Here is a 57,671-nt window from a genome sequence, read left to right as displayed (position 1 = left end):
GCGGCCGGCATAGGCATTGCGGCGCAGCAGGTAGTCGAGGGCGTCGGCGCCGTCGCGCAAAACGATGACCTCATTGGCCAACTGGCTGCGTTCCAGGGCCAGGAGGGTAAGCTCCAGGTCCCTGGGGTTGTCTTCGACCAGCAGGATAGGTTTGAGCATGATCTTTCGGGTGCCTCAGGTGTTCTCTGGATGACGGGGTAGGGTGAAATGGAAACTGGCGCCTTGGTCGACCTGGCCTTCGGCCCACACCCGGCCGTCGTGGCGCTCGATGATCCGGCGCACGCTGGCCAGGCCGATCCCGGTGCCCTCGAAGTCTTCCATGCGGTGCAGACGCTGGAACACGCCAAACAGCTTGTTGGCGTAGGCCATGTCGAAACCGACACCATTATCGCGAATATAGACCTCGGTTTCATCGGCGTGTTGCCGCGCGCCGATCTCGATGCGCGCCGGCTCACGGCCACGGGTGTATTTGATGGCGTTGGCCACCAGGTTGTGCAGCGCCAGGTTGATGAAGGCCGGGTCGGCGATCACCTTGGGCAGCGGCGCGACCTCCCAGACGATCTCGCGGCCCTCATAGTCCGGTGCCAGCTCCTGGCGGATGGCCTCGACCAGGGCATTGAGGTCGACATCCGACAGGCGCAGCGCCGAACGGCCCATCTGCGAGAAGTTGAGCAGGTTTTCCACCAGGCTACCGGCGAACTGCGCGGCTTCGGAGATGTGCGTGAGGAAGCGCCGGCCCCGTTCGCTCAGGCCTTGGCCTTCGATTTCACCGAGCAGTTCGGTGTAGCCGGCGATATGCCGCAACGGCGCGCGCAGGTCGTGGGACACGCTGTAGGAAAACGCTTCGAGCTCCTTGTTCGAGCGGCGCAGTTCGTTGGCCAGTTGCGCCAGCTCTTCGGCCTTGCGCAGTACGATACCGAGCACGGCAGTGCGTAGCTCCACCACACCCTCGAGGGTTAGCGGATCCCAGGGTTCGCAGTAGCCGCTGAGCTGTTCCTGCCAATGCTCGAAGCTGTGCCGCGGGTTGAGCGCGCCCTGCGGGCTGAGCTGCTTTTCGGGGCGGCCGGCCCAGTTGACCGTGCGCACCTGCTCGGGGCGGAACCACAGCAGGTAGTGGGAATGGATCTGCGAAATGGCCACCGCCAGCACGCCACCGGCATGCTCGGCCAGTTCCGGCAACTCGTCGATGTCCCGGCACACATTGTCGCTATGGAACACCGTTTCGCCATCGCGCTGGCCCAGCCAGTGCACCAGGGCGTTTACCTGGGCTTCAGGGGGCGTCTGGCCGAACAGGTCACAACGCTCGGCGGAAATCACCGCCGCGCCGCTGGCCCCGGCGAACGCCAACAGTACCTCGGGCAACGCCCGCAGGCCGTCGCTGACGCTGTCATGGTCAGCCATGGAGGAGATCATCCGCACGATGTGCTGGCGCAGGTCGAGCAGTTTTCGCGTATTGGCATGGGACTCGCGCGACTCGATCTGCAACGACAACACGCTGGCCAGCAGCTCGCAGGCGGTGCGGGTGCGCAGGTCGACCGGGCGGGGCTGTTGGTGGTGGCACGAGACCAGCCCCCACAGCTGGCCATCGACCACGATCGACAGTGACATCGAGGCCAGGGTGCCCATGTTGCGCATGTACTGCAGGTGCACCGGCGAAACACTGCGCAATGCGGCGAACGTCATGTCCAGCGGCTTGCCGGTGCGCGGGTTGGCGGCCGGTACCAGCGGTGAGGGCTGGTAGTCGGCATCCTCGATCACGCGGATGCGGTTTACCCGGTACAGCTCGCGGGCCTGGCGGGGGATGTCGGACGCAGGGAAGCACAGGCCGAGATACTGTGGGTAGCCGTCGTCAGCCACTTCGGCCAGCACCTCGCCGTTGCCTTCGGCATCGAAGCGGTAGGCTTTGACCCGGCCAAAGCCGGTGATGCGCTTGATCTGCAGGACGGTCTGCTGCAGCAGCTCTTGTAGGTTGCTCGCGTTGTTCAGGCTGCTGACGAAGCCGCGCACCAGCGGGTAGTAGTCACCCTGGTCGTTGATGCCAGCGGCCTGGCGCAAGGGTTCGAACTCGGCGATCAGCACCTGGTCATGGCGGTGGGCGAGCAGGCGCAGCTTGCCGGTATCGAGCGCGCCATGGCGCAGGCCTACATCGCCGATGTGGAACGGGAACACATCGTCGTTGGGCAGGCGCTCAAGGTGGGTACGCAGGTCGAAATTCTCGCTGACCACGTCGGCGAAGGCACAACCCACCAGCGCCTGGGCGGGCACGCCCAGCCAGCGCTCGACATTTTCGCTGGCCTGGAGGATGCGCATGTCCTGGTCGTCGAGCACCAGCATGAAACCGTGGGGCTGGATGCTGCCGGGTACCTGGATCGGTTCCTGGGCACAGCGTTCCACGGCTTCGGCGAGTGCGATGTCTGCGGTCGTCAATGAATACGCTCCTGTCATGTTCGTCCATGCATGGCGCGCATGCGTGTGATGCCGACCGGTTGGTCGCTGTGCACCGTACCAGAATGCGCACGGCTTTGCCGGCCTATGGCCATTGGAGGCATTGAACGTGCGTGGGTTCGGTGTGCTTGAGAAAAATCTTGAGGGTTGTTGCTTCAGCCCGTTAAGCCTTTGTTATTACTCCCAAAGAATGGCGCCTGGCGAGCACGCCTGCGCCCCCGGCTGCTACGCTCAAAATCAGAACACATGTAACAAGGAACGTGAAGTGACGGAACGCTTTCTGGCCGGGCTGTTGGGCCTGTGGTTGAGCGGCAGTTTGTTGAGCAGCAGTGCCGTAGCGGCGGACTTCCTCGTCGAGGTGCGGGTCCAGGTGCAGCGGGGCTGCATGCTGATCAATCAGCAGCGCGATGCGGGCGCACAGGCCCTGGGTCGTATCGACCTGGGCGCTGCCGCACGTCTGGATGGCCCTGGCGCCCCGCTGAGTGGCGTGCTGCTGAACCAGCGCCCGCCACGGCTGGAATGCAACCCCGACACGCACTACCAGGTGCGCGTTGATGGCGGCCAGCACGGCGGCGCCGGTGAGCTGCGCTTTCTGGCCAGTGAAGACACCCAGGCCCGGCCCATTCCTTACCGCCTGTACCGCGACGCCGCCTGGCGCGAGCCGGTGGCCGTGGGCGAACCGCACGCCGCACGCGTGCCCGACAGCGGCACGGTCGAACTCCCGCTCTACGCCCGCATCGACAAGCTGGCCTGGGTACCGCGTGCGGGCCAGTACGCCGACCTGCTCAAAGTCACGGTCACCTGGTAGCGAGGCCACCATGCACAAGGACGTCACGCCATGAACCGCACTTCGATCCTGCTGCTCAGCCTTGGCCCTCTGCTGTTGCCTGCTGGCACCGCCCATGGCACCACGACCGGCTTCATCCAGGCGCGCCTGGTAATCAGCGCTGCCTGCCAGATCAGCAGCGGCGACCAGCCGCCCGCGACCCTCGGTAACCCCGGGTTGATGGACTTTGGCGAGCGCGGCCCGAACTGGGACCAGCCGCTGCGCAGCCGAGTGGACGAAGCGGGCGGCGAGGGCAGTTTGCAGATCAGCTGCACGCCACAGGTCAGGGCCTTCAACGTGCGCATCAATGGCGGCCTCAATGGCAACGACGGTGTGCGCAGGCTGAGCAACGGCCGCGAACTGATCCCTTACCAACTGGCGGTCGACCCGGGCGGCAACAGCCGTTACGGCATCGGCCAGGCCCGCGCCTTCACCATCAGCAGTACCGAGCAAGTCCCGATTCCGATTTACGGCGTGGTGGTGGCGCAGCCGCGCGCACTGCCGGCCGGGCTGTACCGCGACACCCTGAGAGTGACCCTGGACTGGTAAACAACGCAAGGAGACTCCGATGCGAACGAACCTCACCCACTGCATCCTCGCTGGCCTTGGCCTGGCGTTGGCATCCCACGCCCAGGCCGCCACGGTGACCGGGACCATCAGCTCGACCCTGACGCTGATATCGGCCTGCCAGGTCAATGGCACCACAGGTACCTCGGGGCTGAACTTCGGTACCCTCAGTTTCGGCACCCAGGAGGCGCTGTTCACCACGGCCAACGGCCAGGTGCTGGGCGGTGGCGGCGGCGCCATGAGCATCCTCTGCTCGGCCGGCACGGTGCCAGCGATCCGCGTGCGCGCGGGCGCCCATGATGGCGCATCGAGCGGTGGCACCCGGGCGCTGGCCGACGGCGCCGGCAACTTCGTACCGTACGACTTCTATACCGACACCGGGCGTACCCAACTGCTGGCCATCGACGGCACCATCACCCTGCCGACCAGCACCGGCGTGGCCCAGACCGTCAACCTCTACGGCCAGGCACGCGGCAAGGCCGGCCTGCCGGCCGGGGTCTACACCGACACGGTGGCTGTCGAGCTGTCGTTCTGAGCCGCGGCCATGCGCCGTTGGCTTGGCGGCTGTGTCACGGGGGTTGGGCTGTTGCTGGCAACGCCAGGGAACGCCGCGACCAGCAGCACGTTCCAGGTTTCGGCGACGATCACCGCAGGTTGCTTGGTGGTGGGCGGTGTCACCAGCTATGGCGTGCTCAATTACGGCACGCAATCGGCGCTGTCGACCGGCATTCTCAGTACCTCGTTGGGGGGTACCACCGTGACCTTCCAATGCACGCCGGGGGTCAGCCTGAGCATGAGCCTGGACGGCGGGCAGAACGCCGCCAGCGGCACGCGCTACCTCAAACGCAGCGGCGGCACCCAGGTGCTGGCCTATCAGCTTTATCAGGATGCGGGCTACAGCCAGAGCCTGGGCATCGGCCAGAGCGCGGTGGTGAGCTACAGCGACCCAACCGCGATCAAGCTGCCCGTCTATGGGCGTACCCAACTGACCGGGACGCTTCCCGCAGGCACCTATACCGATGTAGTGCAAGTGACGGTGACCTGGTGAGACAACCGGGCCCCAGACATTAGACCAAGGAGAGCGGCATGCGGGCAGGCGCGAAGTGGGCGCAGGGTTTGATCGGGTTATTGCTGCTGGCGAGCTTGCCAGCGGGGGCGGCGACTTCAGTGCTTATCTGGCCGATCGATCCGGTACTGGAAGCGGACCAGAAGGCCGGTGCGCTGTGGCTGGAAAACCGCGGCACGGCCCCGGCCAGCCTGCAGGTGCGGGTGTTCGCCTGGCGCCAGGGTAATTATGAAGAACAATTCCAGGCGCAGCGCGAGATCATCGGCAGCCCGCCGGTGGCCACCATCGCCCCGGGGCAGAAGCAATTGATCCGCCTGACCCGCACCGGCAGCTCGCCGGCCGGCCAGGAGCAAGCCTACCGCATCATCATCGACGAAATCCCTTCGCCACTGCCAACGGACAACGCCAACCAGGGCGCCACGGCGGCGATTCGCCTGCAGATGCGTTATTCGGTGCCGCTGTTCGTCTACGGCGAAGGCCTGTGGGGCAAGCCGGACCCGGAAGGCAAACGCAGCGCCAGTGGCGTCGGCAAGCCGCAGTTGAGCTGGCGGCCGGTGACGGTGCAGGGCAAACCCTATGTCGAATTGCGCAACACCGGCCCGGTGCACGCGCGCCTCACGGACGTGGTGGTGCAGCAGGGTAGCCAGGCCAAACCCTTGGCCGAAGGCCTGCTCGGCTATGTGCTGCCCGGCGCCAGCATGCGCTGGCCAGCGCCGGTGGTACCCAACAGCAGTGGCGTACTGAAAGGGAGGGTGAACGGCCAGGAGGCTGCCGAAGCGATCCGCCAGGGGCAATGAGCCCGAAACTGATTGATGTTCTGGGGCCAGGGAGGACCCGGCAATGGTCGGAATCCGTGTGTGAAATGGCTGTCGCGGGCAACGCGCCGCTGGTACCTGGGGTTGGCCGTATTGGGCCCCAGCCTGGCTGTGGCCGACGACCTGCCGCCGCCGCCCACCGAAGCCGCCGCCACCGCCGATGCGACGCTGTACCTCGACCTGTTGGTGAACCAGGTGCCCAGGGCTGAACTGGTGCCCGTCCAGCAACGGGCTGGCCGGCTGTTCCTCGACAGTGAAGTGCTGCGTGCGGCCGGCATCGCGCTGCCGGGTGCGCCGGAAGGTGAAGTGGCGCTGGACGGCGTGGCGGGCCTGCACACCGACTACGATAGCCAGAACCAGCGGCTGCTGCTGCAAGTACCGCCCGCGTGGCTGCCGGACCAGCAGGTAGGCGACCGCAACCTGTACCCGGCCAGCGATGCGCGCAGCAGTTTCGGCGCGCTGTTCAACTATGACCTGTACCTGAACGACACCGACGACGGCGGCACCTACCTGGCCGCCTGGAACGAGCTGCGCCTGTTCGACAGCTGGGGTACCTTCGCCACCACCGGCCAGTGGCGCCAGTCGTTCAACGGCGCGGTAACCGACGACAGCCGCCAGGGCTTCCTGCGTTATGACACCACCTGGCGCTTCACCGACGAGCAGCGCTTGCTGACCTACGAGGCCGGCGACTTCGTTACCGGTGCCTTGCCCTGGACCAGCTCGGTGCGTGTCGGCGGCCTGCAGCTGTCGCGGGATTTTGCCGCGCGCCCGGACCTGGTCACCTATCCCTTGCCGGCGTTCGCTGGCGAGGCGGCCGTGCCCACCTCGCTGGACCTGTTCATCAACGGCTACAAGTCCAGCACCACCGAGTTGCAACCTGGGCCTTACACGCTGACCAACGTGCCGTTCATCAACGGTGCGGGCGAGGCGGTGGTGGTGACCACCGACGCCCTGGGTCGGCAGGTGTCCACCACGTTGCCGTTCTATGTCACCAGCAGCCTGCTGCAAAAAGGTCTTTCTGACTTCACGGTGGCTGCCGGCAGCCTGCGCCGCGACTATGCCGTGCGCGATTTCAGCTACGGCCCCGGCGTGGCTTCGGCCAGCCTGCGCCATGGCGTCAGTGACTTCTTCACCCTGGAAAGCCACGTCGAAACCGCCGAGTCGCTGGTTCTCGGCGGCCTGGGCGGCAACATGCGTCTGGGCAATTTCGGTGTGCTCAACGCGGCCTTGGCGCAGAGCCAGTTCGACGGTGAAAAAGGCCATCAGGTCGCCCTCGGCTACCAGTACAACAGCCAGCGTATGGGCTTCAGTTACCAGCGCCTGCAACGCCATGGCGATTATGCCGACCTGAGCCGGGTAGACAGCCCCGACATGCAACTGAGCCAGCGCAGCGAGCAGGTCACCCTGAGCCTCAACCTTGACCGCTTCGGCAGCCTGGGTGCGGGTTACTTCGATGTACGGGCCGGTGACGGCACGCGCACACGGCTGATCAACCTGAGCTGGAGCAAGCCGCTGTGGGGCAACAGCAGCCTCTACCTGTCGGCCAACCGTGAGGTCGGCGACAGCCAGTGGGCGGTGCAGGCGCAATGGGTGATCCCCATCGACTTCAGCGGCACCCTGGCCCTGAGCATGGAGCGCAGCAAGGAAGGCGAAGACCTGCAGCGGGTCAACTACAGCCGTGCAGTGCCGGTGGGCGGCGGCGTGGGTTACAACCTGGGCTATGCCACCGGTGGCGACCGCGACGCCTACCGCCAGGCCGATGTCACCTGGCGCCTGCAGTCGGTACAGCTGCAGGCTGGCGTCTACGGCAACAGCGGCGAGATGACCCGCTGGGCCGACGCCAGCGGCTCGCTGGTGTGGATGGATGCCGGGGTGTTCGCCGCCAACCGCATCGATGATGCCTTCGTGGTGGTCAGCACCAATGGTTACGCCGATGTGCCGGTGCGCTACGAGAACCAGGAGATCGGCCGCACCGACAAAGGCGGCCATTTGCTGGTGCCGTACAGCAGTGGCTACTACCGCGGCAAATACGAAATCGACCCCATGGACCTGCCGCCCGACGTGCTCGCGCCCAATGTGGAGCAGCGGGTTGCGGTGCGCCGTGGCAGCGGCTACTTGCTGGAATTCCCACTCAAGCGTGTGCTGGCCGCGAGCCTCGAACTGGTGGACGGCAACCAGCAGCCGCTCAAGCTGGGCAGCACGGTCATCCACCAGCAAAGCGGGAGCCAGGCGGTGGTGGGCTGGGATGGGTTGGTGTACCTGGAGAACCTGTCGCCGCACAACCGCCTGCAGGTGCAGCTGGAAGGAGGAGGGCAGTGCCAGGTCGAATTCGATTTGCCGCAGGTGGAGGGCTCGATCCCCTTGATCGGCCCGCTGGTGTGCCGATGAACAGGGCGCGATGTCGCCTGTTGCTGGCCACGCTGCTGCTGCCGGCAAGCTCGGCCTGGGCATTGTGCTCGTCGCCGGCGACCGCGCCTGCAGCGTTCGGCACCGTCAACTCGACGCTGGTGCGCAACGCCGTGCAAAATGCCTCGACGACCAATGCCGGGCTGCAATGCACGGGCTCGCTGTTGTCACTGCTGGTAAACAGCGATCACTTCTACCTCACCATTACGTCTGCGGGAACCGGGCTGCGGGGGCCGACCGGGGATGTCATCCCGTATACGATCTACGCCAATAACACCACTAGCTACCCCATCGCCCGTGGCACGCAGTTCGACTTCGCCCGCAACGGTCTGATCGACGCGTTGGGGCTGCTCAATGGCAACTCGCCCAAAACCGTGCCGCTGTATCTGAAGACGGTGGTTGGCGCCAATGTCGCGGCGGGTGTGTACACCGAGACGCTGAACCTCGCCTGGGTGTGGGATTACTGTTCGGGCATCGGCCTGGGCAATATCTGCCTGGGGCGTGACAGAGGCTCAGGAAACCAGACCCTCACGGTGACCCTGACCGTCAGCAACGATTGCCAGATCACCACGCCCAACATCAACTTTGGCAGTGCCCCGGTGGTGGCGGGCTTTGGTACGGTGAGCCAGGGTATCAGCTTGTCGTGCACCAAGGGCAGCAGCTATACGGTGGGGCTGGATGACGGCCAGAATGCGGCTGGCGGGCGCCGGCGGATGAAATCTGCGGCCAACAACTACCTGGCTTATGACATCTTCAAGAGCGCAGGTGCCGTGCGCTGGGGTTCGCTGACGAGTGCGAGAAGGTCGAGCAGTGATGCCGATGTGAACCCAGGCGTGGGCACCGGGACCGGCAGCCAGGTATTCAACTACAACGCCAAGGTCTATACCGACCAGGCCACACCGCCGGCCACGACTTACACCGACAACGTGATTCTCGATGTGCAGTTTTGACTGTGTGCGCCTGGGCCGGCCCTTCGCGGGCAAGCCCCCTCCTACAGCCAGCACGGCGGTGAACCTGTAGGAGCGGGCTTGCCCGCGAGAGGCAGGAACTGTCAGCGCAGATCGTCAACCATCTTCAGCAAGGTTTCCAGCACCGCCCCCGCCAACGCCTTCGACCGCTCACCCGACCAGCCGGTCGCCGGGTTGGGCGCATCATCGTGGTCCTTGAACGGCATTTCCAGGGTCAGCGACAAGCAGTCATACGCCATCCCCACCGCATTGCACGCCAGCGTGGTGTTGGCCTGCCCCGGCTCATCACGTGTGTAGCCATACTTCGTCTGGAAGTCCGGCGTAACGCTGCACAACGTACTGCGGAACTGCTCCTCCAGCTTGGCCAGCCGCGGCGTATAGCCAGGGTTGCCTTCGCAGGCCGCCGTGAACACATGCGGGATTTCCTCATCCCCATGCACGTCGATAAACGCGTCCACCCCATATTGCTTCATCTGCGCCTGGGCAAAGAACACCTCAGGGCTCAGCTCGACACTGGCATCCTGCCAGGCTCGGTTGAGGTCCTTGCCCTTGAAGTTGGTGCGCAGGTGGCCAAGGAATGCGCCATCGGGGTTCATGTTGGGGATCAGGTACAAGTCGGCTTTGGCCAGCAGTTGCTTGACGACGTCATCGTTCGCTTGCAGCCGATCGATCACACCCTCCATGAACCACTCGGCCATATGCTCGCCCGGGTGCTGCTGGGCAATCAGCCACAGCTTGCGCTTGCCCGCGCCACCGTTGCCGGCGCGCAGCAGGGGGATGTCGCGGCCTTGCACGCTGCGGCCATGGGCCAACAGCTCTACCCCTTCGATTTGCTGGGCACGTTCGATCAACTGGTTGTGGCGCGCGCGTGGGTAGGGCTCGAAGTAGGCGAACCAGATCTGCTCCTGCTCGGCCTTCACTTCAAAGGCCAGTGCCTTGCCGTCGAACTGGCTGGGCACGCGGAACCAGGTGTGCTGGTCGTAGGAGGCCACGGCGTTATAGCCGGCCCAAGCGTTCTTGTAGGAGGACTCGCTGGCGTTGTCCAGGCTGAAGCGATGAACCTGACCGGGGGTGAGGCCGCTGACCTTGAAGTGGAACCACTGGAAGTGGCCGCTGTGAGTGTCCGGGCGGATGGCCAGGTGGACCTGCGCCGGGTTGCTGGCATCCAGTACCTGGATGTTGCCGGAATCAAAAGCGCAGTCGATCTGCAGGGGGGACAGCGTCACGGTCATTGGCGAGGCTCCTTGGGCTTTGTTGTGGGGGTACTGTACACCCCTTGATGGCCTGGAAGAACGTTCTTGTGCGGGGGCTTGCTCTTTGGTTGCGTGGTAAGGCCTCGCAAGTTGAGCGCAACTATATTATGTGGGAAGAATCGTTAAATGTAATAGTTGTTAAGAGAATTCCTACGCGTAGCTTTGACTTTTCCTTCGATAGTTCTGCTTGTGTCTCTTGTCAAATAATCTACGATGAGGTCGCAAAAGTACGGATCATTTCAAGGGTTGGGATGAAAAAAATAATAATTGTATCTCGTAAGCTAGAAGGTACAACGCGGCTGGAATGCTGCTGTGGCTAAGCCTTGTGACTCGTTCGGGCATAATCTTGTCGTGTTGCTTATGATGATCAGTTTGCTCGGGGTCTTTCCTTTAGATGTCATCCTGCCTTCCTTTCCTGACCTTGCAGCAAGTTTTGATGTCAGCCTCAAGACCATCGCTTTCTCGGTCAGTATCTTTGCTATAGGCGTAGCCATCTCGCAGGCAATCATTGGTCCGCTGTCGGATGTGGTCGGTAGGAAGCCATTGTTGATTGGAGGGCTTGCGGTTTCGGTAATAGGCTCGCTCGGTTGCCTGTTTTCCAAGGGTTACGAAGGCTTCATGATTTTTCGTCTGATCCAAGCCGTTGGGTGCGGCAGCTTCGTCTTGAGTCAGGTATTGGTGCAAGATGGTTACCCTGAAAAGCAGCAACATGTATTACGTATTGTAAAGCTTACGCTGAGTGGCTTGCTTATTTCGTTATCACCCTTGGTGGGGGCTGTGTTGCAGCACTATCTAGGGTGGGAGGGAAGCTTTCACATCTTCAGTATCTTGGCGGTGGTTGTACTTCTCTGTCCCTTTTAGTGCTACCTGACAAGCCCGTGCAGCCCGTGCGGGGTGGCATGCTGGTTAATCTCGAGAAGCTGTTGGCTGATCGAGGGCGTCGGTATTCACGGCGAGCAGCTTGGCTGGGGTGTGGCTGTTGTATTTTTTGAAGAGCAACGAGCGATCAGGGGGAGGCGCTTAGATGCCTGTCTTGCCTTTTGCGGTGATGCGCAAATCGAGCGCCGCCCGCGCGGCGCATCGCGGCTAAAGCCGCTCCTACATTTGTTGCAACGTGCCATGGCCTGATAGGCCATAGTTGTCAGCCTTGTGAGCATGACGCGATGTTTCGGCTGGCGCGGCCGGCGCTGTCTTCAACCATGCGCCAAGGCGAAAAACCATGGCCTGACTGGCATGGCCATGTTGCAACAAATGTGTAGGAGCGGCTTTAGCCGCGATGCGCCGCGCGGGCGGCGCTCGATCTAATAGACCCTGAGGACCTTGCGGCAGGCCTACGCCCAATAACCCATCAGCAACAGCGCAGCAACACCCAACCCAACCGCAATCGAGCACCCACCCAGCGAAAGCGCCGCGCGCCCTTGGCGGTACCAGCCATCCTGGCCCAGCTCGCGTGCCGGTGCCAGCAGGCTGCGCCAGCGCAGCTCGGTGTCATGGAAGGCTTGCAGGTGGGCCGGGTCGGCATCGAGCCAGCGGCGGAAATCGATGCGCTCACAGGCGGTTGCGTCGGGGCTTTGCAGCCGCACATACCACTGGCCAGCAATACTGGCCAAGGGATCGCCAGCGGGGCTTGCCGTTTGCAGGGCCTGGTTCATATTGCGCTCGATGCTCAATAAAGGCAGGCCGAGGCGGCTGGCAATAGTGGCGAAGTCCAGTTGGTCAAGGCGGTTGAGCAGGAATACTTGCTGAACACGGCGAGGCAGGCGTTTGAGCCCATGCAGCAAGGCATCCTCGGCTGCATTGCCGGTTGAAGGCTTAGGGTGCTCAAGGGGCAGCAGCAGGCGGCTCATGGTCAGCTCCTTGCTCGAGAGGGGAGGAAATGGGGGCATCGTCCGTGATGCGAAACCAGAGTAGGCGAAACGAGATTGATTCTCAAGTGCTGATTCCGCAAAGTTTTGTAATGAGCATTCACGCCCTGACACACTTTTGCTATCATCGCCGCCATCAACGATCTTCATTAGCCTGAAGAGCCAAAAAAAAGACCCGGCAAAAAGCCGGGTCAAAAACCGTGATTAGCCTGATGAGGAGATAATCTGAGAGCGACCTAAGCTCCAGGTTATCCAGCAGATCTCGCGATCAGCTGAGTGCAATAATAATCGTTATCATTTGCCAGTCAAATGATTTTTCTCTCGTTCGGTAAAAAACTTTTACCGGTGCGCTTCCTTGTCCCGGCATTCGGGGCCTCGGCCGTTCCAGGCCATCACGTCTCTCCCTAACGTTTTGTGCTTACAGCCCGGCCTGTGCGGCGCCCTTGTGCTCCAGCAGAGCCCTGGCCATGTCCATCATGTGCATCAACGCAAAGGTCAGTTCGCGTTGGCTGCCTTCCTGATGGCTGGCCGTTTCGTGGGCGGTGGCGGCGGCGCAGCGGAGCAGGGCGATGGCGTGCTCCTGGGCCTGTTCGCAGGTGACACCTTCGTGCAGGGTCCATATCCGGTTGTGCCCGCTGGGGCGGTTGGGGTTGGGGTTGAGGTAATAGTCGAGGGCGCGGCGGGCCGCTTCGCTGTCGAGTTCTGTTTCGTCGTTTTTCGGTGGTTTCATCCTGATACCTGCGCATGCCAATAGGGAAAAGGTCCTGGTTGATATTAATACCTGATGTATTTATGTGCTTGGAAAGAAATAATACTGAATGTTTATTGAGCGCAAGAAGGCAGTCCGTATCGTGCCAGCGATGAATATGGATAAATGGATTGCCCTCGTCCGTGACCGGATGGAGGAGCTCGATATCTCCCAGGAGCAGCTCGCCGAACGCGTTGGGGTTTCCCAGGGCAGCGTGGGCCATTGGGTGAACAAGCGGCGTCAGCCCAAGGTCGATTCGATGAACCGGGTGTTCGTCGAGCTGGGCATGCCGCACTATCATGTCAGCCTTCAATTGCGCGTGCTCGGCCAGCTGGGTGAGGACAGCGCCCGCTACGAGGTGGACGGCGCAGACGATGCGGTTGACCTGATGCAATACATCGTGTGTTTTCGTTACCCGGTGCTCGGCTGGGACCAGTTGGGTGCCAGCGAAGCAACGGAGCCGGCCGTTTACGAGCAGACCGAATACCTGGCGCAAGGCAAGGCGTTCTGGCTGACCGTGGAAAACGATGCCATGAGCACGGCCAGCGGCCGTAGCGTGCCACAGGGGATGCGCATTCTGGTTGACCCAGGGCTGGACGCAGAGCCTGGGCGGCTGGTGATTGCGCGCCAGCCTGGCAAGTCGGCGATTCTGCGTGAGCTGGCCGAGGAGGGCGGGGAGCGCTACCTGAAGGCGCTCAATAGCAGCTACCCGGCGTTGGTGTGTGAAGACGGGTGTGAGTTTCTGGGGGTGGTCGTGCGGGTGCACGGCACCTTCTAGATTGCCGGGGGCTGCTGTGCAGCCCATTCGCCGGCAAGCCGGCTCCCACAGGGATTGTGAGCGCCTCAAGCTTTTGTTCCAGGCCGTTGCCGCCAAATTCAAGGGCGGCGATCTACCTGTGGGAGCCGGCTTGCCGGCGAAAGGGCCGCAAAGCGGCCCCGGTTCACGTCATTCGGCCAATTCGACCAGTACCGTCCCTTCGCTGACCATGTCCCCTTCCTGGCAGAACAACGCCTTCACCGTCCCGCCATGGGGCGCGCGTATGCTGTGTTCCATCTTCATGGCTTCGAGCACCACCAGCGCGGCACCGGCTTCCACCACCTGGCCCGGCTCGACCAGCACGCGCACGATGCTGCCGTTCATCGGGGCACCCAGGCCGCCCTGGTGGCTGTGGCCGGCCTCGGCTTCGGCGATCGGGTCGAACGCCTCGATGGCGTGCATTTCGCCGTCCCAGCGCAGAAACAGCGTGCCACCCCGGCGTACCGCCAGGTAACGCCGGCGCACGCCACCATCGTCATGGCCCAGGCGGTCGCCGTCCAGCTGCCAGTTCGAGGCGGCGTAGTGCTCCAGGGCAACCGGCTGGCTTTCACCACCACTGCGCAAGTGCAGGCTGCTGCGCGCCGGCAGGCCCAAGCGCAAGCCAGAGCGCTGGGCCCATGGCGAGCGGCTGTCGTCGTCACGCTGCTGCGCGGCCTGGCCCTGTAACCAGGCCTCACCTGCGGCTTGCCAGAAGCCTGCGGGCAACGGTTGCGGCGCCGGCAGCAGTACCTCCTGGTGACGCGGGATAAAGCCTGTGTCCAGCTCGGCTGCTGCGAAGGCCGGGTGGGCGAGAATGCGCCGCAGGAAGGCGATATTGGTCTTCAGGCCGCCGATGGCGAATTCGTCGAGCATCGCCAGCAAGCGCAGGCGCGCCTGTTCGCGGTTTTCGCCCCAGGCGATCAGCTTGCCGAGCATCGGGTCGTAGAACGGCGACACCTCGTCACCTTCGCTGACCCCGCTGTCCACTCGGCGGCCGTCGCCGGGCGCCGACTCGCGGTACAGCGCCAGGGTGCCCGTGGCCGGCAGAAATTCGTTGGCCGGGTCTTCGGCATACAGGCGCACCTCGATGGCATGGCCGATCAGCGGCACCTGCGCCTGGCTGATCGGCAGTGGCTCGCCGCAGGCCACCCGAATCTGCCAGGCCACGAGGTCCAGGCCGGTAATGGCTTCGGTGACCGGGTGCTCCACCTGCAGGCGGGTGTTCATCTCCATGAAGAAGAACTCGCCGCGGGCGTCGAGTAAAAATTCCACGGTGCCGGCGCCGACATAGCCGATGGCCTGGGCGGCGCGCACTGCCGCCTGGCCCATGGCCTGGCGTTGTTCGGCTGAAAGCCCGGGCGCAGGTGCTTCCTCCACCACCTTTTGATGCCGACGCTGGATCGAGCAGTCACGTTCGTTGAGGTACAGGCAGTTGCCGTGCTGGTCGGCGAACACCTGGATTTCCACGTGACGTGGCTTGAGCACGTATTTTTCCACCAGCATGCGCGCATCGCCGAACGACGACTGCGCCTCGCGCTGGGCCGAGGCGAGGGCGTCGGCCAGCTGGCTTTCGTCCTCGACCACTTTCATGCCCTTGCCACCGCCACCGGCGCTGGCCTTGAGCAGCACCGGGTAGCCAATGCGCTCGGCGGCGCCGCGGAAGGTTTCCAGGTCCTGGGCGTCGCCGTGGTAACCCGGCACCAGCGGTACGCCGGCGGCTTCCATCAGCGCCTTGGCTGCCGATTTGCTACCCATGGCGTCGATGGCGCTGGCCGGTGGCCCGAGGAAGATCAGGCCGGCGTCCTCGATGGCGCGGGCAAAGCCTGCGTTTTCGGAAAGAAAGCCATAACCCGGGTGGATGGCCTGGGCGCCGCTGGCCTTGGCGGCGGCGAGCAGTTTGTCGACCACCAGGTAACTGTCGGCGGCCTTGCTGCCGCCCAGGTCGACACGAATGTCCGCTTCACGGCTGTGGCGCGCATCACGGTCGGTGGCGCTGTGCACGGCTACGGTGGTCAGGCCCATGGCTTTGGCTGTACGCATCACCCGGCAGGCGATTTCACCGCGGTTGGCGACCAGCAGGGTGGTCAGTGTGGGGCGGCTCATGGGCGCGGCTCCTTCTTGTGTACGGTTTGCCAGGCGGGTTGGCGCTTTTCAAGGAAGGCGCGCAGGCCCTCCTGGCCTTCGGCGCTGACGCGAATGCGGGCGATGGTGTTTTCGCAGTAGCGGCGCAATGCCGGGCTGAGCTCACCGTCGTCGACTTCGCGCAGCAGGTCTTTGGTGGCGCGCAGCGCTTGCGGGCTGTTCTGCAGCAGGTTGTCGACCCAGGCCTGAACCTGCGCCTCCAGTTCGGCGGCCGGGTACACCTCGGCCAGCAACCCCAGTTCACGGGCACGTACGCCGCTGAAGCGCTCTGCTGTGAGGGCGTAGCGGCGCGCGGCCCGCTCACCTATGGCCTTGACCACGAACGGGCTGATCACCGCCGGGGCCAGGCCAATGCGAACCTCCGACAGGCACAGCTGTGCGTCCTCGGCGCCGATGGCCATGTCGCAGCAGCTGATCAGCCCCAGCGCGCCGCCAAAGGCCGCACCTTGCACCACGGCCAGGGTCGGCGCCTTGAGCCGGTGCAGGGCGTACATCAGCTCGCCCAGCTCTCGGGCGTCGTCCAGGTTGGTGTTGAAGTCCAGCTGCGCCGATTGCTGCATCCAGGCCAGGTCGGCGCCGGCACTGAAATGCCGGCCACGGCCGCGCAGCAGCAGAAACCGCAGGCTCGCGTCGTCGGCCAGTTGATCGAGGGCGACGATCAGCTCGCGGATCATCAGGGCGTTAAAGGCGTTGTTCTTGTCCTCGCGGCTCAGCCACAGGGTGGCGAAGCCGCGCGGGTCGCGGGTCACTTCTAGGGTGCTGAAATCGCTCATGGTCACATCCGGAAAATGCCGAAGCGGCTCTGTTCGATCGGCGCGTTCAACGCGGCGGACAACGCCAGGCCCAGCACGTCACGGGTTTGCGCCGGGTCGATGACACCGTCGTCCCACAGCCGGGCACTGGAGTAATAAGGGTGGCCCTGGCGCTCGTACTGGTCGAGGATCGGCTGCTTGAGCCGCGCTTCATCCTCGGCGCTGAAGGCCTGGCCGCTGCGTTCGCTCTGCTCGCGCTTGACCTGCGCCAGCACCCCGGCCGCCTGTTCGGCACCCATCACGCCAATCCGCGCGTTGGGCCACATCCACAAGAAGCGTGGGTCGTAAGCGCGGCCGCACATGCCGTAGTTGCCGGCACCGAAGCTGCCGCCGATGATCACCGTGAATTTCGGCACCTGGGCGCACGCCACGGCGGTGACCAGCTTGGCGCCGTGCTTGGCGATGCCGCCTTCTTCGTACTTTTTGCCGACCATGAAGCCGGTGATGTTCTGCAGGAACAGCAGCGGGATGCCACGCTGGCAGGCCAGTTCGATGAAGTGCGCGCCTTTTTGCGCGGCTTCGGCGAAGAGGATGCCGTTGTTGGCCAGGATCGCCACCGGGTAGCCGTGCAGGTGAGCGAAGCCGCACACCAGCGTGGTACCGAACAGCGCCTTGAACTCATCGAACACCGAGCCGTCGACCAGGCGCGCGATCACCTCGCGTACATCGAAGGGTTGCTTGGCGTCGGCCGGCACCACGCCGTACAACTCCTCGGCGCCATACAGCGGCGCCACCGGGGCCTGGCACTGCAGCTTGCCGAGCTTGTGCCAGTTGAGGTTGGCCACACTGCGCCGGGCCAGGGCCAGGGCATGCTCGTCGTTGTCGGCATAATGGTCGGCCACGCCGCTGGTGCGGCAGTGCACATCGGCGCCGCCGAGGTCTTCGGCGCTCACCACCTCACCGGTGGCGGCTTTCACCAGCGGTGGGCCGGCCAGGAAGATGGTCGCCTGCTGGCGCACCATGATCGCTTCGTCGGCCATGGCTGGCACATAGGCGCCCCCTGCAGTGCACGACCCCATGACCACGGCGATCTGCGGAATGCCCAGCGCGCTCATGTTGGCCTGGTTGAAGAAGATCCGCCCGAAGTGCTCGCGGTCGGGGAACACTTCGTCCTGGCGTGGCAGGTTGGCGCCGCCGGAGTCCACCAGGTAAATGCACGGCAGGCGGTTCTGCAGGGCGATGGTCTGCGCGCGCAGGTGTTTCTTCACCGTCAGCGGGTAGTACGAGCCGCCTTTGACCGTGGCGTCGTTGGCCACGATCATGCATTCCACGCCTTCGACGCGGCCGATGCCAGCAATCACCCCAGCAGCAGGCACGTCTTCGCCGTACACCTCGTGGGCGGCCAGCTGGCCGATTTCGAGGAAGGGTGAGCCAGGGTCGAGCAGGCGGTCGATGCGTTCACGCGGCAGCAGTTTGCCGCGCGAGGTGTGCCGCTCCTGGGCCTTCGGCCCGCCGCCCTGCGCAATGTGGCCGAGCAGGCCGCGCAGGGCCTGGACCTGTTCGAGCATGGCCGCGCTGTTGCCGGCGAACTCAGCCGAACGCGGGTTGATCTGGGTGTGCAAGGTAGCCATGTGCGCCCGTCCCTTGTGCTCAGCGGGTTTCGTTGAACAGTTCGCGGCCAATCAGCATCCGGCGGATTTCGCTGGTGCCGGCGCCGATTTCGTACAGCTTGGCGTCGCGCAGCAGGCGGCCAGCCGGGAACTCGTTGATGTAGCCGTTGCCGCCGAGAATCTGGATCGCTTCCAGGGCCATTTGCGTGGCGCGTTCGGCGGTGTACAGGATCACCCCGGCGGCGTCCTTGCGGGTGGTCTCGCCACGGTCGCAGGCCTGTGCCACGGCGTACAGGTAGGCACGGCTGGCGTTGAGCTGGGTGTACATGTCGGCGATCTTGCCCTGGATCAGCTGGAACTCGCCGATGCTCTGGCCGAACTGCTTGCGGTCGTGAATGTACGGTACGACCAGGTCCATGCAGCTTTGCATGATGCCGGTGGGGCCGCCGGAGAGCACCACGCGCTCGTAGTCCAGGCCGCTCATCAGCACGCGCACGCCACCGTTGAGTTGGCCGAGGATGTTTTCTTCCGGCACTTCGACGTCATCGAAGAACAGCTCGCAGGTGTTGGAGCCACGCATGCCCAGCTTGTCGAACTTGTTGCTGCGGCTGAAGCCTTTCCAGTCGCGCTCGACGATGAATGCGCTGATGCCGTGCGCGGCCTTTTCCAGGTCGGTCTTGGCGTAGATCACGTAGGTGTTGGCGTCGGGGCCGTTGGTGATCCAGGTCTTGCTGCCGTTGAGCACGTAGCGGTCGCCGCGCTTTTCGGCGCGCAGCTTCATCGACACCACGTCGGAGCCGGCATTGGGCTCGCTCATGGCCAGGGCGCCGATGTGCTCGCCGCTGATCAGCTTGGGCAGGTATTTGAGCTTCTGCGCGTGGCTACCGTTGCGGTTGATCTGGTTGACGCACAGGTTGGAATGCGCGCCGTAGGAGAGGGCTACCGACGCCGAAGCGCGGCTGATCTCTTCCATCGACACCACGTGGGCCAGGTAGCCCAGGCCCGCACCGCCGTATTCTTCCGGCACGGTGATACCCAGCAGGCCCATGTCGCCAAACTTGCGCCACATGTCGGCGGGGAACAGGTTGTCATGGTCGATCTGCGCGGCGCGCGGCGCCAGTTCGGCGGCGACGAAGGTGCGCACCTGGTCACGGAGCATGTCAATGGTTTCGCCCAGGGCGAAGTTCAGGGAGGGGTAATGCATGTGGGCACCTTCTTGTTCTTGAAATTGGCTAACACCGTAGCTCAAAGGCTCACCACCCACCCCTGTGGGAGCGGGGTCGAGCGCCAAGAGCGGTATCGTTTTCACCTTTACGTTAACGTAAGCCTGTCCTGAATCGCTGTCAATCACCTCATCACCTTTACGTAAACGTAAATCTGCGCCAGAGTATTCCCGCCTGCTTCAGTCGTGCCCAGAACAACCACAAGAAGGGACACCCATGAGTCAACCGAGCTATACCCGCGGTCGCCAGGACCAAGCCTTGCTGACCCAGACCATCGGCCAGGCCTTCGATGCCACGGTGGCCCGCTGTGCCAATGGCGAGGCGCTGGTGTCGCGCCACCAGGGCCTGCGCTACAGCTGGCGGCAGTTGGCCGAACAGGTCGAAGTGCATGCCCGCGCGCTTATGGCCCTGGGCGTGAACACCGGCGACCGTGTCGGCATCTGGTCGCCCAACTGCGCCCAGTGGTGCATTTTGCAGCTGGCCAGTGCCAAGGTCGGCGCCATCCTGGTCAACATCAACCCGGCCTATCGCGTGGGTGAGCTGGAATACGTGTTGCGTCAGTCAGGGTGCCGCTGGCTGGTGTGCGCCGATGCCTTCAAGACATCTGACTACCACGCCATGATCCAGGAACTGGTGTCAGAATTGGCCTGCGCTACGCCAGGTGAACTGGTTAGTGAGCGCCTGCCGGACTTGCGCGGCGTGATCAGCCTGGCCGCCAACCCGCCTGCCGGCTTCCTGCCCTGGCACGCATTGGCCGAGCGGGCAGGGCAGATCTCGACCGATGCCTGCACTGCCCGCCAGCAAAGCCTGCAATTCGACCAGCCGGTGAACATCCAGTACACCTCCGGCACCACCGGGGCGCCCAAGGGAGCCACGCTCAGCCACTACAACATTCTCAATAATGGCTTCATGGTCGGCGAAAGCCTGGGCCTGACCGCACATGACCGCATGGTGATCCCGGTGCCGCTGTACCACTGCTTCGGCATGGTCATGGCCAACCTCGGCTGCATCACCCACGCCAGCACCATGATCTACCCCAACGACGCCTTCGACGCCGAGCTCACCCTGCGCGCCGTGGCCGAGGAGCGAGCCAGCATCCTGTACGGCGTGCCGACCATGTTCATCGCAATGCTCGACCACCCGGCCCGCCAAGGCATGGACCTGTCGACCCTGCGCAGCGGCATCATGGCCGGTGCCACCTGCCCGATCGAGGTGATGCGCCGGGTCATCGACCAGATGCACATGGCTGAAGTACAGATCGCCTATGGCATGACCGAAACCAGCCCGGTGTCGCTGCAGACCGGCCCGGACGACGACCTGGAGCTGCGCGTGACCACCGTTGGCCGCACCCAGCCGCAGCTGGAAAACAAACTGGTGGACGCGGACGGCTGCATCGTCGCGCGCGGTGAGATTGGCGAGCTTTGCACCCGCGGCTACAGCGTTATGCTCGGTTATTGGGACAACCCCCAAGCCACGGCAGACGCCATCGACCCGGCCGGGTGGATGCACTCGGGCGACCTGGCGGTGATGGACGAGCACGGCCATGTGCGCATCGTCGGGCGCAACAAGGACATGATCATTCGCGGTGGGGAGAACATCTACCCGCGTGAACTGGAGGAATTCTTCTACACGCATCCGGCTGTGGCCGATGCGCAGGTGATCGGGGTCCCGTGCAGCAAATATGGTGAGGAGGTGGTGGCCTGGATCAAGCTGCACCCGGGGCACAGCGCCACGGCCGATGAGCTGCACGGCTGGTGCAAGGCGCGCATCGCGCATTACAAAGTGCCGCGGCATTTTCGCTTCGTCGAGGAGTTCCCGATGACGGTGACCGGGAAGGTGCAGAAGTTCAGGATGAGGGAGATCAGTGTGGCGGAGCTGGCTATTGAAACGGTCGGTTGATGCATTGAATCTGCCGGCCCTTCGCGGGCAAGCCCGCTCCTACACGTACACCGTAGGCCTGTAGGAGCGGGCTTGCCCGCGAAGGGCCGTCAGCCTAACCAAACGATTCTGGTACTGGCAGAACTACCAGTTGCCTCGTCTATCCTTACACCTTCACCGGTGGCTCATCACTCGGCGGGTCACCCACCGTCGGCGGCACCGTCGGCTTGATCGGCAGCTCGTCCGGGTCTTCTTCCGGCACGGGCGGCGGCAGGCTGGGGTCGTCGATGTTGGGATCGGGGGTCTCCGGTGGAATGGGAATGTTCATGGCCTCACCTCGCGGGTTGGTAAATGAGAGAGTGGTGCAGGCTTTGATACGTGGCTGCGCCGTTCGCTCAATTTTTTTGAACCCCCCGTGCAGACGATGGCTCTGAACCCTTACCGCCAATGCCACCAGGGAGCCAGGACCGATGTCGCGTAACGAGCCCTTCGAAAGCGTACCGATGGCGAACGATCACCCCGACCAGGCCATCAGCCTGGCCCAGGCGCTGCTGGCGCCGCGCATCGTGATCGAAGACTGCAGCCCCGTGCTCGACGGCGGCACCTTCGCCGCCAAGGCCATCAGCGGCCAGCCGGTCGCGGTCAGCTGCAAGGTCTACAGCGACGGCCATGACCGCCTCGCCGTGATGCTCAATTGGCGCCAGGCCAACAGCCGGCGCTGGCATTGCGTGCCGATGCAGTCGCCCGGCAATGACCTGTGGCTGGCCGAATTCACCCCGACCGAGCTGGGCCCGCACCTGTTCAGCATCGAGGCCTGGATCGACCCGTTCGCCACCTACTGCCATGACCTGGAGCGCAAGTACCACGCGGGCGTGGAGGTGAAGCTGGAGCTGGAAGAAGGCCGCTTGCTCCTGGGCAAGGGCGCAGAACGTAGCGAAGGTGCCTTGCGCGAACAGATCGTGGGGTTGCAGGCGCAGCTGCCCGAGCTTTCCCAGGATGATCAGGTGGCATTGCTGCTCGGCCCTGAAGCAAGCCGGCTGATGAGCGAAGCTGAGCACCGCAGTTACCTTACCCGCAGCGTCGAATTCCCCCTCGACGTCGACCGCCCGGCCGCGCAGTTTGCCAGTTGGTACGAGCTGTTCCCGCGCTCGATCACTGACAGTGCCGAGCGACATGGCACCTTCAATGATGTGCACGCGCGCCTGCCGATGATCCGCGACATGGGCTTTGACGTGCTGTACTTCCCGCCCATCCACCCGATCGGCAAAAAGCACCGCAAGGGCCGTAACAATGCCTTGCAGGCCGAGCCCAACGACCCGGGCAGCCCCTATGCCATTGGCAGCCCCGAAGGCGGCCACGATGCCATTCACCCGGAACTGGGCACCCGTGAAGACTTCCGTCGCCTGGTGGCAGCCGCCGCTGAACACGGCCTGGAAATCGCCCTGGATTTCGCCATCCAGTGCTCTCAGGACCATCCTTGGCTGCAAGAGCACCCCGGCTGGTTCAGCTGGCGCCCCGACGGCACCATCCGCTATGCCGAGAACCCACCGAAAAAGTACCAGGACATCGTCAACGTCGATTTTTACGCCGCCGAGGCCGTGCCTTCGTTGTGGCTGGCCCTGCGCGATGTGGTGGTGGGCTGGGTCGAGGAGGGCGTGAAGACCTTCCGTGTCGACAACCCGCACACCAAGCCGCTGCCGTTCTGGCAATGGCTGATCGCCAATGTGCGCAGCCAGTACCCCGATGTGCTGTTCCTCGCCGAGGCGTTCACCAAGCCTGCGATGATGGCGCGCCTGGGCAAGGTCGGCTATGCGCAGAGCTACACCTACTTCACCTGGCGCAACACCAAAAAGGAGCTGCGCGAGTATTTCGAAGAACTCAACCAGCCGCCGTGGAGCCAGTGCTACCGCCCCAATTTCTTCGTCAATACGCCAGACATCAACCCGTTCTTCCTGCACACCTCGGGGCGCGCGGGCTTTCTGATCCGCGCCGCGTTGGCGACCATGGGTTCGGGGCTGTGGGGCATGTATTCGGGCTTTGAGCTTTGCGAGAGCGCGCCGTTGCCGGGCAAAGAGGAATACCTGGATTCGGAGAAATACCAAATCCGCCCGCGCGACTTCACCCAGCCCGGCAATATCATCGCCGAGATCGCCCAGCTCAACCGTATTCGCCGGCAGAACCGCGCCCTGCAAACGCATCTTGGGGTGGCATTCTTCAACTGCTGGAACGACAACATCCTGTACTTCGCCAAGCGCACCCCCGAGCGCGACAATTACATCCTGGTGGCGATCAGCCTCGACCCGCACAACGCCCAGGAGGCCAATTTCGAGCTGCCGCTGTGGGAGCTGGGCCTGGATGACGATGCCGATACCCTGGGCGAAGACTTGATGAACGGCCACCGCTGGACCTGGCACGGCAAGACCCAATGGATGCGCATCGAGCCCTGGCATCAGCCGTTTGGCATCTGGCGCATCGAGAAGGCCAGATAGCGGGCCGCTGCGCGCCCATTCGCGGGGCAAGCCCGCTCCCACAAGGCCAGCGCTGATCCTGTGGGAGCGGGCTTGCCCCGCGAATGGGGCGCACAGCGCCCCCAGCTAATCACACGGTGTTGCAGAATTGAAAGGAGTCACCCATGGCCAAGCGTTCACGCCCGGCAGCCTTCATCGACGACCCGCTGTGGTACAAGGACGCGGTGATTTACCAGCTGCACATCAAGTCGTTCTTCGATGCCAACAACGACGGCATCGGTGATTTCGCAGGCCTGATCAGCAAGCTCGACTACATCGCCGAACTGGGCGTCAACACCCTCTGGCTGCTGCCGTTCTACCCTTCGCCACGGCGCGACGACGGTTATGACATCGCCGAGTACAAAGCCGTGCACCCCGACTACGGCAGCATGGCCGATGCCCGGCGCTTCATCGCCGAAGCCCACAAGCGCGGCCTGCGGGTGATCACCGAACTGGTCATCAACCACACCTCCGACCAGCACCCGTGGTTCCAGCGTGCGCGCCTGGCCAAGCGCGGCAGCAAGGCCCGGGACTTCTATGTGTGGTCGGATGACGATCAGAAATACGACGGCACGCGGATCATCTTCCTCGATACCGAGAAGTCCAACTGGACCTGGGACCCGGTTGCCGGCCAGTACTTCTGGCATCGCTTCTACTCGCACCAGCCCGACCTCAATTTCGACAACCCTCAGGTACTCAAGGCCGTCATCGGGGTGATGCGCTTCTGGCTCGACCTGGGTGTCGACGGCTTGCGCCTGGATGCCATCCCCTATCTGATCGAGCGCGACGGCACCAACAACGAGAACCTCCCGGAAACCCACCGCGTGCTCAAGGCGATCCGCGCCGAGATCGATGCCAACTACCCCGACCGCATGTTGCTGGCCGAGGCCAATCAGTGGCCCGAGGACACCCGCCCGTACTTCGGCGAAGGCGACGGCGACGAGTGTCACATGGCCTTCCACTTCCCACTGATGCCGCGCATGTACATGGCCCTGGCCATGGAAGACCGCTTCCCGATCACCGACATCCTGCGCCAGACCCCGGAAATCCCTGCCAATTGCCAGTGGGCGATCTTCCTGCGCAACCACGATGAGCTGACCCTGGAAATGGTCACCGACCGCGAGCGCGACTACCTGTGGAACTACTACGCCGAGGACCGCCGTGCGCGTATCAACCTCGGCATCCGCCGCCGCCTGGCACCGCTGCTGCAGCGTGACCGGCGGCGTATCGAGCTGCTCACCAGCCTGCTGTTGTCGATGCCAGGCACGCCCACCCTGTACTACGGCGACGAACTGGGCATGGGCGACAATATTTACCTGGGTGACCGCGACGGTGTGCGCACCCCCATGCAGTGGTCGCCCGACCGCAACGGCGGCTTCTCCAAGGCCGACCCGCAGCGCCTGGTGCTGCCACCGATCATGGACCCGCTGTACGGCTACCAGACGGTCAACGTCGAGGCGCAGTCCCACGACCCGCATTCGCTGCTCAACTGGAACCGCCGCCTGCTGGCGGTGCGCAACCAGCAGAAGGCGTTCGGCCGCGGCACCTTGCGCACGCTGACGCCGAGCAACCGGCGCATCCTCGCGTACATCCGCGAATACACCGATGACGCTGGCAACAATGAAGTCATCCTGTGTGTTGCCAACGTTTCCCGCGCGGCCCAGGCGGCGGAACTGGAACTGTCGCAGTATGCCGACAAGGTGCCGGTCGAGATGCTCGGCGGCAGCGCCTTCCCACCCATCGGGCAGTTGCCGTTCCTGCTGACCTTGCCGCCCTATGCCTTCTACTGGTTCCTGCTGGCAGCGCACGACCGCATGCCCAGCTGGCACGTTCAACCTACCGAGGGGTTGCCGGAATTGACCACTTTAGTGCTGCGCAAACGTATGGAAGAGCTGCTTGAAGCTCCTTCCCGCGACATTCTGCAAGACGCGATCCTGCCGCAATACCTGCCCAAGCGCCGCTGGTTCGCCGGCAAGGAAGGGCCCATCGACCAGGTACGCCTGCGCTACGGCGTGCGCTTTGGCACGGCCACTACGCCCGTGCTGCTCAGCGAAATCGAGGTGCTTGGGGATGGCGTGGCCAACCAGTACCAGCTGCCGTTCGGGTTCCTCCCCGAAGAGCAGATCAACACCGCCTTGCCGCAGCAGCTGGCGCTGTCGCGGGTTCGCCGCGGCCGCCAGGTTGGCCTGATCACCGATGCCTTCGTGCTTGAGCCGTTCATTCGCGCCGTGTTGCGGGCCTGCCAGGAGGGCGTGCGATTGCCGTGCGGCAACGGCCAGGGCGAGTTGCGCTTCCAGTGCACCGATCAGCTCGCCGGCCTTGGGCTCGATGAGGACAGCGCAGTGCGCTACTTGAGCGCCGAGCAGTCCAACAGCTCAGTGGTGGTGGCTGATCGCGTGGTGCTCAAATTGATCCGCCGGGTCAACCCGGGTATTCACCCGGAACTGGAAATGAGCGCCTACCTGACCGCTGGCGGCTTTACCAACATATCGCCGTTGCTGGCCTGGGTCAGCCGTGTGGATGAAGCGGATGCCCCGCACCTGCTGATGATCGCCCAAGGCTACCTGAGCAACCAGGGCGATGCCTGGGCCTGGACCCAGAACACCCTGGAGCGGGCCATCCGCGACGAGATGGAGCCGGCCAGCAACGACCCTGAAGCGCACACCGACGCCCTGGCCGAGCTCAACGGTTTTGCCGCCTTGCTCGGGCAGCGCCTGGGCGAGATGCACCTGCTGCTGGCGGCGCCGAGCAAAGACCCTGCGTTCCAGCCACGGGCCAGCGATGGCGAAGACAGCGAGCGCTGGGCGCGCCAGATCAGTGCCGAGCTCAACCATGCCCTCGACCTGCTGGCCCAGCATCGGGACAGCCTGGACAGCGACAGCCAGGCCTTGGTTGACGACCTGCAGCAGCAACGCGACGGCCTGACCCAGCACATCGCCAACCTCGCCAGCCAGGCCCAGGGCGGCCTGCTGATGCGCGTGCACGGCGACCTGCACCTGGGCCAGGTGCTGGTGGTGCAGGGCGATGCCTACCTTATCGATTTCGAGGGCGAACCCTCACGGCCGCTGGACGAGCGACGCGCAAAACACAGCCCATACAAGGATGTCAGCGGCGTGTTGCGTTCCTTCGACTATGCTGCTGCGATGATCCTGCGCAGCGCCTCGGCGGTAGACCTTTCCGAGGCAGCACGGCAGGCTCGTCAGCGGGTCGCCCGGCAGTACCTGCACCAGTCGCGTCATGCCTTCGTCGAAGCCTACGGCCTGGCCACCGCCGCCATGCCCCACGCCTGGCAACAGGCCGAGGGCGAGCGCGCCGCACTGGAACTGTTCTGCCTGGAGAAGGCCGCCTACGAAATCACGTATGAAGCCGAAAACCGGCCGAGTTGGCTGGCCGTGCCTTTGCATGGCCTGCATGGATTGATCAGTACCTGGGGAGAGTCATAGATGAATGCAACTACGCGTGACAACGGTGGCCTTCGGCAGCGGGAGCTCGATGCCCTTGCCCGCGCCGAGCACGCCGATCCTTTTGCAGTACTGGGCCCCCACGGCGATGGTGCGGGTGGCTTCTGGGTTCGCGCCTTCTTGCCGGCTGCCCTGAATGCGCGTGTGCTCGCCCGGCAAGACGGGCGTGTGCTGGCCGAAATGGAACAGGGTAGCCTGCCGGGCCTGTTTACCGCGCACCTGGATGATGCACAGCCGTACCTGCTGCAGATCGGCTGGGCCGGTGGCGAGCAGGTCACCGAAGACCCTTACAGCTTCGGCCCGCAACTGGGCGACATGGACTTGCACCTGTTTGCCGAAGGCAACCATCGCGACCTGTCTGGGCGTTTTGGCGCGCAGCCAACCCAGGTTGATGGTGTCGATGGCGTGTGCTTCTCGGTGTGGGCGCCGAATGCGCGGCGGGTGTCGGTGGTGGGCGACTTCAACAACTGGGACGGTCGCCGCCACCCGATGCGCCTGCGCCACGGCGCCGGGGTGTGGGAGCTGTTCATCCCCCGCCTGGCTGTGGGGGAAACCTACAAGTACGAGGTGCTGGGCAAGGACGGCATCCTGCCACTGAAGGCCGACCCGCTGGCCCGCGCCACCGAGTTGCCGCCCAGCACGGCGTCGAAGGTAGCGGGTGCATTGGGCCATCAATGGCAAGACCATGACTGGATGGAGCACCGCGCACAGCGTCACGCCTACAGCGCACCCTTGTCGATCTACGAGCTGCACCCGGGCTCATGGCAGTGCGAGCTGGACGACCTGGGCGAAGTGTCGCGTTTCTACAACTGGCGTGAGCTGGCCGAGCGCGTTGTGCCTTACGTGCAGCAGCTCAACTTCACCCACATCGAGCTGCTGCCGATCATGGAGCACCCATTTGGCGGCTCCTGGGGTTACCAGCCGTTGTCGATGTTCGCGCCGACTTCACGCTATGGCACGCCGGAAGATTTCGCCGCGTTCATCGACGCCTGCCACCAGGGCGGCATCGGTGTGATCCTCGACTGGGTGCCAGCGCATTTCCCTACCGACGAACATGGCCTGGCACGCTTCGACGGCACGGCCCTGTACGAATACGACAACCCCCTGGAAGGCTTCCACCAGGACTGGAACACGCTGATCTACAACCTGGGCCGCAACGAGGTGCGCGGCTTCATGCTGGCCTCGGCGCTGCACTGGCTCAAGCACTTCCACATCGACGGCCTGCGCGTCGATGCCGTGGCTTCGATGCTGTACCGCGACTACTCGCGCAAGGCCGGCGAATGGGTGCCAAACCGCCACGGCGGGCGCGAGAACCTCGAGGCCATCGACTTCATCCGCCACCTCAACGGCGTGGCCGCGCACGAAGCACCGGGCGCGCTGATCATCGCCGAGGAATCCACGGCCTGGCCGGGCGTCAGCCAGCCGACCCAGCAGGGCGGCCTGGGCTTTGCCTACAAGTGGAACATGGGCTGGATGCACGACACCCTGCACTACATCCAGAACGACCCGGTGCACCGTGCGCACCACCACAACGAAATGAGCTTCGGCCTGATCTATGCGTATTCCGAGCATTTCATCCTGCCGATTTCCCACGATGAGGTGGTGCACGGCAAGCATTCGTTGATCGACAAGATGCCGGGTGACCGCTGGCAGAAGTTTGCCAACCTGCGCGCCTACCTGACGTTCATGTGGACGCACCCGGGCAAGAAATTGCTGTTCATGGGCTGCGAGTTCGGCCAGTGGCGTGAGTGGAACCATGATCACCAACTGGACTGGTACCTGCTGCAGTACCCCGAGCACCAAGGCGTGCAACGCCTGGTGGGCGACCTCAACCGCTTGTACCGCGACCTGCCGGCCCTGCACGAGCAAGACTGCCAGCCGCAGGGCTTCCAGTGGCTGATTGGCGATGATGCGCACAACAGCGTGTTTGCCTGGCTGCGCTGGAGCAGCAATGGCGAGCCGCTGCTGGTGGTGGCCAACTTCACGCCGGTGCCGCGTGAGGGGTATCGCATTGGTGTGCCGTTCGGTGAGCGTTGGCAGGAGTTGCTCAACAGTGATGCCGAGCTGTATGCCGGGTCGAACGTGGGCAACCTGGGTGCGGTGGAGAGTCATGACATTGCCAGCCATGGGCAACCGCTGTCGCTGGCTCTGAACCTGCCGCCGCTGGGGGTATTGGTGATGAAGCCGGCCTGATAAGTTGCCTGAACCGGCCCTATCGCGGGCAAGCCCGCTCCTACAGATACCCAGCTGCCCTCAGGCCCAATGGTTTACCTGTAGGAGCGGGCTTGCCCGCGATAGGGCCGTGCCTGTCTACCACCGCATCCGCACACCCAGGCTACCAATCAACCCATTCAAATCATTGTCATCCACATCACTGCTGTAATCGGCACTCACAAACAGCGCCACCGACGGCGTCACCCGCGCCACCAGGCCCAAGCCCAGTTCCACCGTGGTCGAATACCGCGAGCCGGAAATCTTGTCGACTTGGTCCAGCTTCACCTCGTCAGCGTTGCTGAAGTCATACCAGACGTTGGTCCGCACATAGGGCTCGATCGGCATCCCTCGCACTTCGTAGCGCCCGGACAACTTGGCACCGACCCGGCCGCTCCAGGTCGGCTGGCTGTCGAACGCCTGCAGCGTCTCTTCCTGCACCTGATTGCCGGGGAAGAACTGTTGGTTGATCAACTGGGCCTGCGGCTCGATCACCCAGCTGCCACCCAGGCGGATCGGGTAACCACCCTCCACCGAGAAGGTCATCGCGTGGCCGCTGTCGTCCAGCCGTTGGCCGCTCTCGCCACGGCCCAGCACATCGATGCGCGAACCCATGGCCACGGCATCCAGGTGCCAACCCTGCTCATGGGTCATGCTCCAGTACACCCCCAGGCTCTCGCCGCTGAGGTTGACGGCATTGCGCTGCTTGTCGCCGAGCAGCGGGCGGCTGCCGTTCAAGCTGCTTTGCAGGTTGTTATGGCCGACGAAGATGCCTGCGCGGTGCACATTGCCGCCGCCGGTTTCGCGCACGAACAGGTCAGGGCCGATCATCAGTTGCTGACTGGGCGCTTCGAGCTGGTCGGGTGCTTGTGCCCCAGGCCGGGCGGTACCTGGGAAAAATTGCATCCATTGGCTGGCCATCAAGTCGGGTGCGGCCTGGCCATGGCGATCGCCCATCTTGTCGCTGAACGCGGCCAGCGTGCCCAGGCTCACGCCGCTCGCGCTAACGGGGTCGAGCGACAGCTGCGGCATCGCCGGTTGCTGCAAGAACAGGGGCGAGCTGGGGTCATCCTGCAGTTCGAAGGCAAAGGTTTCCACCGGGGTTGCCAGAAGCATCGACGTGGAAACCGCGTAGAAAATACGGTCGAAGCGCAACGGATTCGAGGCTCTTTTCATGGCGGATCTCCTGTTTTTTTTTGTTGTACAGCCCAAGTAACTGGCCTGTCGTCACGAGCTGTACGGCAAAAACAGTGGGCGACCAGAACCGGCACGCCAGCTTTCGCAAGCGCGCACGAAGGCGCGGGCTAGAGGCCCGGCGCTACGTTTTACTGCTAGTGATAATGTTCAGCTAAGAGGAGGGAGGGGCTTGCGTCAAGAAAGCGTGAACGGACCGTTCATGGCGTGTCCCGTGAGCTATCTTGTTGATTACCTGTGCAATTGACTCAGGTATAGCGAGCTTCGCTATTTCCCCCGCGGTGGCTATGCCGAATCATTGCAAAGACGGGCCCCATCAGGCAGTGGCGAATGGTCGCAAAGGTGCGTCCAAGGTTGCATCAAAGGTGCGGCGCGAGCAGGCCGTAGTGGCGCACGAACGCTTCGTGCGGGTCGCGCGGCAAACCCAACGTGCGTTTGCCGCGCCGCTTCCAGTCTGTGAATTTACTGGCAAGGGTTACCGGTGAATTCCCGGATCACTCTTCCTCGCGCTGCAGCACCATCAACAGGAACGAACGCCCCTTGACCTCGAAGGTGGTATCGAACTGCAGATGCTGCCCTTTGCGCAGTTCAGGCCGGTCGGTATCCACCAGGCAGCTCCAGTAATCCCCCTCCGGCACCGCCGGCAACAGGAACGGCACCACATCGTGGTGGGCGTTGACGATCAGCAGCACCGTGGCCTCCGACCCCGGCCGTGCAATCCCGCTCACCTGCGCTCGCCCATCGATCAGCATGCCCAGGCAGCGCCCGTGCGGATCCTCCCACTGCTCCACGCTCATCTCGTTGCCATCCGGCGCCAGCCAGGTGACATCCTTGACCCCGATCGCTTCGTTGTAGTCGCCGACCAGGAAGCGTGAACGACGCAGCACCGGGTAGGCCAGGCGCAACCGGGTCAGGCGTTTGACGAAGGCCAGCAGGTCCTTGCCGTCCTCGTCCAGGTCCCAGTTGACCCAACCGATTTCACTGTCCTGGCAATAGGCATTGTTGTTGCCATGCTGGGTACGGCTGAACTCGTCGCCGGCGACAATCATCGGCGTGCCTTGGGCCAGCAGCAGGGTAGCGAAGTAGTTGCGCATCTGGCGCATGCGCAGGGCGTTGATTTCGGGGTCGTCGGTGGGGCCTTCGGCGCCGCAGTTCCACGACAGGTTGTTGTCGGTGCCGTCCTGGTTGTTCTCGTCGTTGTCTTCGTTGTGCTTGTTGTTGTAGGACACCAGGTCGCGCAGGGTGAACCCATCGTGGGCGGTGATGAAGTTGACGGAAGAGTAGGGCCGCCGGCCGCGGTTGTTGAACATGTCGCCCGAGGCGGTCAGGCGTGCGGCGAAGTCGGCCAGCTGGCCTTCGTCGCCTTTCCAGAACGCGCGCGCGGTGTCGCGGAAGCGGTCGTTCCACTCTGCCCAGCCGGGGGCGAAATTGCCTACCTGGTAGCCGCCGGGGCCGCAATCCCAGGGTTCTGCGATCAGCTTGACCTGGCTGAGCATCGGGTCCTGGCGGCAGGCGACGAGGAAGCCGTGGCGCTCGCTGTAACCGTCGTGGTAACGGCCGAGGATGGTCGCCAGGTCAAAGCGGAAGCCGTCCACATGCATCTCGCCGGCCCAGTAGCGCAGCGAGTCGGTGACCAGCTGCAGCACGCACGGGTGACTGAGGTCCAGGGTGTTGCCGGTGCCGGAATCGTTGATGTAGTAGCGCTTGTCGTCGGGCATCAGCCGGTAGTAGGAGGCGTTGTCGATGCCGCGCATGGACAGCGTCGGGCCGCGCTCGTTGCCTTCGGCGGTGTGGTTGTAGACCACATCGAGAATCACCTCCAGGCCCGCGTCATGCAGGTGCGCCACCATCTCCTTGAACTCGGCGATCTTGCCGCTGGCAAGGTAACGCGGGTGCGGCGCGAAGAAGGCGATGCTGTTGTAGCCCCAGTAGTTGTTCAGGCCTTTATCGAGCAGGTGCTGGTCGTTGACGAAGGCATGGATCGGCAGCAGTTCGATGCTCGATACGCCCAGGTCCTTGATGTGCTTGAGCAGCTCGTCGTTGGCAAGGCCGGCGAAGGTGCCGCGCAGCTCTTCCGGTACTGCCGGGTGGCGCATGCTGATGCCGCGGGCGTGCGCCTCGTAGATGATGGTGCGTTCCCATGGGATCTGCACGCGCTGGTCGCGGCCCCAGGTGAACGCCGGGTCGATGACTTTGCACTTGGGCACGAAGGGCGCGCTGTCGCGCTCGTCGAACGACAGGTCGCCGTCGGGGTGGCCGATGGTGTAGCCGAACAGCGCCTCCGACCATTTCAGGTTGCCGACCAGTTGTTTGGCGTAGGGGTCGATGAGCAATTTGTTGGGGTTGAAGCGGTGGCCGTTCTCTGGCTCGTAGGGGCCGTAGACGCGGTAGCCATACACCAGGCCCGGATGAGCGTCGGGCAGGTAGCCGTGGTAGATCTCGTCGGTGTATTCGGGCAGCTCGATGCGCTCTAGTTCCTGCTCGCCCGTGGAGTCGAACAAGCACAGCTCGACCTTGGTGGCGTTGGCCGAGAACAAGGCGAAGTTGACCCCCAGGCCGTCCCAGGTGGCGCCGAGCGGAAACGGCATGCCCTCGCGCAGGCGGGATGGGGCGATGGAGCGGGTTTTCTTAGGGGTGCGGGGGCTCATGGCAGTCCTCGGATAGCCGTAGGGAAGAGGTTAGCGGTGGGTCAGGGGTGGCCTCATCGCGGGCAAGCCCGCTCCCTGTAGGAGCGGGCTTGCCCGCGAAGAGGCCGGAACAGGCTCAGCCCGCAGTCGGCTTTTTCACCGCCCGGGGCTTCTTGGCTACAGCCGGCTTGCCCCCCGGCAACGCTGCCGCCTTGGGCTCTGCAGGCGCCTTGGGCTTGGCCGCTGCCTTTTTGCGTGGCGCTGCCTTGGGCGCGAGCGCTTCGGCCTCGGCCAGCTTGCGGGCCATGTCCCAGTGGCGCTCCTCCTCACCCTCTGGTTTGCCTTCAGATTCCCAGATCTGGTAGGCAAATTCGCGGATACGTTTTTCATCGACACTCATCATGACGCTCCTGATGCTCAAGATTGTTGTATCAACACATTGACCGGAAATTCCGACAGCACGGCGCTTAACATCAGCTCCTTTGAAGGGCTGACCACCGCGCTTGGGAAAAGTCCCATCGAGTTGGCGGGCGACAAGGCAAACGGCAGAATTACCCGGGTGTCGTCCCAGTTCTGTGCCGGGATCAACGGTATTGCAGCGCCGCCCAGCAGGCCGCTGGCCAGGCGTGGGGCGACGACGATGGCGCGGTGTTCTTCACCCAGCCGGGCAAACGCCAGCACCTTGTCGGCATGCCGGCCCTGCACGGTCAGTGGCAGGTAGGTGCCGCGCCGGAACAACTCGGCGTGGGCCTGGCGGCAGTCCAGCACCCGGGCCAGCAACGCTTGCTTGATGCGGCCGTCACGCCAGTGCGCGAGCAGCTCTGCGGCGGGCGTTGCGTCGTCCAGGGTGCGACGCCTGCAAGCGTAGTCCACCGGGCGGCGGTTGTCCGGGTCGACCAGGCTGAAATCCCAGTATTCGGCCCCTTGATAGAGGTCGGGCACGCCGGGCACGGTGGTGCGCAGCAGCGTTTGCACCAGGCCATTGAGGGCGCCGGGGCAGGCGATCAGTTGCGCAGCGTCAGCCAGCGACTGGCGCAGTTGGTGATTCTCACGGTCGAGCAACAGGCCATCCACATACGCGGCGCAGACGGCCTCGTAGGCCTCGTTCGGCGCGCTCCAGCTGCTGCGCAGTTTGGCCTCGCGCAGGGCCTTCTGCTGCCATTGGCGGATGCGTTCGGCGTACTGCTGCAGGGCGCTGTCGTCGTGCAGGTCAAGGTTCAGCGGCCAACTGCCCAGCAGCGTCTGCAACAGCAGCAACTCGTCGCCTGGGCTCGGTGCCGGGCCGTCGTCCAGTTGCTCGCGCAAGGGCGCTGCCAGCTCGCGCCAGTGTTCCACCCGGCTGGCGAACCAGGGCCCACGTTCACTCAGTACAGCCAGCCGTGCGCGGGTGTCTTCGCCGCGCTTGTGGTCATGGGTGGCGGTGGCCAGCAGGTTGTCGGGGAAGTCGCGCAGGCGGCGCTGGGCCTCGTTGTGGAAGTGCTCGGCGCTGGCACTGAAGCGTTCGGCTTCAAAGCCCACGTCATTGCGTGACAGCAGCCGCGCCGAGCGGTAGAAGGCGGTGTCTTCGACGGCCTTGGCGGCGCTGGGTGCGGTGAGTTGCTGGAAGCGTACGCAGGCATGGCGCAAGTGCTTGCGCGGGCGGCCGGGCGGCAGCTTGCGCCAAGGTTCGCCACCGAGCCATCGTTCGAGCTGGTCGAGCAGCGGCCAATCGGCTTCGGCGAGGTCCTGGCGGGCATTGGTCAGGGCCTGCTGGAAGAACGTTTCATCTTCAGCCGGCCGCCCGCAGGCGTTGAAGTAGGTACGGTACACCGGGTAATGGCTGACCAGTGCCTGCAACGCTCGGCGGATCGCCCCGAGGGTCAGGTCGCGGGTCATCAGGTCGTCGCGGGCAACCTGCAGCAGCGCCTGGGCCACCGACTCGCAGTCGCCGGCGAGGCTGGCGTTGAGCACCAGGTGCCGGGTCTGGCGCACCTCTTCGGCAAAGTCTGGGCGCTCGCTGACGTTGGCCCATAGCTCGGTCAGCGGTGCTTCGCCAGCCGGGTCATGCTGCATTAAGGACACCTGGTTCATGAACTCGTAGCCGGTGGTGCCATCGGTGAGCCAGTCGCGGTGCAGGTGTTCGTCGACGCCAAGGATCTTCTCGACATAGATCGGGAAATGTTCCAGCGCCGCATTCAGCGGGCGCCTGGCAAGCAGCCCCTCGACCCTGCGGCGCAGTTTGCGGCAGTAACCGCGCGGGTCGGCCAGGCCGTCGATATGGTCGATGCGCAGGCCATCCACCAGCCCGCGCTCGATCAGCTCGAACAGCTTGGCGTGGGTCGCCTCGAACACCACCGAGCGCTCTACGCGCAGGCCACCCAGCTCGTTGATGTCGAAGAAGCGCCGCCAGTTGATGTCGTCGGCGGCGGTGCGCCAGCTGGCCAGGCGGTAGGTTTGGCGTTCGAGCAGCAGGTGCAGGCGCTGCAGGCCGCTTTCGCTGCGGCTGTCGAAGGCCACCAGCGCGGATTCAAGGTCCGCGCCGTCGCGCACCAGGCGCGCCAGTTCACGCTGCAGATCAACGGCGGCGGCCAGTGGCTCGGCCGCATCGGCCAGCGCCGTGAAATGCTCGGCCAGGTATTTGAGGGCCGGCTCTGGGCTCAGGGACAAAATCCAGCCGTAATCGATCGGGCAGATCGGGAAGCGGTGCTCGTGATGAGCGACCTGCAACACACCGTGCTGCTTGTCGAACTGCAGCGGAATGTCGCCGTTTTTCAAGGCCGCGCCATAGTCGCTGCCGAGGAAGGGCAGCAACAGTTGGCCGGCCAGCAGCGGGTCGCTGGAGTGCCACTGGATGTCGAAGAATTCGGCGTACGGGCTACGCCGTCCCCACGCCAGCAGGCTTTGCCACCACGGGTTGTCGGCGCCGCCGACGGCCATGTGGTTGGACACGGTGTCGAGGATCAGCCCCATGCCATGCTGGCGCAGCGCGGCCACCAGCCGCTCCAGGGCTGCTTCACCGCCAAGTTCCGGGTTGACCTGTGTCGGGTCGACCACGTCGTAACCGTGGCGCGAACCTGCCCGGGCCTTGAGGATCGGCGAGGCGTACAGGTGGCTGATGCCAAGCTGGGCGAAGTAGGGCACCAGTGGCAGGGCATGGTCGAGGGTGAAATCGCTGTGAAATTGCAGGCGCTGGGTAGCGGTCAACGGCTTCATCGGTCACGCTCCCAGGCTTGTTCACGGGCCTGGGCCAGCAGCTCCAGGCGGCGCGCGGCGGCTTCATCGTCGAGCAGGTCGCGCACCGGGGCGGCGAAGCGCCGGCGCCAGTTGGGGTGGCCTTCGGTGGTGCCAGGCAGGTTGGGTTGCTCGTCGCTGCCGAGCAGGTCTTCCAGCGGGATCAGCACCAGCGGTGCGCGGGTGTGGCCGATGTAGCGGATTGCGGCGTCGATCACGTGCTCGTCGTCCTTTTGTGGGCCGTAACTGGCTTGCAGGGTGCGGCGCAGGCCGTCACTTTCTTTTTGCCGTGCTTGGCGCCAATGCTGTTCGGTGTCGGCATCGATCAGTTGCAGGCGGTGGCTCCAGTCGATGTCGCGGCTTTGCAGCCAACCGGCCAGCGGCGCCAGGTCGTGGGTGCCGGTGGTGGCCAGGGCATTGTCCGGCCAGTCGAGGATCGGCGTGAAACGGCCAGGCTGGGTTTGCTCGAAGGGCAGCACGCGCATGCCCAGCACGGCCTTGTCGGCCAGCTGTTCGCGCAGCCCTTCGGGCACCGTGCCGAGGTCTTCGCCGAGGATGATCGCCTGGTGCCGCACCGACTCCAGGGCCAGCAGGCGCAACAGGTCTTCCAGCGGGTAGTGCAGGTAGGCGCCTTCGCTGGGTTTGCAGCCGCGAGGGATCAGCCACAGCCTGCGCAGGCCCATGGCATGGTCGATGCGCAGGCCGCCAGCATGCGCAAGGTTGGCCCGCAGCATCTCGATGAAGGCGCGGTAGCCGTTGCGCTTGAGGCCTTCGGGGGAAAAGGCGCAGATACCCCAGTCCTGCCCGGAACGGTTGAGGATGTCGGGCGGGGCACCGACCTTGAGGTTGGCCAGCAGCTCATCCTGGCGGCTCCAGGCCTGGCTGCCGGCACCGTCGGCGCCCACTGCCAGGTCGGCGATCAGGCCGACCGCCATGCCATTGCTGCGTGCAGCTTCTTGCGCACGCTGCAGGCTACGGTCAGTAAGCCACTGGCAAAAGGCGTGGAACTCGACCTTGGCCGGGTATGCGCTGGCGAAGGCTTCGACTTCGGGGTGGTAAGGGTCGTGCCAGGCGCTCGGCCAGTTGCGCCAGTCGGCGCCCTGGCCATGGTCCACGGCTTGCGCCTGCAGCACTTCGAAGCGGCAGTGGTGCTCCAGCGCCTGGCCACCGGCTTCGCGAAAGCTGTCGAAGTCGGTACGCAGCGGGTGATCACCCTGGCTGAAGTCCTGGTACAGGGCTTCGAGCAGGCGCAGGCGGGCGTCGGCGGCCCGGGGCCAATCGACCAGGGGCTGCTGCTCCAGGTCTTCCAGCGTCTGCTCAAGCCCCGCGGCCTCGATGGCCATGCGCACGGCACGCTCACCGAGCAGAGCGGCGGGGCTGGCGTAGAGGGTGTTGAGCAGCAGGCGGCTGGACGGGGAGTAGGGGCTGTAGTGTTGCTGGTCGATGGCCGACAGCGCATGGATGGGGCTGATCGCCAGGGCATCGGCACCGCGTTCGGCGGCGGTGCGTGCCAGTTGCTCCAGGGCCAGGCAGTCGCCGTAGCCGCCATCACCGGGGCGGCGCAGGCTGTAGAGTTGCACCGCAAGGCCCCAGCAGCGGGGTGGTGGTTGCTCGACGGCATCGTCCAGGCTGTAGCAGCGCGGCGGGGCCACGGCCAGGGTGAAGGCACGGCCGTCGACGTCTACCTGGTGGTAGCCGATGGGCAGCTCGCCGGGCAGGCGTGCCTGGGCGTCGAGGGTCAAGGCCTGCCGGCTATCATCTTCAAGTGTGCAATGCGCAGTACTACCTGCGCTGAAGTAGCGGCCCAGCGCCAGTGGCTGGCCAAGGTCGGCCGTCAGCAGCGGTGGCAGGTGTTCGCTGTCGTCAGCGGTTTCCACCGCCCGCAGGCTGCTGTCGATGGCGTTGTCGTCACTGGCCGGGTGGCCGAGGCCTTCGAGCACTTTGCGCAGTACTTCATCAGCTACCTGTTGAGGCCTGTTGTTGGCATCGACCCAGTCGCGGGCAAGCCCGACGTGGGCGGCCAGACGGTGCAGTGCGGTTTCGCTCATGGGCTCTCCTGGCCAGGTGCAAGCAGGCTGACCACGCAGCTGTATGCGGACAGCGCGGTGTCGGGGTGCGTGGTGTCGCTGCTGTCGAACAGGCGGTTTTCGGCGGCGGGCAGTTCGGCCGGCTGTGGCGTGGCGGCCAGGTTCAGGTCGATACGCAGGGTATTGCCGTTGCCCAGGCGCCAGCATGCGGTCAGCGCTTTGTCGCCCAGTACCTCGGCGCCCAGCGCACGGCTGCCGGGCAGGTGCGGGATGACGTGGCGCTGGCGCAGGTGGAGCAGTTGCTGATAGAGGCCGTGCCAGCCGGCGATGACTTCCTGGCGCTGCGGCCGTGAAGCCTCGAAGGTTTGCTCGGCGTTGGGGTCGGGGATGCGCTCGCGCTGCTCGGGGTCGGCAAATGCCGTGAAGTGGGCAAACTCGCCGCGTCGGCCCTCGCGCACGGCGTCGGCCAATTCATCGTGGAAATCGGTAAAGAACAGGAACGGCCGGCAACTGCCATCGTCGTCACCCATGAACAGCAGCGGGATCATCGGCGACAGCAGCAGCAGGCCGGTGGCCGCACGCAGGGCTGCGGGCGGGCACAGGCGGGTCAGGCGTTCGCCCAGGGCGCGGTTGCCGATCTGGTCATGGTTTTGCAGGAACAACACGAATGAACTGGGCTCCAGGTGCCCGCTGGGTTCGCCGCGTGGCGTGCCGTGGCGGTTGGGCTCGCCCTGAAAGACGAAGCCTTCGGACAAGCACCGGGCCAGCTGGGTGATCGGCTGTTCTTTGTAATCGGCGTAATACCCTTCTGTTTCGCCGGTAAGCAGTACGTGCAGGGCGTTGTGGCCGTCGTCGTTCCACTGGGCATCGAAACCCTTGCCCAGCAACGAGGCCTGGTTGTGCTCGTTTTCCAGTACCAGCCATATCTGCCGGCCCGGCGCCACTGCGGCGCGCACCCGCTGCGCCAGCTCGACCAGAAAGTCGGGCTGGTCGATGGCGTGCACGGCGTCCAGGCGAAGGCCGTCGCAGCGGTAGTCGCACAGCCACATCAGGGCGTTCTGAATGAAGAACTCGCGCACCTCGGGGCGGCGAAAATCGATGGCAGCGCCCCAGGGCGTCTGCCGGTCCTCGCGAAAGAACGGGCTGGCGTACTGGTGCAGGTAATTGCCGTCTGGGCCGAAGTGGTTGTAGACCACATCCACCAGCACCATCAGGCCCTCACCGTGGGCACTGTCGACCAGCGCGCACAGCTGCTCCGGGCTGCCGTAGGTATGTTGCGGTGCATAGGGCAGCACACCGTCGTAGCCCCAGTTGCGCTCGCCAGGGAACTGCCCCAGGGGCATCAGCTCGATGGCACTGATGCCCAGCTCGGCCAGGCGTGGCAGGTGCCGGGCAACGCCGGGGTAGCCTTCGAGTACACCGACGTGCAGCTCCTGAATCACCGCTTCGTGCCAGGGGCGGCCTTGCCAGGGGTGTTGCCAGGCATAGGCCTGGGTGTCCACCACCTGGCTCGGGCCCTGTACGCCCTCGGGTTGGAAGCGCGAGGCCGGGTCGGCCACCTGCAGCTCACCGTCGATGCGATAGTGATAACGGGCGCCGGCCTGGCACGCGGCAACCGCCGTGTACCAGCCATCGCCTTCGGGCAGCAGCTCGACAGGCGGCTGCCCCTCCAATTCCAAGCTCACGTTGCGCGCATCCGGCGCCCACAGGGCGAAGCGCGCCGACGTGGCGTCCATTAAGTGTGCGCCATGCCTGTGCATCTTCCACCCCCTGCTCAGTAGTGGCTGAGTTGTGTCTGCTTGACCAGGTCCTCGTAGAGGCGGGCGTAGGGTTCTACTGCCTGGCACCAGTTGAACGGCTGGGTCATCGACAGGCAGCGCATGGCATTGAGCAGGTTCTTCTTGCCGTAGACGTAGAAGGCACGGCCCAGCGCTTCGCGGTAACTTTCCACCGTGGACTCATCGAACAGGAAGCCGGTTACACCGTTCTCGATGGTGTCGGCCAGCCCGCCGGTGTTGCGTGCCACGGGCAGCGAACCGAAACGCTGCGCGTACATCTGGCTCAGGCCGCAGGGCTCGTAGCGCGACGGCATCAGCAGGAAGTCGCTGCCGGCGAACATGCGCCGGGCGTCGGTCTCGTTGAAGCCGATCCGCACACCGATGCGGCCCGGGTGGCGCACGGCCAGTTCACTCATGGCCTGCTCTTCTTCCGGCTCGCCACGGCCGATGATCGCAATCTGCCCACCCTGTTCGACGATGTAGTCGGCGACACCCAGGGTCAGGTCCAGGCCCTTCTGGAACACAAGGCGAGAAACTACGGCGAACAGTGGCCCTTCGGAGGGCTCCAGCTCGAACAGGCGGCGCACTGCTTCGGCGTTGCGTGCCTTGCCGTCCCAGTCGTTGATGCTGAAATTGTGCTGCAGGTGCTGGTCGGTGGCCGAATCCCAGCTCTCGTCGATGCCGTTGGGGATGCCACCAAGCAGGCCTTGCTGGGCCTTGCTGGCGAGGAAGCCATCCAGGCCACAGCCGAATTCCGGCGTGGTGATTTCGCGGGCGTAGGTGGCGCTGACGGTAGTGATGTGGCTGGAGTACGCCAGGCCGGCCTTGAGGAACGACAGCTTGCCGTAGAACTCCATGCCTTCCTGCTGCATGGCGTGGTCGGGGATCGCCAGTTCCGGGCTGCAGGCACGGCTGTACACACCCTGGTAAGCCAGGTTGTGAATGGTGAACAGGGTCGGCGTGTTCAGCCCGCGCCAGTGCATGTAGGCCGGGGCCAAGCCGGCAGGCCAGTCATGAGCGTGCACCACTTCGGGCTTCCAGTGGATCTTGCCCTCGCCAGCGGCGATCTCGGCAGCAGCCAGGCCCAGGCGGGCGAAGCGGATGTGGTTGTCGGGCCAGTCGCGACCGTTGTTGGCGCCATAGGGAGAGCCGTCGCGCTGGTACAGTTCGGGGCAGATCAGTACATAAATGACCAGGCCATCAGCCATGTCCATGCGGCCGATCTTGCACGGCGGCAGGGCGGCGTGGCCACCGAGTTCGCCGACAATGTGAATGGGGTTGTCGCTTTCCATCACTTGGCGGTAGCCCGGTATCAGCACACGCACATCGTGCAGGTGCGCCAGCGCCCTTGGCAGCGCCGCGGATACATCGCCCAGGCCGCCGGTCTTGACCAGGTCGGCGATCTCCGAGGTAACGAAGAGGATCTTGCGTTTGTTCGGGTTGTGCTGGCGCTGGGCGCCGGGTGCCTTGCCTGTCGTGGCGAACTCCGGGGTGAGCGGTTCGCGGTTTTCCGGTTTGAATGAATCTACGTGAGGTTCGACAGCGGCACTGATCATACTTCTCTCCGTCCCTATCCTATGCCGGGTGCTGGCACCCGTTGTTCTATATCGTTCTGGTTATCTCTATTGCTTGTCGTCTTGTTGCGGTCCTTGCCCCAAGGTCGTGCGCACATGCACGGCGCGATCGGCATTCCGGCCGAAAGCGATTGGACTGGTTGGGGTGGCAGGCCGTGGCGTGGGATGCCCCGATGCGATTGGCCTACTTAGTTGCTGACCCGCCCCCATTTGCAAAAGTTCGACTTTTTTACGTCGCTCTTGCTATGAGCAAATGCCGGGCCGAAAGCTGAGTGTAGGAGAGAGGGAGATAAAAAGGTGACCCATTGGTCACTTTCGTTATGACGCGAGATAGACGCAAACGTTGGCGTGTGTGACGGGATGTGAATGGGGTGATCGAAGGTGGGGCGCGGGGTGTTTTGAGGTGTGCAGTATTGTGGCGTAGGCGGGGAGGATGCCCTAACGTGGTGCGTGGCTGATCAGCCTGGATGAGCGGGGTGGGAGCGTTCGGCTCCCACCGTATGAGCAATACCTTTAAAGGCTGACGGTTTTGTCGCCGGAGCGCGCTTGCTCCAGCAGCATGTGCAACTGAGCGACCTGTTGGCGCAGCAGTTCACGTTCGTCTTTCAGTTTGCGCAGTTCATCACGGCGTACGGAGACATAGAGGGTCTGGGTGGGGGTGGCAGGCATCAAGGTACCCATGTATACACCTCGCAGTTTTGGCTGGTGACAGTTAAAGCGTAGACGCTTCACGCGGCGCGCATTCTGAATTCTTTCTGCGACCATGGGAACTTTTTTGTTTAACGTTGTCTTGCCGTTCGTCGCTGAACCCTCGGGCGCTGCGCTGGACTAATCTGAATCGCTGGACTGAGTTGTCATTCATTTATCAAGGGGAGCATCGGCTCATGCAACTGGGAATCGTCGGGCTGGGCCGCATGGGCGGCAATATTGCAAGGCGCCTGATGCGCGCCGGTCACCGCACGGTGGTCAACGACCGCAACCGTGAAGCCATCACCGCACTGGAAGGCGAGGGCGCCCAAGGCGCCCACGACCTGGGCGCGCTGGTGCAGAAACTGAAAGCGCCGCGCGCGGTGTGGGTGATGCTGCCGGCGGGCGAGCCGACCGAGCAGACCATTGCGCAGCTGGCCGAGCTGCTGGAGCCGGGCGATGCGATCATCGACGGCGGCAATACCTTCTACAAGGACGACATGCGCCGCGCCGCCGAACTGGCCAAGCGCGGGCTGCATTACCTGGATGTCGGCACTTCCGGCGGTGTGTGGGGCCTGGACCGTGGCTACTGCATGATGATCGGCGGCGAGAAAGACGTGTTCGAGCGCCTGGAACCACTGTTCAAGGCCTTGGCGCCGGGCGTGGGCGACATCCCGCGGACCCAGGGCCGCGAGGGTGAGCACGACCGTGCCGAGCACGGCTACATTCACGCAGGCCCGCCCGGTGCCGGGCACTACGTGAAGATGGTGCACAACGGCATCGAATACGGCCTGATGCAGGCCTATGCCGAGGGCTTCGACCTGCTGCGCAGCAAGGGCGGCAACGAGCTGCCCGAAGAACAGCGCTTCGACCTGAATGTTGCCGAAATCGCCGAGGTGTGGCGCCGGGGCAGCGTGGTTACGTCCTGGTTGCTCGACCTTACCGCCGATGCCCTGGTGGCCGACCCGCAACTGGCGCAGTTCAGCGGCTCGGTGTCCGACAGTGGCGAGGGCCGCTGGACCATCGACGCGGCCGTCGAACAGGCGGTGCCGGTGCCGGTGCTGTCCAGTGCGCTGTTCGCGCGTTTCCGCTCGCGTCAGCAGCAGGGCACCTACGGCGACAAAGTGCTCTCGGCCATGCGCCTGGGCTTCGGTGGCCACGTCGAGAAAAAAGGCCAATGACCCAAAAGACCATACCTGCTGCTCCGCCTTGCACATTGTTCCTGTTCGGCGCCAACGGTGACCTGGTCAAGCGCCTGCTGATGCCGGCGCTGTACAACCTCAGCCGCGATGGCCTGCTTGACCGCAACCTGCGCATCGTCGGCGTCGACCATAACGCCGCCACCGCCGAGGCGTTCGCCCAGCGCCTGCACGACTTCATGCGTGAGCGTGACAAGGGCGGCGAGGGCGCGGCCAAGGGCCTGGACGAAAAACTCTGGGCACGCCTGGCCAAGCGCCTGGACTACCAGACGGGCGATTTTCTCGACCCGGCCACCTACGCGGCGCTGGCCAAGCGCATCGACAAGACCAGCCACGGCAACGCCATCTTCTACCTGGCCACCTCGCCGCGGTTCTTTCCTGAAGTGGCGCAGCGCCTGGGCGAGGCAGGCTTGCTGGATGAGTCTGGCGGGGGCTTTCGCCGGGTCGTGGTGGAGAAGCCATTCGGCACCGACCTGGCCAGCGCCGAGGCACTCAACGCCTGTTTGCTGAAGGTGATGAGCGAGCGGCAGATCTACCGCATCGACCACTACCTGGGCAAGGAAACCGTGCAGAACATCCTGGTCAGCCGGTTCTCCAACGGCCTGTTCGAGTCGTTCTGGAACAACCACTACATCGATCATGTGCAGATCACCGCCGCCGAGACGGTCGGTGTCGAGAGCCGCGGTGGTTTCTACGACACCACTGGCGCCCTGCGCGACATGGTGCCCAACCACCTGTTCCAGCTGCTGGCGATGGTCGCCATGGAGCCGCCTGCAGCCTTCGGCGCCGACGCCGTACGGGGCGAGAAGGCCAAGGTCATCGGCGCCATTCGCCCCTGGTCGGCGAAGATGGCCCTGAAAAACTCCGTGCGTGGCCAGTACACCGCCGGCAAGCAGGGCCGCAAGCACCTGGCCGGGTATCGCCAGGAGGAACGGGTGGCGGCCGACAGCCAGACCGAAACCTACGTGGCCCTCAAGGTGATGATCGACAACTGGCGCTGGGCCGGCGTGCCGTTCTACCTGCGCACCGGCAAGCGCATGAGCGTGCGCGACACCGAAATCGCCATCTGCTTCAAGCCCGCACCGTATGCGCAGTTTCGCGAGTCCGAGCTGGAGCGGCCCAAGCCCAACTACCTGAAGATCCAGATCCAGCCCAATGAAGGCATGTGGTTCGACCTGCAGGCCAAGCGCCCGGGGCCGGAGCTTGTGATGGAAAACGTCGAGCTGGGTTTTGCCTACAGGGACTTCTTCAAGATGACCCCGGCGACCGGTTACGAGACGTTGATCTATGACTGCCTGACCGGCGACCAGACCTTGTTCCAGCGGGCCGACAACATCGAGAACGGCTGGCGTGCAGTGCAGCCGTTTCTCGATGCGTGGGCCCAGGACAGCGAGGTGCATGAGTACCCGGCCGGTGAGGATGGGCCTGAGGCTGGCAATGAATTGCTGACCCGCGACAAGCGTGAGTGGCACAGGTTGGGGTGACTGAGCTGGCCTGATCGCTGGCATGCCCGCGATCAGGCCGACGCTGTCCCCTTCAAGTTCAGAAACCACAGGAGACCGCATGCCCGCCCACATCGAAGACTACGCCCTGCTCGGCAACTGCCGCAGCGCCGCCCTGGTCAGCCGTGACGGCTCCATCGACTGGCTGTGCCTGCCCCGCTTCGACGCCCCCGCTGTTTTCGCCGCCCTGTTGGGCAACGAAGAAAACGGGCGCTGGCGCCTGGCACCCTGCGACCCCATCGAACACACCAGCCGCACCTACCTTGAAGACACCCTGGTCATGGAAACCACCTGGGTGACCGCCAGCGGCCGCGCCCGCGTACTCGACTTCATGCCCTTGAACGATGTCAACTCGGTGGTGCGCATCGTCGAGGGTGTTTCCGGCGAAACCAATTTCGAAATGGACCTGGTGATGCGCTTCGACTACGGCCGCAGCGTGCCGTGGGTGGAAAAGCTCGACCCACTGACCCTGAGCGCGGTCGCCGGCCCTGACCGGCTGATCCTGTGCAGCACCGTACCCTCGCATGCCCGCGACCACCACACCGTCGCGCGGTTTCGGGTTTGCGCCGGTGAGCGCCAGGTGTTCAGCCTGCGCCACCAGGCTTCGCACCTGCCGGTGCAGCCCGACTGTGACATCGAACAGGCCCTCGAACACAGCATTGATCACTGGCAGGCCTTTGCCGCCCGTTGCCCTGAGGTCGGCCCGTACAGCGCCAAGGTGCGCCGCTCGTTGCTGACCCTCAAGGCCATGACCTACGCACCCACTGGCGGCATCGTCGCCGCCGTCACCACCTCGCTGCCCGAAAGCATCGGCCATGAGCGCAACTGGGATTACCGCTTCTGCTGGTTGCGTGATGCGACCATGACCTTGCTGGCGTTCATGAACCTTGGCTATTTCGACGAAGCCCAGGCCTGGCGCGAATGGCTGCTGCGCTCGGTGGCCGGCAACCCCGAGCAGATGCAGATCATGTATGGCCTGGCCGGCGAGCGCGACCTGCAGGAATACACCTTGCCCTGGCTGGCCGGGTACGAGCACTCCCAGCCTGTGCGCGTGGGCAATGCCGCTGCGCAGCAGATGCAGCTGGATATCTACGGCGAGCTGGCCGACGCCATGGCCCAGGCGATCAAGGGCGGGCTGCCCCGGCACCCGCGCAGCGCGGCGATCTCCCGTTTGATCCTGCCGTATGTCGAGCGCATCTGGCGCGAGCCGGACGAAGGCATCTGGGAAGTGCGCGGCGGCAGGCAGCATTTCGTGCATTCCAAGGTGATGGCCTGGGTCGCCTTCGACCGTGCGGCGGGCCTTGCCGACACCCCCGAAGAGGGCCGTGAGCGTAGTCGGCATTACCGGCAGGTGGCAGACGAGATCCGCCGTGAAGTGTGCGAGCGCGGGCTGGATGCCCACGGCCAGCACTTCGTCCAGGCCTACGGCTCGACCGAAATTGACGCCAGCCTGCTGCAGATTGCCCTGACCGGTTTTCTGCCAGTGGAGGATGAGCGGTTTCTGCGCACCTTGGAGCAGATCGAGCAGCGCCTGCTGAAGAACGGTTTGCTGATGCGCTATGACAGCGACCGCTGCAGCGACGGCCTGACGCCAGGTGAGGGGACGTTCCTGGTCTGTTCATTCTGGCTGGCCGACGTGTATGTGCTGTTGGGGCGCCAGGATGAAGCGCAGGCGCTGTACGAGCACCTGACCGGGCTGTGCAATGACGTGGGCCTGCTGGCCGAACAGTACGACCCGACCGGCAAGCGCATGCTCGGCAATTTCCCCCAGGCCTTCAGCCATATCGGCATCATCAATACGGCGTTGAACCTGCACCGGGCGCAGTGCCCGGTACGGGATCGGGCGAGGTGTGGGTAGTGCCGGGGCGCCTGATACCAAAGGGCGAGCAGAATGAGGGCCGTTGCGGCGGCCCATCGCAGGCAAACCAGCGCCTACGAAGGGTGCATGGGTACTAGGAACGGCATGGCCAACCACAAGATCGAAATTCGCCGACGCAACATCGAAAAAATCCTCATGGCCGCTGAAAAGGTGTTCGCCGAGAAGGGCTACGGCGCCACCTCCATGGGCGATATCGCCGAACAGGCCGAGCTGCCGCGCTCTAACCTGCATTACTATTTCAGCACCAAGGACGATCTGTTTCGCGCGGTGCTGCAAGACCTGCTGGATGTGTGGAAGCAGGACGCGCTGTGCTTCGAGAACTTCGACGACCCACGGGTGGTGCTGACCAGCTACATCCGGGCAAAGATGGGCCATTCGCGCTCGCGGCCGCTGGGCTCGAAGATCTGGGCCGAAGAGATGCTGCATGGCGCCCCGCTGCTCGGGGTGAGCCTGGAAGACAGCCTGGTGCCTTGGGCGAAGCTCAAGGAAGACAAGATCCGCCGTTGGGTGGAAGAAGGGCGCATTCTGCCGGTGGAGCCTTCGGCGTTGCTGTACATGATCTGGGCATCGACCCAGCACTATGCCGACTTTGGTTACCAGGTTGCCGTGCTCAATGGGGGTGAACCGCTGTCGGACATGGCGTTCGAGAGCGCGGTGCAGACGGTGACGTGTGTAATCTTGCGTGGCATTGGCTTGGAGCCTTGAACTGTCGGGGCCGCTGCGCGGCCCATTCGCCGGCAAGCCGGCTCCCACAGGTATGGCCTGTTCCCAAGAAGCTGGACACCAATCCAACCCTTGGGGCAGTCCAGGAACTGCATAGCGATCGAGAGCGGCGCCGTACCTGTGGGAGCTGGCTTGCCAGCGAATGGGTCGCGCAGCGGCCCCAATGGGCTCAGCTCGCTTCGCGGTAGGGGTTGCGCGGGTCCTGGGTCCAGTTCAGGTACGGCTTGCCGGTGTCCTGCGCGACCATGTCGATGCAGCTTTCCACCGGGCAGGTGATCTGGCACAGGTTGCAGCCCACGCACTCGTCCTCGATCACGCTATAGGCATGCGTCCCGTCAGCCTTCAACGTGCTGGCAATGGCCTGGTGTGAAGTGTCTTCGCACGCGATATGGCAGCGCCCACAACCGATGCAGGCAGCCTGGTCGATGTGCGCCACCGACTTGTAGTTGATGTCCAGGTACTTCCAGTCGGTGGTATGCCCTACGGCCTGGCCGCGGAATGCCTCCAGGTTGGCGTGCCCGTGCTGGTCCATCCAGCGCGCCAATCCGTCCTTCATGTCCTCGACAATGCGAAAGCCATGCAGCATTGCTGCGGTGCACACCTGCACCGCACCACTGCCCAGGGCAATGAACTCGGCAGCATCGCGCCAGTTGCCGATGCCCCCGATACCGCAGATCGGCAAGCCGCGGGTTTCCGGGTCTCGGGCGATTTCAGCCACCATGTTCAGCGCAATGGGTTTAACGGCCGAGCCGCAGTAGCCACCGTGGGTGCTCTGGTCACCGACGATCGGGTGGGCGACCATGCGGTCCAGGTCGACGCTGGTGATCGAGTTGATGGTGTTGATCAGCGACACGGCATCGGCGCCGCCGCGATGGGCCGCACGGGCCGACTGACGGATGTCGGTGATGTTGGGCGTGAGCTTGACGATCACCGGCAACGAGCAGTACGTCTTGCACCAGCGGGTCACCATCTCCACGTACTCTGGCACCTGGCCGACTGCCGCGCCCATGCCGCGCTCGGGCATGCCGTGCGGGCAGCCGAAGTTGAGTTCGATGCCGTCGGCGCCGGTAGCTTCCACCAGCGGCAGGATGAACTTCCACGACTCTTCCACGCACGGCACCATCAGCGACACGATCAACGCCCGGTCGGGCCAGTCCTTCTTCACCTGGGTGATTTCACGCAGGTTGATCTCCAGCGAACGGTCGGTGATCAGCTCGATGTTGTTGATGCCCTGCACCTGGCGGTTGGCGCCAAAATGCGCCGAATAGCGCGATGACACGTTGACCGCTGCCGGGTCCTCGCCCAGGGTTTTCCAGACCACGCCGCCCCAGCCGGCCTCGAAGGCGCGGACCACGTTGTAGGCTTTGTCGGTCGGCGGCGCGGAGGCCAGCCAGAACGGGTTGGGGGCCTTGATGCCGGCGAACACGATAGACAGATCGGCCATTTATGCAGCCTCCACATTGAGCATGAGTTGGGCATGGATGGCTTGCGCCGCCAGCTTGCCGTGTTGCACGGCCTGGACGGTGAGGTCCTGGCCCAGGGCGGTACAGTCGCCGCCGGCGTAAACGCCCGGCAGGCTGGTGCGCATGCCCTCGTCGACGCGGATGCGTTCGCCGTCGCGGGCCAGTTGGGCGGCCAGTGGGTCGCTCAGGCTTTGTTCGTCGAAGCGTTGGCCGATGGCCTTGAAGATGGCGTCGGCGGCCAACTCGAAGGTTTCACCGGTATCGCGCAGGCGGCCTTCTGCCAATGCGGTACGGGCGAAGCGCATGCCGCGTACGCGGCCGTCATCGTCCAGCAGCACGGCGTCGGGGCGGGCCCAGGTGTGCAGGCGCACCTGGTTGGCCTTGGCAATGTCCTGTTCATGGCCGGTGGCGCCCATGTCGGCGTGGCCGCGGCGGTATACCAGGTTGACGTCGCGGGCGCCGAGGCGGCTCATCTGCACGGCCATGTCGATGGCGGTGTTGCCCGCGCCGATGACCAGGCAACGCTGCGCCAGTGGCAGTAGCGACAGGTCGTCAGCCTGGCGCAGTTCACGGATATACGCGGTAGCGGCGAGCAGGCCGGGCGCCTCTTCGTCGGCCAGGCCGAGCTGGCGCACCGCGTTCAGGCCAAGGCCGAGAAACACCGCATCGTACTGATCGCGCAGTTCGGTCAGGCTCAGGTTGGCGCCCAGGCGTTGGCCGTGACGGATTTCGATGCCACCGATGCCGAGCAGGAACTCCACTTCGCGCTGGGCGTAGTCGTCCACCAGCTTGTAGCGGGCGATACCGTACTCGTTCAGGCCGCCGGCTTTTTCACAGGCTTCGAACACCACCACATCATGGCCGTGCACGGCCAGGCGATGGGCGCAGGACAACCCGGCCGGCCCGGCACCCACCACGGCGATGCGTTTGCCCGTGGAGGGTGAGCGCTTGAACGGGTGTTCGCTGAAGCCGGCATTGTCCAGGGCATAGCGTTGCAGCTGGCCAATCAGCACCGGCGCGCATTCCTGGGCGTTGTTGCGCACGCAGGCCTGCTGGCAGAGGATTTCGGTGGGGCACACACGGGCACAGCTGCCACCCAGGATGTTGGCCGAGAGAATGCGCTCGGCGGCCCCTTGCAGGTTGTCGTCGCTGATACGGTGGATGAACGAGGGGATGTCGATTTCGCTCGGGCAGGCGTTCACGCACGGGGCATCGTAGCAGTAGAGGCAACGTGCGCTCTCTACGGCGGCCTGGCGGGCGGTGAGCGGCGGCGCGAGGTCGGTGAATTGCTCGGCCAGCTGGTCGGCGCCGGCCCGGGGGCGCGGCAAGTGGTTCAGGGCATCGATCACGGTTGTAGCCTCTCTTTTCTTTTTTGGTTTTGGCAGTCAACGGCAATACGGCGCCGCCCGGCCTCTGGGGGCCGGTACGGCATTGCGGGGTGGCTCAGCGCTGAACGGGCGTCGGGCGCTGCTGCTCGGCGCGGCGGCCCAGTACCTCGTACACCGAGGGATAGGCCGGGCGCTCCACGTAACGACCGGCGCCAGCTTCTGCGCGCAGGTCGCCATCGGCCCAGACCAGGCGGCCCTGGCTGATGGTGTGGCTGGGGATGCCGCGCACGGTGCGGCCCTCGAAGATGTTGAAATCGACGCGCTGGTGGTGCGTCTGTGCCGAGATGGTGCGCGTGCCCTGTGGGTCCCACAGCACCAGGTCGGCATCGGCGCCGACGCGGATGGCGCCCTTGCGCGGGAACAGGTTGAAGATTTTCGCGGTGTTGGTGGAGGTCAGCGCGACGAATTCATGCATCGACAAGCGCCCACTGTTTACCCCTGCGTCCCACAACACCGCCATGCGGTCTTCGATACCGGCAGTGCCATTGGGGATGCGGCTGAAGTCGTTGCGGCCCATGGCTTTCTGTTCGGCGCAGAAGCAGCAGTGGTCGGTGGCGGTGGTGTGCAGGTTGCCCGACTGCAGCCCGCGCCACAGCGCCTCCTGGTGCTCGCGCGGGCGGAACGGGGGGCTCATCACGTAGCCCGCGGCAGTGGCCCAGTCCGGGTTGCGGTAGACGCTGTCATCGATCAGCAGGTGGCCGGGCAGCACTTCACCGTACACCGGCTGGCCTTTGGCCCGGGCATAGGTGATTTCGTCCAGCGCTTCGCGGCTGGAAATGTGTACCACGTACAACGGTGTACCAATGGTTTCAGCGATGCGGATAGCGCGGCTGGCGGCTTCACCTTCAACTTGCGAGGGGCGCGACAGCGGGTGTGCTTCCGGGCCGGTCAGCCCCTGGGCGAGCAGTTTTTTCTGCAGGTGGTAAACCAGCTCGCCGTTTTCGGCGTGCACCGTAGGTACTGCGCCCAGCTGCAGGCAGCGTTCGAAGCTGGCCACCAGCGTGTCGTCGGCGGCCATGATGGCGTTCTTGTAGGCCATGAAGTGCTTGAAGCTGTTCACCCCATGGTGGTTGACCAGCTCGCCCATTTCTTCGGCAACCTGCTCGCTCCACCAGGTGATGGCGACATGGAAGCCATAGTCGCAGGCGCTTTTCTGCGCCCAGCCACGCCAGGTGTGGAAGGCCTCCAGCAGCGACTGCTGGGGGTTGGGGATGACGAAATCGATGATCGACGTGGTACCGCCCGCCAGCCCTGCAGCGGTGCCGCTGAAAAAGTCTTCACTGGCCACGGTGCCCATGAAGGGCAACTGCATGTGGGTGTGCGGGTCGATGCCCCCGGGCATCAGGTACCTGCCGCTGCCGTCGAGGATCTCGCAGTCGGTGGGGGCTTCAAGGTCTTTGCCAATGGCACGGATCTGGCCATCGACACAAAGCACATCGGCGGGGTAGCTCTCTTCGTGCGTTACCACGGTGGCGCCACGGATCAACAGGGACATGCCGTCTTCCTCGCAGGCTGACCGGTCTGGGCCGGTTCTTGAGTTTTTATGTGCCAGTGGCTGAGGGCTGGTTAATCCTGTCAGGCCTGACAAGATTGAAATCTAGATGCTGAATTTGGATTGTTCAAGAAAATAATTTATGAGCTTATAACTTTAATAAATGACTGATATTTAAGGATTTATTGTTCGGTTCACCAAAATGGTGAGCCTGTTCACCATTTTGACGCACTTGACAAGAAGCCAAATTGGTCAAGATTTTCCATGCAAAATCAGCTGCTTGAAACCTGCCTTCGAAGCGTCGGACGCGCTTGTGAAAAACCAGGTTGCACCAGTTTGAACCCTGCCGCAGGGGCCAGGGCCGGCCCATAGCGCAGTGAGCGACAGCCGATGGAATAACCGTGCCTTCGGTTGAAGTGGATATATGCCTTGCAGATCAGTTGATTACCTCCGGTCGGCGGCGGCCGGCCAGGCAGGCGCAGGCCTGCCCGGCACGCAATTTGAGTACGGCCACAACCGCCAGGCCGGACCGGAGGAGCAGTACTGGTGGTGTGTGTACTCCGGCCATCGCATTAGCCCGATGAGCAAACAATTAGAAAAACTGGAGAAGGCCCCATGCAACAGAGCAGATCCGAAGTGGTCGAGCAGGCTGGCCTGTTCGAGCTGTCCGCAGGCAATGACGTCCTCGACAGCCCGCGCTACAACCACGACATCGCACCGACCAAGGTGCACCAGCGCACCTGGAACAAGTGGCACATCACCGCGCTGTGGGTGGGCATGTCCATCTGCGTACCCACCTACACCCTCGGCGGTGTGCTCACGGCCTATTTCGGCCTGAGCGTGGGCGAGGCCTTGCTGGCGATTCTGTTGGCCAACCTGATCGTGCTGATCCCGCTCACCCTCAACGCATTCCCCGGCACCAAGTACGGCATCCCCTTTCCGGTATTGCTGCGCTCATCGTTCGGCATTCTCGGCTCCAACGTGCCGTGCCTGATCCGCGCGGTGGTTGCCTGCGGCTGGTTCGGTATCCAGACGATGTTCGGTGGCTTGGCCATTCACCTGTTCCTGGGCTCGGTCTTCCCTGAGTGGAAGGCCTTGGGCGGCACCGGTGAAGTCATCGGCTTCATGGTGTTCTGGGCGCTCAACCTGTGGGTGGTGTTGCGCGGTGCGGAGTCGATCAAGTGGCTCGAGACCTTGTCAGCGCCGCTGTTGGTGGCAGTGGGCGTCGGCCTGTTGTTCTGGGCGTTGCCGCACATGTCGATGACCGAGCTGCTGGCCCAGCCACCCAAGCGACCGGAAGGGGCTAGCGTGGTCAGCTACTTCTGCGCGGGGCTCACGGCGATGGTTGGTTTCTGGGCCACGCTGTCGCTGAACATTCCGGACTTCAGCCGTTACGCCAAGAGCCAGAAGGACCAGATTCTGGGGCAGATCTTCGGCCTGCCGCTGACCATGTTCCTGTTTGCGTCGCTGGGCGTGGTGCTGACCGCCGCTTCGGCATCGCTGGTGGGTGAAACGGTGTCCGACCCGGTGAGTTTGATCGGCAAGATCCACAGCCCGGGTTGGGTGGCCCTGGCCATGGCGCTGATCGTGATTGCCACGCTGTCGACCAACACGGCGGCCAATATCGTCTCGCCGACCAACGACTTCCAGAACATTGCCCCGCGCCTGATCGGGCGCAGCCGCGCCGTATGGCTGACCGGTTTCATCGGCCTGGCGCTGATGGGCCATGAGCTGCTGAAGAAGCTCGGCTGGATCGTTTCCGACCTGAGCCTGGAGAGCGTCTATTCCAACTGGTTGCTGGGCTACTCCAGCCTGCTCGGGCCGATTGCCGGGATCATGGTGGTGGACTACTTCCTGATCCGCCGGCAGAAGCTGGACCTGGCAGGGCTGTACCGCGACGACGTCTACCCGGCCTGGAACTGGGCAGGCTTTGCCGCCTTCGCGCTGCCGGTGGCGCTGACCGTGATGGCCATCGGCAACAGCAGTTTCAGCTGGTTCTACGACTATGGCTGGTTTACCGGTTCGCTGCTTGGCGGGGCGCTGTACTACGCGCTTGGTGCCGTGGCGGTGCGTGGGCCAGTGCAGCCTGTGATGAATGCCGATAACAAAAACGCCTGAGGAGACACGACCCATGACCCCAGCCCAGCATGTGCTGCAATCCACCGAACGCCACGTCAGCAGTGAGCGCTTGTGGCAATCCCTGATGGCGCTCGCGCGCCTGGGGGCCACGCCCAAGGGCGGTGTCTGCCGCCTGGCATTGACCGACCTCGACCGCCAGGCCCGCGACCTGTTCGTTGAATGGTGCGAGGCTGCTGGCTGCAGCGTCAGTGTCGATGGCGTCGGCAACATCTTCGCCCGGCGCCCCGGCCGCAACCCCAAGCTGCCCCCGGTGATGACCGGCAGTCATATCGACACCCAGCCCACCGGCGGCAAGTTCGATGGCTGCTTCGGGGTGATGGCGGGCCTGGAGGTCATCCGCACCCTCAACGACCTCGGCATCGAAACCGAGGCACCGCTGGAAGTGGTGGTATGGACCAACGAAGAAGGTTCGCGCTTCCCGCCGTGCATGATGGGCTCGGGGGTATTTGCCGGCAAGTTCACCCTGGAGGACACCTTGGCCAAGCGTGACGCCCAGGGCGTGACGGTGGGCGAGGCGTTGAACGCCATTGGCTATGCCGGCCAGCGGGCGGTGCTTGGCCACCCGGTGGGCGCGTATTTCGAAGCGCACATCGAGCAGGGGCCGATTCTTGAAGACCAGGCCAAGACCATCGGCGTGGTGCTCGGCGCCCTGGGGCAGAAGTGGTTCGACCTGACCTTGCGCGGGGTCGAAGCGCACGCCGGCCCTACGCCGATGCACCTGCGCAAGGACGCTTTGGTCGGCGCCGCAGCGGTGGTCGAGGCGGTCAACCGCGCGGCCCTAGGCCATCAACCGCATGCTTGCGGCACGGTCGGTTGCCTGCAGGCTTACCCAGGCTCACGCAACGTGATCCCAGGCGAAGTGCGCATGACCCTGGACTTGCGTCATCTCGAAGGCGAGCAGCTCGATTCGATGATCGCCGACGTGCGTGCGGTCATCGACGCCACCTGTGCCAAGCACGGCCTGAGCCACGAACTGACCCCGACGGCCGACTTCCCCGCGCTGTATTTCGACCGTGGTTGCGTCGATGCGGTGCGCGATTCGGCGCAGGCCCTGGGCTTGGCGCACATGGATATCGTCAGCGGGGCAGGGCATGACGCGATCTTCCTGGCCGAACTGGGGCCGGCGGGGATGATCTTCGTGCCCTGCGAGAATGGCATCAGCCATAACGAAATCGAGAACGCCACCCCGGAGGACCTGGCGGCAGGCTGCGCGGTGTTGCTGCGGGCGATGCTGGCGGCGTCGGAGGCGATTGCCAGCGGGCGTTTGGCTGCTTAGGGCCTGTGCTGGCCTGCTCGCGGGCCAAGCCCAAACGCTAACTTACTGATTTGACGGGGTTCCTGTAGGAGCGGCTGCAGCCGCGAACACCGGCGAAGCCGGTGCCATCCACCGCGGCGCCTGCTTCGCGGCTCAAGCCGCTCCCACACAGAGGCAGCCATCACGCCCAATGTGATAACGCTGCAGGTCCCGCGCCAGCGTCAGGTTGCCGCTGTACTGCGCCAGCGCTTCTTCGCGCACGTCGTCGATGCACGGGCTGCGTCGCGGGTCGGGCTGGTAGCGGGCACTGAAGTGTGTGAGCACCAGGTTGCGCACCCCAGCCGTTTCGGCAAAGCGCGCCACCTGGGCCGCACTGCTGTGACCAAAGGTGGCCCCGCTGCGCTCGATGATCGGCTGGGTGAAAGTCGCTTCGTGCACCAGCACATCGGCACCCTTGGCGACCTCAGCGAGCAACTCGGGGCTGTCGTTGTCGCCACAGACAATCACCTTTCGCGCCGGCCGCGAGGCCCGCAGGTAATCGCGGCCGTGCAGCACCCGACCTGCATGTTCGGCGGAATGCCCCTTGGCCAGCTCGCCCCACAACGGGCCGCGTGGGATGCCCTCTGCGTCCAGGCGCTGTACGTCCAGGCGCGGCTCGGGGTTGAGTTCGGTGAACACGTAGCCGACGCTGGGTACCCGGTGCGACAGTTGCACGGTGCTGACGCGCAGCGCATCGCTGCACCAGTCGGTCAGTTGCTCGACTGCCAGCAAGCGCAATTCGAATGGCAGGAAGGTATCGCTGGCGGCCAGGCCCAGGCGAAGCCAGTCGTGCAGTGCAGCAGGCAGTATCAAGTCCAGGGGGTGGGTGCGCCCGCTCATGCCGGCACTGGCCAACAGGCCGGGCAGGCCGAAGCAATGGTCGCCGTGCACATGGGTGATGAACACCCCACGCAGATCGCGTATCGACAAAGGCGTGCGCAGCAATTGATGCTGGGTGCCTTCGCCACAATCGACCAGGTACCACTGGCTACCGCTGGCTTCGATGACCGCGGTGGCGCTGACGTTGCGGGCCTTGGTCGGCACACCGGCCGAGGTGCCTAGAAAAAGTAGGTCCATTGTGCGTCGACAGTGGCAGGTTTCGGATGCTGAGAGGGCGCACACCTTAGCCGGATTGAGGCCCGGCGTCGATGGTGTGCACCCGGCGCAGCTTACTCCGCCTGGCGCCAGATCAGCTTGCTGGTGTCATAGCCTTGCTTCTGGGCGATCGCCAGCAGCTGTTCGCGGGTCTGGTCGGTAATGGCCGGCGTGCGCGACAGCAGCCACAGGTACTCCCGGTTCGGGTGCCCGACCAGCGCCACGCGGTAGTCCTTGTCGTGGTACAGCACCCAGTATTCGCCTTTGGTCAGCCCTGGCGCCAGGCGGCTGAACCAGTTGTCGAACTGCACCCAGAGCTTGTCGGTCTTGCCAGGCTGCTGGGCCTCGGCGATACCCTTGGCCTCGTTCAATTGGCCGTCCTTTTCCTTGCAGCGGTTGGTCACGTCGATGCGCCCGTCCTCGCGCAAGCCGTAGTGCGCCTCGGACTGCACGCAGTTGCGCTGGAAGAACATCGGCAAGCGCGCCAGCTCGTACCAGGTGCCCTGGTAGCGTTGCAGGTCGACCTGCTGGGTGGTGGGCGGCGCCCGGTGTTCGTCGCCTGAACCGGCGCAGCCGGCCAGGGCTAGCGTTATGCAGGAAAGGATCAGGGTTTTACGCATCGGCATGGCGAACCTCCTGGAAGCGGATGGGTGCTTACCTTTGCTTCGATGCGGGTGAGGGGCAAAAGTTGTATGGGTTTTTGGTGCAGGGCGTTGGATGGGCGTTGTTCAGCAGATCGAGCGCCGCCCGCGCGGCGCATCGCGGGCAAGCCCGCTCCTACATTTGTTGCAACGCGCCGTTCCAGTCAGGCCATGGTTGTCCGCCTTGGCGCATGACTGAAGACAGATGGGGCGTCGGCAG

42 protein-coding genes (1 of these 42 running past the window's edge) are annotated in these 57,671 nt (G+C 64.3%); 19 read left to right on the top strand and 23 right to left on the bottom strand.

Annotated elements, in window-relative coordinates; translation table 11 throughout:
- Both ACNQPL_RS01800 and ACNQPL_RS01795 read right to left on the bottom strand, forming a co-directional pair.
- On the bottom strand, positions 1-159 hold the start of the coding sequence (locus ACNQPL_RS01800) for a response regulator (protein WP_416465572.1). The gene continues 303 nt to the left of window position 1, outside the view; the window shows 159 of its 462 coding nt (coding positions 1-159); it begins with the start codon at positions 157-159; its stop codon lies off the left edge, out of view.
- A 15-nt stretch (positions 160-174) separates the two neighbouring features.
- The gene (locus ACNQPL_RS01795; RefSeq protein WP_416465570.1) at positions 175-2,445 is read right to left on the bottom strand and encodes an ATP-binding protein; all 2,271 of its coding nucleotides are present in this window, start codon (positions 2,443-2,445) and stop codon (positions 175-177) included.
- Positions 2,446-2,710: 265 nt separating this feature from the next.
- Between ACNQPL_RS01795 and ACNQPL_RS01790 the strand changes: the two genes are divergently transcribed.
- The 7 genes from ACNQPL_RS01790 to ACNQPL_RS01760 are packed head-to-tail and all read left to right on the top strand — an operon-like array spanning position 2,711 to position 9,075.
- Positions 2,711-3,253, top strand: coding sequence for a spore coat U domain-containing protein (locus ACNQPL_RS01790; RefSeq protein WP_346615479.1), 543 nt, complete (start codon positions 2,711-2,713; stop codon positions 3,251-3,253).
- 30 nt (positions 3,254-3,283) lie between these two features.
- A complete protein-coding gene (locus ACNQPL_RS01785; RefSeq protein WP_346615480.1) occupies positions 3,284-3,820 on the top strand; it encodes a spore coat U domain-containing protein in 537 nt (178 codons plus the stop codon).
- 19 nt (positions 3,821-3,839) lie between these two features.
- Positions 3,840-4,373, top strand: coding sequence for a spore coat U domain-containing protein (locus tag ACNQPL_RS01780; RefSeq protein WP_346615481.1), 534 nt, complete (start codon positions 3,840-3,842; stop codon positions 4,371-4,373).
- 9 nt (positions 4,374-4,382) lie between these two features.
- A complete protein-coding gene (locus ACNQPL_RS01775) occupies positions 4,383-4,886 on the top strand; it encodes a spore coat U domain-containing protein (protein ID WP_416465567.1) in 504 nt (167 codons plus the stop codon).
- A gap of 38 nt (positions 4,887-4,924) precedes the next feature.
- Positions 4,925-5,701, top strand: a complete 777-nt coding sequence (locus tag ACNQPL_RS01770; protein WP_346615483.1) for a molecular chaperone — start codon at positions 4,925-4,927, stop codon at positions 5,699-5,701.
- Positions 5,702-5,761: 60 nt separating this feature from the next.
- Positions 5,762-8,107 carry a fimbria/pilus outer membrane usher protein gene (locus ACNQPL_RS01765; RefSeq protein ID WP_416465565.1) on the top strand — a complete coding sequence of 782 codons (2,346 nt, stop codon included), beginning with the start codon at positions 5,762-5,764 and terminating at the stop codon, positions 8,105-8,107.
- A complete protein-coding gene (locus ACNQPL_RS01760; RefSeq protein WP_416465563.1) occupies positions 8,104-9,075 on the top strand; it encodes a spore coat U domain-containing protein in 972 nt (323 codons plus the stop codon). Before ACNQPL_RS01765 ends, ACNQPL_RS01760 begins: the two co-directional genes overlap by 4 nt.
- Before the next feature lie 101 nt (positions 9,076-9,176).
- Here ACNQPL_RS01760 and ACNQPL_RS01755 read toward each other — a convergent pair whose 3' ends face one another.
- Positions 9,177-10,325 carry a M14-type cytosolic carboxypeptidase gene (locus tag ACNQPL_RS01755; protein WP_416465561.1) on the bottom strand — a complete coding sequence of 383 codons (1,149 nt, stop codon included), beginning with the start codon at positions 10,323-10,325 and terminating at the stop codon, positions 9,177-9,179.
- Positions 10,326-10,658: 333 nt separating this feature from the next.
- Here ACNQPL_RS01755 and ACNQPL_RS01750 point away from each other — a divergent pair, with 333 nt between their 5' ends.
- Complete coding sequence (locus tag ACNQPL_RS01750) at positions 10,659-11,207, top strand: MFS transporter (protein ID WP_416465559.1); 549 nt, start codon at positions 10,659-10,661, stop codon at positions 11,205-11,207.
- A gap of 470 nt (positions 11,208-11,677) precedes the next feature.
- Here the strand turns inward: ACNQPL_RS01750 and ACNQPL_RS01745 are convergent, their stop codons facing one another.
- Positions 11,678-12,193: a DUF4880 domain-containing protein gene (locus tag ACNQPL_RS01745; RefSeq protein WP_416465557.1), complete on the bottom strand. Its 516-nt coding sequence runs from the start codon at positions 12,191-12,193 to the stop codon at positions 11,678-11,680.
- A gap of 436 nt (positions 12,194-12,629) precedes the next feature.
- Positions 12,630-12,941 carry a DUF6124 family protein gene (locus tag ACNQPL_RS01740; protein ID WP_346612074.1) on the bottom strand — a complete coding sequence of 104 codons (312 nt, stop codon included), beginning with the start codon at positions 12,939-12,941 and terminating at the stop codon, positions 12,630-12,632.
- A gap of 88 nt (positions 12,942-13,029) precedes the next feature.
- On the opposite strand from ACNQPL_RS01740, the gene ACNQPL_RS01735 reads away from it, so the two are divergent.
- On the top strand, positions 13,030-13,737 hold the full coding sequence (locus tag ACNQPL_RS01735; protein ID WP_346612075.1) for a S24 family peptidase: 708 nt from the start codon (positions 13,030-13,032) through the stop codon (positions 13,735-13,737).
- A 168-nt stretch (positions 13,738-13,905) separates the two neighbouring features.
- Here the strand turns inward: ACNQPL_RS01735 and ACNQPL_RS01730 are convergent, their stop codons facing one another.
- Genes ACNQPL_RS01730 through ACNQPL_RS01715 form a run of 4 tightly spaced genes read right to left on the bottom strand, consistent with a single transcriptional unit; the run spans position 13,906 to position 19,463 of the window.
- Positions 13,906-15,858: an acetyl/propionyl/methylcrotonyl-CoA carboxylase subunit alpha gene (locus tag ACNQPL_RS01730; RefSeq protein ID WP_346612076.1), complete on the bottom strand. Its 1,953-nt coding sequence runs from the start codon at positions 15,856-15,858 to the stop codon at positions 13,906-13,908.
- Complete coding sequence (locus ACNQPL_RS01725) at positions 15,855-16,670, bottom strand: gamma-carboxygeranoyl-CoA hydratase (RefSeq protein ID WP_346612077.1); 816 nt, start codon at positions 16,668-16,670, stop codon at positions 15,855-15,857. The genes ACNQPL_RS01730 and ACNQPL_RS01725 overlap by 4 nt, the downstream gene beginning before the upstream one ends.
- A gap of 2 nt (positions 16,671-16,672) precedes the next feature.
- Positions 16,673-18,280: a carboxyl transferase domain-containing protein gene (locus ACNQPL_RS01720; protein WP_416465553.1), complete on the bottom strand. Its 1,608-nt coding sequence runs from the start codon at positions 18,278-18,280 to the stop codon at positions 16,673-16,675.
- 19 nt (positions 18,281-18,299) lie between these two features.
- Positions 18,300-19,463, bottom strand: coding sequence for an isovaleryl-CoA dehydrogenase (locus ACNQPL_RS01715; protein ID WP_346612079.1), 1,164 nt, complete (start codon positions 19,461-19,463; stop codon positions 18,300-18,302).
- 235 nt (positions 19,464-19,698) lie between these two features.
- Between ACNQPL_RS01715 and ACNQPL_RS01710 the strand changes: the two genes are divergently transcribed.
- On the top strand, positions 19,699-21,381 hold the full coding sequence (locus tag ACNQPL_RS01710; RefSeq protein ID WP_416465551.1) for an AMP-binding protein: 1,683 nt from the start codon (positions 19,699-19,701) through the stop codon (positions 21,379-21,381).
- 145 nt (positions 21,382-21,526) lie between these two features.
- On the opposite strand, the gene ACNQPL_RS01705 is transcribed toward ACNQPL_RS01710, so the two are convergent.
- Positions 21,527-21,688 carry a hypothetical protein gene (locus tag ACNQPL_RS01705; protein WP_008089933.1) on the bottom strand — a complete coding sequence of 54 codons (162 nt, stop codon included), beginning with the start codon at positions 21,686-21,688 and terminating at the stop codon, positions 21,527-21,529.
- Between the two features lie 142 nt (positions 21,689-21,830).
- On the opposite strand from ACNQPL_RS01705, the gene ACNQPL_RS01700 reads away from it, so the two are divergent.
- From ACNQPL_RS01700 to glgB, 3 genes are all read left to right on the top strand, one after another.
- Positions 21,831-23,849 (top strand): alpha-1,4-glucan--maltose-1-phosphate maltosyltransferase, encoded by a 2,019-nt coding sequence (locus ACNQPL_RS01700; protein ID WP_416465549.1) that lies wholly within the window; start codon positions 21,831-21,833, stop codon positions 23,847-23,849.
- Between the two features lie 143 nt (positions 23,850-23,992).
- A complete protein-coding gene (gene treS, locus ACNQPL_RS01695) occupies positions 23,993-27,310 on the top strand; it encodes a maltose alpha-D-glucosyltransferase (RefSeq protein ID WP_416465547.1) in 3,318 nt (1,105 codons plus the stop codon).
- A complete protein-coding gene (gene glgB / locus ACNQPL_RS01690; protein ID WP_416465545.1) occupies positions 27,311-29,521 on the top strand; it encodes a 1,4-alpha-glucan branching protein GlgB in 2,211 nt (736 codons plus the stop codon).
- 117 nt (positions 29,522-29,638) lie between these two features.
- Here glgB and ACNQPL_RS01685 read toward each other — a convergent pair whose 3' ends face one another.
- From ACNQPL_RS01685 to ACNQPL_RS01650, 8 genes are all read right to left on the bottom strand, one after another.
- Complete coding sequence (locus ACNQPL_RS01685) at positions 29,639-30,715, bottom strand: autotransporter domain-containing protein (protein ID WP_416465543.1); 1,077 nt, start codon at positions 30,713-30,715, stop codon at positions 29,639-29,641.
- Positions 30,716-31,227: 512 nt separating this feature from the next.
- Positions 31,228-33,381: a glycogen debranching protein GlgX gene (glgX, locus tag ACNQPL_RS01680; protein ID WP_346612085.1), complete on the bottom strand. Its 2,154-nt coding sequence runs from the start codon at positions 33,379-33,381 to the stop codon at positions 31,228-31,230.
- Positions 33,382-33,496: 115 nt separating this feature from the next.
- Positions 33,497-33,763 (bottom strand): DUF2934 domain-containing protein, encoded by a 267-nt coding sequence (locus tag ACNQPL_RS01675; protein ID WP_416465541.1) that lies wholly within the window; start codon positions 33,761-33,763, stop codon positions 33,497-33,499.
- A gap of 14 nt (positions 33,764-33,777) precedes the next feature.
- Positions 33,778-36,552 (bottom strand): malto-oligosyltrehalose synthase, encoded by a 2,775-nt coding sequence (locus ACNQPL_RS01670; protein ID WP_416465539.1) that lies wholly within the window; start codon positions 36,550-36,552, stop codon positions 33,778-33,780.
- Positions 36,549-38,618: a 4-alpha-glucanotransferase gene (malQ, locus tag ACNQPL_RS01665; RefSeq protein ID WP_416465537.1), complete on the bottom strand. Its 2,070-nt coding sequence runs from the start codon at positions 38,616-38,618 to the stop codon at positions 36,549-36,551. The genes ACNQPL_RS01670 and malQ overlap by 4 nt, the downstream gene beginning before the upstream one ends.
- Positions 38,615-40,357 (bottom strand): malto-oligosyltrehalose trehalohydrolase, encoded by a 1,743-nt coding sequence (treZ, locus tag ACNQPL_RS01660; RefSeq protein WP_416465535.1) that lies wholly within the window; start codon positions 40,355-40,357, stop codon positions 38,615-38,617. The genes malQ and treZ overlap by 4 nt, the downstream gene beginning before the upstream one ends.
- Positions 40,358-40,371: 14 nt before the next feature.
- Complete coding sequence (gene glgA, locus ACNQPL_RS01655) at positions 40,372-41,931, bottom strand: glycogen synthase GlgA (RefSeq protein WP_346612090.1); 1,560 nt, start codon at positions 41,929-41,931, stop codon at positions 40,372-40,374.
- 531 nt (positions 41,932-42,462) lie between these two features.
- On the bottom strand, positions 42,463-42,630 hold the full coding sequence (locus ACNQPL_RS01650; RefSeq protein WP_346612091.1) for a DUF6026 family protein: 168 nt from the start codon (positions 42,628-42,630) through the stop codon (positions 42,463-42,465).
- Between the two features lie 104 nt (positions 42,631-42,734).
- Here ACNQPL_RS01650 and gnd point away from each other — a divergent pair, with 104 nt between their 5' ends.
- The 4 genes from gnd to ACNQPL_RS01630 all read left to right on the top strand — a co-directional run bounded on the left by gnd (position 42,735) and on the right by ACNQPL_RS01630 (position 47,921).
- The gene (gene gnd, locus ACNQPL_RS01645; RefSeq protein WP_346612092.1) at positions 42,735-43,817 is read left to right on the top strand and encodes a phosphogluconate dehydrogenase (NAD(+)-dependent, decarboxylating); all 1,083 of its coding nucleotides are present in this window, start codon (positions 42,735-42,737) and stop codon (positions 43,815-43,817) included.
- On the top strand, positions 43,814-45,319 hold the full coding sequence (zwf, locus tag ACNQPL_RS01640; RefSeq protein ID WP_416465532.1) for a glucose-6-phosphate dehydrogenase: 1,506 nt from the start codon (positions 43,814-43,816) through the stop codon (positions 45,317-45,319). The genes gnd and zwf overlap by 4 nt, the downstream gene beginning before the upstream one ends.
- Before the next feature lie 79 nt (positions 45,320-45,398).
- Positions 45,399-47,195 carry a glycoside hydrolase family 15 protein gene (locus ACNQPL_RS01635; RefSeq protein ID WP_416465530.1) on the top strand — a complete coding sequence of 599 codons (1,797 nt, stop codon included), beginning with the start codon at positions 45,399-45,401 and terminating at the stop codon, positions 47,193-47,195.
- Between the two features lie 105 nt (positions 47,196-47,300).
- On the top strand, positions 47,301-47,921 hold the full coding sequence (locus tag ACNQPL_RS01630) for a TetR/AcrR family transcriptional regulator (RefSeq protein WP_387531135.1): 621 nt from the start codon (positions 47,301-47,303) through the stop codon (positions 47,919-47,921).
- A gap of 187 nt (positions 47,922-48,108) precedes the next feature.
- Here ACNQPL_RS01630 and preA read toward each other — a convergent pair whose 3' ends face one another.
- From preA to hydA, 3 genes are all read right to left on the bottom strand, one after another.
- Positions 48,109-49,383 carry an NAD-dependent dihydropyrimidine dehydrogenase subunit PreA gene (gene preA, locus ACNQPL_RS01625; protein WP_387531137.1) on the bottom strand — a complete coding sequence of 425 codons (1,275 nt, stop codon included), beginning with the start codon at positions 49,381-49,383 and terminating at the stop codon, positions 48,109-48,111.
- A complete protein-coding gene (locus ACNQPL_RS01620; RefSeq protein WP_416465528.1) occupies positions 49,384-50,751 on the bottom strand; it encodes an NAD(P)-dependent oxidoreductase in 1,368 nt (455 codons plus the stop codon).
- A 94-nt stretch (positions 50,752-50,845) separates the two neighbouring features.
- On the bottom strand, positions 50,846-52,285 hold the full coding sequence (gene hydA, locus ACNQPL_RS01615) for a dihydropyrimidinase (RefSeq protein WP_346612098.1): 1,440 nt from the start codon (positions 52,283-52,285) through the stop codon (positions 50,846-50,848).
- A 612-nt stretch (positions 52,286-52,897) separates the two neighbouring features.
- Here hydA and ACNQPL_RS01610 point away from each other — a divergent pair.
- Both ACNQPL_RS01610 and ACNQPL_RS01605 read left to right on the top strand, forming a co-directional pair.
- Positions 52,898-54,400 (top strand): NCS1 family nucleobase:cation symporter-1, encoded by a 1,503-nt coding sequence (locus ACNQPL_RS01610; RefSeq protein WP_387531143.1) that lies wholly within the window; start codon positions 52,898-52,900, stop codon positions 54,398-54,400.
- Between the two features lie 13 nt (positions 54,401-54,413).
- Positions 54,414-55,697 carry a Zn-dependent hydrolase gene (locus ACNQPL_RS01605; protein ID WP_346612100.1) on the top strand — a complete coding sequence of 428 codons (1,284 nt, stop codon included), beginning with the start codon at positions 54,414-54,416 and terminating at the stop codon, positions 55,695-55,697.
- Between the two features lie 132 nt (positions 55,698-55,829).
- Here the strand turns inward: ACNQPL_RS01605 and ACNQPL_RS01600 are convergent, their stop codons facing one another.
- A complete protein-coding gene (locus ACNQPL_RS01600) occupies positions 55,830-56,792 on the bottom strand; it encodes an MBL fold metallo-hydrolase (RefSeq protein WP_416465526.1) in 963 nt (320 codons plus the stop codon).
- Positions 56,793-56,884: 92 nt separating this feature from the next.
- Complete coding sequence (locus ACNQPL_RS01595; RefSeq protein WP_346612102.1) at positions 56,885-57,436, bottom strand: lipocalin family protein; 552 nt, start codon at positions 57,434-57,436, stop codon at positions 56,885-56,887.
- Positions 57,437-57,671: the final 235 nt, after the last annotated feature.

Origin of the sequence: Pseudomonas sp. LFS044 (genome assembly GCF_047978245.1) — a bacterium.
Lineage (GTDB): Bacteria > Pseudomonadota > Gammaproteobacteria > Pseudomonadales > Pseudomonadaceae > Aquipseudomonas.
The sequence above is the reverse complement of the archived record's forward strand: the minus strand, read 5'-3'. Positions and strand labels throughout refer to the sequence as shown.

What these genes read in the sequence shown, in the direction of transcription:
- ACNQPL_RS01795 (WP_416465570.1), bottom strand. Translation starts at nt 2,445, where the DNA reads ATGACAGGAGCGTATTCATTGACGACCGCAGACATCGCACTCGCCGAA.
- ACNQPL_RS01785 (WP_346615480.1), top strand. Translation starts at nt 3,284, where the DNA reads ATGAACCGCACTTCGATCCTGCTGCTCAGCCTTGGCCCTCTGCTGTTG.
- ACNQPL_RS01780 (WP_346615481.1), top strand. Translation starts at nt 3,840, where the DNA reads ATGCGAACGAACCTCACCCACTGCATCCTCGCTGGCCTTGGCCTGGCG.
- ACNQPL_RS01775 (WP_416465567.1), top strand. Translation starts at nt 4,383, where the DNA reads ATGCGCCGTTGGCTTGGCGGCTGTGTCACGGGGGTTGGGCTGTTGCTG.
- ACNQPL_RS01770 (WP_346615483.1), top strand. Translation starts at nt 4,925, where the DNA reads ATGCGGGCAGGCGCGAAGTGGGCGCAGGGTTTGATCGGGTTATTGCTG.
- ACNQPL_RS01760 (WP_416465563.1), top strand. Translation starts at nt 8,104, where the DNA reads ATGAACAGGGCGCGATGTCGCCTGTTGCTGGCCACGCTGCTGCTGCCG.
- ACNQPL_RS01755 (WP_416465561.1), bottom strand. Translation starts at nt 10,325, where the DNA reads ATGACCGTGACGCTGTCCCCCCTGCAGATCGACTGCGCTTTTGATTCC.
- ACNQPL_RS01745 (WP_416465557.1), bottom strand. Translation starts at nt 12,193, where the DNA reads ATGAGCCGCCTGCTGCTGCCCCTTGAGCACCCTAAGCCTTCAACCGGC.
- ACNQPL_RS01740 (WP_346612074.1), bottom strand. Translation starts at nt 12,941, where the DNA reads ATGAAACCACCGAAAAACGACGAAACAGAACTCGACAGCGAAGCGGCC.
- ACNQPL_RS01735 (WP_346612075.1), top strand. Translation starts at nt 13,030, where the DNA reads ATGTTTATTGAGCGCAAGAAGGCAGTCCGTATCGTGCCAGCGATGAAT.
- ACNQPL_RS01730 (WP_346612076.1), bottom strand. Translation starts at nt 15,858, where the DNA reads ATGAGCCGCCCCACACTGACCACCCTGCTGGTCGCCAACCGCGGTGAA.
- ACNQPL_RS01725 (WP_346612077.1), bottom strand. Translation starts at nt 16,670, where the DNA reads ATGAGCGATTTCAGCACCCTAGAAGTGACCCGCGACCCGCGCGGCTTC.
- ACNQPL_RS01720 (WP_416465553.1), bottom strand. Translation starts at nt 18,280, where the DNA reads ATGGCTACCTTGCACACCCAGATCAACCCGCGTTCGGCTGAGTTCGCC.
- ACNQPL_RS01715 (WP_346612079.1), bottom strand. Translation starts at nt 19,463, where the DNA reads ATGCATTACCCCTCCCTGAACTTCGCCCTGGGCGAAACCATTGACATG.
- ACNQPL_RS01710 (WP_416465551.1), top strand. Translation starts at nt 19,699, where the DNA reads ATGAGTCAACCGAGCTATACCCGCGGTCGCCAGGACCAAGCCTTGCTG.
- ACNQPL_RS01705 (WP_008089933.1), bottom strand. Translation starts at nt 21,688, where the DNA reads ATGAACATTCCCATTCCACCGGAGACCCCCGATCCCAACATCGACGAC.
- ACNQPL_RS01700 (WP_416465549.1), top strand. Translation starts at nt 21,831, where the DNA reads ATGTCGCGTAACGAGCCCTTCGAAAGCGTACCGATGGCGAACGATCAC.
- treS (WP_416465547.1), top strand. Translation starts at nt 23,993, where the DNA reads ATGGCCAAGCGTTCACGCCCGGCAGCCTTCATCGACGACCCGCTGTGG.
- glgB (WP_416465545.1), top strand. Translation starts at nt 27,311, where the DNA reads ATGAATGCAACTACGCGTGACAACGGTGGCCTTCGGCAGCGGGAGCTC.
- ACNQPL_RS01685 (WP_416465543.1), bottom strand. Translation starts at nt 30,715, where the DNA reads ATGAAAAGAGCCTCGAATCCGTTGCGCTTCGACCGTATTTTCTACGCG.
- glgX (WP_346612085.1), bottom strand. Translation starts at nt 33,381, where the DNA reads ATGAGCCCCCGCACCCCTAAGAAAACCCGCTCCATCGCCCCATCCCGC.
- ACNQPL_RS01675 (WP_416465541.1), bottom strand. Translation starts at nt 33,763, where the DNA reads ATGATGAGTGTCGATGAAAAACGTATCCGCGAATTTGCCTACCAGATC.
- ACNQPL_RS01670 (WP_416465539.1), bottom strand. Translation starts at nt 36,552, where the DNA reads ATGAAGCCGTTGACCGCTACCCAGCGCCTGCAATTTCACAGCGATTTC.
- malQ (WP_416465537.1), bottom strand. Translation starts at nt 38,618, where the DNA reads ATGAGCGAAACCGCACTGCACCGTCTGGCCGCCCACGTCGGGCTTGCC.
- treZ (WP_416465535.1), bottom strand. Translation starts at nt 40,357, where the DNA reads ATGCACAGGCATGGCGCACACTTAATGGACGCCACGTCGGCGCGCTTC.
- glgA (WP_346612090.1), bottom strand. Translation starts at nt 41,931, where the DNA reads ATGATCAGTGCCGCTGTCGAACCTCACGTAGATTCATTCAAACCGGAA.
- ACNQPL_RS01650 (WP_346612091.1), bottom strand. Translation starts at nt 42,630, where the DNA reads ATGGGTACCTTGATGCCTGCCACCCCCACCCAGACCCTCTATGTCTCC.
- zwf (WP_416465532.1), top strand. Translation starts at nt 43,814, where the DNA reads ATGACCCAAAAGACCATACCTGCTGCTCCGCCTTGCACATTGTTCCTG.
- ACNQPL_RS01635 (WP_416465530.1), top strand. Translation starts at nt 45,399, where the DNA reads ATGCCCGCCCACATCGAAGACTACGCCCTGCTCGGCAACTGCCGCAGC.
- ACNQPL_RS01630 (WP_387531135.1), top strand. Translation starts at nt 47,301, where the DNA reads ATGGCCAACCACAAGATCGAAATTCGCCGACGCAACATCGAAAAAATC.
- preA (WP_387531137.1), bottom strand. Translation starts at nt 49,383, where the DNA reads ATGGCCGATCTGTCTATCGTGTTCGCCGGCATCAAGGCCCCCAACCCG.
- hydA (WP_346612098.1), bottom strand. Translation starts at nt 52,285, where the DNA reads ATGTCCCTGTTGATCCGTGGCGCCACCGTGGTAACGCACGAAGAGAGC.
- ACNQPL_RS01610 (WP_387531143.1), top strand. Translation starts at nt 52,898, where the DNA reads ATGCAACAGAGCAGATCCGAAGTGGTCGAGCAGGCTGGCCTGTTCGAG.
- ACNQPL_RS01605 (WP_346612100.1), top strand. Translation starts at nt 54,414, where the DNA reads ATGACCCCAGCCCAGCATGTGCTGCAATCCACCGAACGCCACGTCAGC.
- ACNQPL_RS01600 (WP_416465526.1), bottom strand. Translation starts at nt 56,792, where the DNA reads ATGGACCTACTTTTTCTAGGCACCTCGGCCGGTGTGCCGACCAAGGCC.
- ACNQPL_RS01595 (WP_346612102.1), bottom strand. Translation starts at nt 57,436, where the DNA reads ATGCCGATGCGTAAAACCCTGATCCTTTCCTGCATAACGCTAGCCCTG.